Raw genomic sequence first — 56,265 nt, 5'->3', positions numbered from 1 at the left:
GCCAACTCAGCCTGAACGTCTACGGCGTCGATCCGGGCACGGGGCAAGCCACGAAACTAACCAACTATCAAGACGGGAACGAGTTCAACCCCAACACGCAGCAGTTCGAGTCGTTCTACTCTCTGCCCCTGTTCAAGTCGGCGGCGCCCAACAACACGAGCTTCGCGGTAAGCCGGCTGTTCCGGCGGGGGGTGGCGAGCAATTTCTCGACGACGCCGATCCTAGAGAAGAAAGCGGATGCTTCTTCGCCGCCCGAACCGCTCAACTTCGGCGCTCTGCTCGACGGGTTCCACACCGCCGGGGCCGGCGTCGATTGGTCGCCGGGCGGCGGCACGATCGTCACTCCGCTCGCGTTCACGCAAGGCAACGGTCAGACGGTCACGCCGCTGGGGGTCTTCTCGCCGACCGGCTCTCTGCTGGGGGCGTTGACCAGCCCGCAGGCGTCGGTCCTCTCTACCGGGCAGACCTGGCAGAACGACTACCAGCCCGCCTTCTCGCCCGACGGCTCGCGGGTCGCGTATTTCCGATCCACCGAGTTCGTCAGTGCGACGACCATCCCTCCACAACGAGCCGCGTCCGACGTCGAATTGCGGATCATCAACAGCGACGGTTCGGGCGATCGGGCGATCGTCGATTTCACCCCAGGCACGTGGCCCAACCAGATGAGTTGGTCCCCAGACGGGACGCAGCTCGTGTTCGACTTCGGTCCGCAGCTGCTTCAAGGCGGCCAACCCTTGTTCTCGTCGGACCTCAGCCAGACCGAGGTCTGGCGCGTCAACCTCGACGGCAGCGGGCTGGGCCGCCTGCTGGCGGCGCCTGCATCCTTCATAACCTGGCGCCCGGCTGTCGCTCCCGGCGACTTCAACAGCGACGGGTCGATCAACCAGGCAGACTACGACTTGTGGGCGTCTGGCTACGGAGCGACGGTCGCTCCTGGCGAGGGACCGGACGCGAACCGCGACGGGTCGATCGACGCGGCGGACTACACCATCTGGCGCGACGCCCTGGCGGCCGACGCTGCCAGCGTTTCCGCGCCGGAACCTTCTGGCTCGGCAGGGCTCGTGTTGGCGGCTAGCCTGGCGGCTTGCCGGGCCGCTCGCCGAAGGGCTACTGGAACAACGCCGGGTTCTCGGGAGAGAAATCCGCGTCGGTGAAGCCGTTGTTGAGCTGGATATCGGTGTAGATGTACTGCTCCTCGAGCACCGGCTTGCCACCCGGCTCTTGCGGCCAGCTGTACGCCCGATACGCGACGGGCAGGCGGAGTTCGTTGTCGATGAAGATCTGCGCCTTGTGGAAGCGGAAGTTGCTCCGCGGCACGGGGTGCACGGCTTCGATCATCGTGCACGGCCGGCCATCGATCTTGCTCGGGGCGTAGTTGACCTCGCACTCGGCGTACTTGATGTCCTGCTCGGCGATCTCGATCAGCTCGGCGGTCAGGTTCTTGATGCCGGCCTTGGTGATCGGGTAGCGCTGGTCCTTCATCGCCATGGCGCCGTCCGGGTCGAGGTTGATCTTGCCGAACCGTCGCTTCCACCCCGAGCCCATCGCCACCAGCTTGCCGTTGTTTTGGTTAGCCACGTACAACGCTTCCTGGCCGGGGTTCGGCTGGACGAATTGCATATAAACGCTAAACGGCTGGTGCCGCACGCGGATCTTGATCGTTTGTGAATCGCCGAGCTCGCCGTCCAGGCGCTCGCGCTTGGTGAACGTGGCCGAGTAGTCCTGGACGCGTTGGTCCATCTCCGCCAGTGCGGCCTTCGCCAAGCGGAGGCACGGCATCAGTGGGTGCTCGCCCGGCCGGGCCTCGAGGTCGAAAGGCGGGTTCGCCGGCGATTGGGTCGATGCGGGCTGCACGCTCGTGTCGGTGCGGGCCGAGCCCGCCGTTGCCGTCCTGGCCGGCGGCTCGTTCGCCACCGCTTGCTCGACCGGGCTGGTCGCGGCCGGCGACGCGGCGACGCGGTAGATCGGGTGCGTCAATTGCTGAGCACGCGCGCCCTGAGCGCTGAGGGCGAGAATCGTGCACGCCAACCCTGCTGCGGCGATAACACGCGGGGGCGACAGTCGATCGAAGATGGGCATGGCTGGACTTCCTTGGCCTCGGATCGGTCTATCCGATGCGTGGATGCTCCTCACGTCGAAGCGTGAGGCACGGGGCGAACGTTCGGGGATCCGCGGCTGAACGCCGGCGTGTCGCACGGCGCCCAACCACGAAGACTTGCGATACATTACGTGCGCCGGCGGCGGCCGGCGACGCCTAGTTACGAAGATCAATACCGCGTCGGCGTCGCCACGGCCCTGCGACTCACTCCGCTGGCCGCTGGATGGCTCGGCTGGCGGCGGATGTTAGACGAACGGGCACCCTTACCGAAAGAGTGATATCGCATGGCGGACACCTCGGCGAACCACCCGGTCGGGCGCTCGGTGCGAGTCGAGGCCGTACCCTCTGTGCCGTTCGACGAGAACGCCTACGTTGTCTGGCTAGAGGGCGCGGGGGAGTGTGTCGTTTTCGATCCCGGGCTGCAGCCGGGGAAGATCATCGACCTCATCGAGGCGGAAAGCCTCACGCCCTCGGCGCTCTTTTGCACCCACGGACACACGGATCACATCGCGGGCAACGAGGCTATGAAACGCCGCTGGCCCGACGCGCCGCTGGTGATCGGGGAGGGGGATGCTAGCAAGCTGACCGACCCCGTGGGCAACCTCTCCGCGGCATTCGGCTTCGACGTGCGGAGCCCCGAAGCGGACGAGACGGTCACCGGCGGCGACGTCTACCGAGCCGCGGGAATGGAGTTCGAAGTTCTTGACACGCCCGGCCATTCGGCGGGCCACGTGACGTTTCTGCTGCGTCGCGGGGACCAGTTCCATGTGTTCGCGGGAGACGTGCTGTTCCGTGGCTCGGTTGGCCGCAGCGACTTCCCCGACGGCGATTTCGACACGCTCCGCGAATCGATCCACAGCCGGCTGTTCACCCTGCCGGACGAAGCGATCGTGTATCCGGGGCACGGCCCGACGACAACCGTCGGACACGAGAAGCGGACCAACCCGTTCGTCGGTGCGCCGGCGGGCTGGGCCGCGCCCGATTAAGCGCTCGGTTGGTCGAGCCTCTCCACCGAACCTGCGGTCATCGCCGTCGTTGCTCCGTCGGCGTAAAGCAGCAAGGCGCCATCCTCGGCGAGGCCGTGGCATTCGCCGGCGATCGTTCGATTCCCGTCCACGACCTTGACTTGGACGCCCGTCAACGCACACCGGGAACGCGCGAAGCCGATGAGCTCCGGGTCGCCCGACGCGATCTGGGCGATGCGGCGCCCGAAGGCTGTCAAGCAGCTCTCGAGAACCGCCGCCTTGCCGGCGCCGGGCGCCTCCGCGAGCGTCACCGCACGCGCCCGGATCTCAGGCGGCGCGGCGCCGAGTCGGTTCTCGACGTTCGCGCCGACGCCGACGATCCACCGCTCGGGCCCGACCGCTTCGATCAACACGCCGGCGAGCTTCTTGCCGTCGAGGAGCACGTCGTTAGGCCACTTAAGCCGCGCCGAGAGGCCGGTGGTTTCTCTGACCGCATCGATCACCGCCAAGCCTGTTGCGATCGCCAGCAGGCCCTGCCGAGAGGGGACGATGCCGTGCCTCTCGGGATTGATCAGCAGGCTGAAAGTCAACGCGCCGGCGGACGCCCACCACCGATTGGCGCCACGGCCACGCCCGGCTGTTTGGCGGTCGGCGACCACCAGCGCCGGCAGCGCGGCGCTGGTCCGCGCCAGCTCGCGGGCGCGGTCGTTCGTCGAACCGAGGAGGGCGTGCCATTCAACCGACGAGACGAAGGGCAAGCTCTGGTGGTCGATCCCATCGCTCACGGTGTTGGGGGCCGCAAGGACTCGGATTCCTGCGCGTCGTCGTCGTCGGCGGCGACCGGCGGGCCTTCGAGCGGCAGCTCGATGCTGAACGTGCTGCCGCGACCGACCTCGCTTGTTACTCGAACGGAGCCACCGTGTTCCTCGGCCGTCTTGCGGGTCACCGCCAGCCCCAATCCGGTGCCGCGGGAACCCTTGCTCGACTCGAACGCCGAGAAGATTTTCTCGATCCGATCGGGCTCGATGCCACCGCCATTATCCTCCACCACCACCGTCGCGCTGCCCGCCGCTGGATCGAATTCCGTCGACACCGCGATACGGCCCGCTTCGGCGCCCTCGCAAGCATCGACCGCGTTGGTGACAATATTCATCACAGCACGGTGGATCGCGTCCTGATCCGCCTGGATCGTCGGCAGCCCATGGGCCGGCCGCCAGAGGAGTTCGCAGCCGACTTCTCTTGCCCGGGTTTGGAGCAACTGCACGACATCGTCGACAATGGCGTTGAGGTCGGTCGGCTCTGGGTCGGGCTTACGCTCCTTGCTGAAGGTCAGCATGTCCATGACGAGCGAGGAGATCCGATCCTGGTTCTTCTCGACGATGCCCCAGCCCTTGCGGACGGTGTCGACCGCCTTGCGGGCGGCATCGAGGTCGGCGGTGTCAGCGGCGAGCGCTTTCGCGTGGTCCTCCAGACCTAGTTCGATGAGATAGCTGCCGCCGCGTACGCCCTGCAGGATGTTCTTGATGTGGTGGCTCAGCGTGGCGACCGTCTGGCCCATCGCGGCGAGCCGTTCGGCTTGCACCATCGCGCGGTAATGCGATGTGTCCTCCACCGCGAGCGCTGCCTGGTGGGCGATCGCGACCATCAGCTTCAGGTGTTCCTGGCCGAACTTGTTCGAGCTCTGCAGCTCGAGCATCTGCTTGGGTGTTATGGTCGTGTCGATATAGATCACGCCGACCAAGTCGTAGCGCCCCTGCATCGGCACGCAGATCGCCTCCCGCACGCCCAGCTGCATGATGCTGCCGGCGGGATCCCACCGGCTGTCGTCGCCGGCGTTGCTGGTGAGCACGCCCTCACCGCGGGTCATCACGTAGTCCAGGATGGTCTGGCTGATCGCGATCTGCGGGGGGTCGGCGCGGTCGTCGGCGCCGGTCCCCGCCGAGGCGGGACCCCGCCGCAAGCGCCGCACGCGGGGCGTGAGGCGGCCGGTCGATTCGTCGCGGAGCATGATGCAGCCGCGGTCGGCGTCCACCCACTCAAAGATCATGTCCATGATCCGCGCGACGAGCTGGTCGATGTCGAGCGTGTGGCTGACCGCCAGCGACGTGCGGTACATCAGTTGCAAGTTGCTCCGCGCCCTGGCGAGCCACGGGCTCTGCGTCTGGTCGGCCGGCGTGGCAAGCAGATCGCTCCCCTCGGACTGGCTGATCGAATGGAGGATCCGCGAGCCGTCGTCGTACGCGGCGCCCTCGACGATGCGGACGTCGCTCCCGGCGTCGGCCACCCAATCCTGCCCGCCGCCGGTGTACAGCAGCAGCGTGCGGCCCATCTGCACGCGGTCGCCGGTGTCAAGCCGCTTCTCGCGGACCCGGTGGCCGTTGACGAACGTGCCGTTGGAGCTGTTCAGATCGCGCAGCACGAAGCTGTCGCCCGATTGCTCGAGCACCGCGTGCTTGCGAGAGACTTCGGTATCGCGAAGCTGAATCGAGTTGCCGGCGACACGCCCGAGACCGACGAGCGCCTCTTCGAGGACGAAACGTTGGCCCTGGTCGCGGCCTTGGATGACGAAGAGCGAAGGCACAGAGGGGAGGGTCGCGGCGAGCGGTGGAGGAGCGGGGCGGTAATGGCGCTGCGCGTGTGGCCGTCTCGCAGGCGGAGGGGGGGGCGCTTCCTCTCGCCGGGCGAAGCTCGACCGGCACGCAGCTTCCGTGGGGCGCAGCTTTATCGGTGCGCGGCCCCGACACTCGGGCGCTACGCCGCCGCCTGCTCGGGCGCAGCGCCTCCGCCGAGACTCGCCAGAATCTTATGGACCAGGTCGCGGAAATGGTAGGGTTTGCGAACGAAGGTCACCCCCCTAGAGGAGGGCTCGATGGGGCGATTGGTTCCGGCCACGACGATCGGCGAAGTTACACCGGCCGCGACTCCAACGAGTTCCTGCAGCACAGCGTCGCTCACCGCGTCGGCGTCGATGTAAATCACGCTGGCGGATAACTCGACCGCTCGCCGCGACGCCAGTCGGGCGCCGGCCGCTACGGGCGTGACGCCGCTGCGGCGCAACAGTTCGCACAGCACGAAGCGTGTTGTCTCGTTCGGGTCGACGATCAGCACAACGGGGTGTCCGGCGGTCACGGCAACGCTCGGTGGGGAAAGGCGTGGTAGCCCGGGGGCCCAGGCTCGGCAGGGGGCGGAACGTTAGCCATCTGTCAGCGATCCGTCAAAGTCAACGGCCCCGGTCGTCCGAAGTTGCGGGTAGGGCGGTTCTTTAGGTCAGGCGAACGCACGCGTTGCTGGCTGAGACAGAGTCGGCAAGGGGCCCAGGAACGCTATTTACGCGTTGTGGACTTCCCGGCAGAATGCCGCCGCCAACCCGGAGGCCGACGCCCGCCCCGCAGTTCGGGTCGGCGGCCTCGATCCGGTCACGGACGACCAGACCATCTCGGCAAAGACCAACTCGGCAAGGAGTGCTGACGTGAAGACTCAGGTATCGGCCGCGCTCGCGGCCCTCGTGGCGGCCGTTGTTTGTCCGCCCGCCTCGGCCCAGACGCAAGGCGCCAGCGGCGCCGCCGCCAACCCCGCGGCCAACGCGCAGAAGTTCGGCGTGGCGGTTGTCGACATCAACTTCATCTTCAAGAACCATCCGAAGTTCACCAGCTCGATGGAGGAGATGAAGACCGAGTTCCAGCGCATCGAGGGCGACGTCAAGGGCAAGCAGCAGCAGCTCATGCAGATGCAGGAACAGAAGAACACCCTCTCGCCGGGCACCCCCGATTACAAGCGGCTCGACGACCAGATCGTTCAGATGAACGCGAACCTGCAGGTCGAGGTCACGCAAAAGCGCAAAGAGCTCGTCGAGAAGGAAGCGAAGATCTACTACGAGACCTACCTCGAAGTACAGCGGGTCATCGAGTGGTACGCCCAGAAGCAGGGGCTAGGAGTCGTGCTGCGTTTCAACGGCGAGGAAACCGACCCGGCCAACCGCGAGAGCATCATCCGGAACATCAACAAGGCGGTTCAGTACCAGAACCAGGTTGATATCACCGGCGACATCCACACGCTCTTGCAGCGGATGGCGGCCAACAGCGGATCGGCGACCAAGTAGGCCCTCGGCCCACCGACCGCCGCGGCGGGGCGTCTGCCGTACGCGTCCCGCCGCGGCGTTTTTCCACGCTCTTCTTGTCGCCGGAAGCGCTCCGCATTGGGCTGAGCGCCGCCCAGCGAACCCGTACCTGTCCGCCGCGGACCCCGCCCCGCCTGGGAGTGACCCCTTGATGACGCTACCGCGTTTGCAGCGCACGGTCGCCGGCGCCGCCCGCGTGGAAGGACGCGGCTACTGGACCGGCAAGCCGGTGCGCGTCGAATTCCGCCCCGCCCCGCTCGGCGCCGGCGTCACCTTCGTGCGGGACGACTTGGTCGGCTCGCTCGACGACCCGCGCGTGGCCGCCACGATCGCCTCGCGCCAGCCAGCGACTCGACGCACCGTGCTGCGGGGCTCGGGGGGCGCCGAGGTCGCCATGGTCGAGCACGTGCTGGCCACCCTCGCCGGGCTGGGAGTCGACAACTGCGAGGTGGGAGTGACCGCCGCGGAGATGCCCGGCTGCGACGGGTCGGCCGCGCCGTTCGTCGACGCCATCGACACGGTGGGGATCCGCGAGCAGGCGGCGGTTTGCGAGCCCCTGATCATCAGCCGCCCGGTCCGCTGCGGCGAGAAGCACTCTTGGGTCGAGGCGCGGCCGCCGATGGGCGCCGGGCTGTCGATCGAGTACCGCCTGGACTACGGCGCCGAGTCGGCGATCGGCCGCCAGTGGCTGGTCGTGCAAGTCGACCCCGACTCTTTCCGCTACGAGGTCGCCGCCGCAAGAACGTTCATACTCGAGTCCGAAGCCAAGGCGCTCACCGACCAGGGCCTCGGGCGCCACGTCCGGCCCAGCGACCTGCTGATTTTCCGCGACCGGCCCGAAGCCGAATCGGAACGCGCCCCGATCGACAACCCGCTCCGCTACGCGGACGAGTGCGTGCGGCACAAGATCCTCGACGTGGTCGGCGACCTCGCCCTGGCCGGGCGCCCGCTCGTGGGCCACGTGGTGGCGTGTTGCAGCGGTCACCGGCTCAACGGCGACCTCGTCGAACAGCTCATAGCCTGCCACCCGGCGGCGCCCAGCCGCGCCGCCTGAAGCGACTATCGCGCAGCCCCGTAACACGTCTCGCCGCCCCCCCCGCCGGGCGGAAACACTCCGAGCGAGGCAGCCATGCCCACAAAGATCGCCAGCAATGCCTGGATCGACCCCCGCGCGGAGCTCGACGAGGATGTCGAGATCGGGCCGCTGTGCGTTGTCGGCGCCGGCGCGAAGATCGGCGCCGGGACGAGGCTGATCAGCTCGGTCACGCTCATGGGGCGCGCGACGCTCGGACGCGACAACGTTATCTTCCCGCACGCCGTTATCGGCGGGGAGCCACAAGACATCAGCTACACCGGCGGCGAGACCGCCGTCGAAATCGGCGACGGGAACGTCATCCGCGAAGGGGTCACAATCAACCGCGGCACCGACAAAGAAGAGGGCGTCACGCGGATCGGCTCGAACAACACCCTGATGGCCGGCGTGCACGTGGCCCACGACTGCCTGCTGGGCGACCACATCGTGATCGCCAACTCGACGCTCCTGGGCGGCCACGTCCACGTGGAGGACCGCGCGTCGCTGTCCGGCGGGGTCGCGGTGCACCACTGCACAACCATCGGACGCTACGCGTTCGTCGGCGGGCTGAGCCGCGTGCTGCACGACGTGGCGCCCTACCTGCTGTGCGAAGGGAGCCCCGCCAAGCCGCGCTGCATCAACATCGTCGCGCTGCGGAAGAACGGCTTCAACGAGAGCGAGATCGACTCGCTCGCCGAGGCCCACCGCCTGGTCTTCCGCAACCGTGCCGACGCCGCTTCCGCCAGGGCGCAGATGCAGGCCGCCGGTCAGTTGTCGCGTTCCGCGTGCGAGTTGTTCGACTTCCTCGATCGCCAGTCCTCCGGCCGCCATGGCCGCAGCCGCGACGCGGTCCGCCGCGCCGCGTGACGCGGGCCCTCACCTGTCGACCAGACGAGTCACTATGAACCGCATCCGATTGGCTGTCGTCGGCGCCGGGAAGCTCGGCGGGTACCACGCGAACCTCGCCGCCCGGTCCAACGAGTTCGAGCTCGTTGCGGTCGTCGACTCGCACAGCGCGGCCGCGGTGGCCCTCGCCGAGCGGGTCGGCGCCCGCGCTTGTAAGGACTTGTCCGGCGTGCTCGACCGCGTCGACGCGGCCGTGCTCGCGACGCCGACTTCGACTCACGCGGCCCTCGGCCGCACGCTGCTCGATGCGGGCAAGCACGTGCTGGTCGAGAAGCCGATCGCGCTGACTTGCCTAGAAGCCGACCGCCTCGTCGACGCCGCCGCACGAGAGGGCGTTGTGCTGCAAGTGGGGCACGTGGAACGGTTCAGCCCGGCCCTGGCGGCCGCCGGCGACACGCTCCACGCCCCGCGCTACGTGCAGGCGACCCGGGCGAGCGGATACACCTTCCGGTCGATCGACATCGGCGTGGTGCTCGACCTGATGATCCACGACATCGACTTGGTGCTCTCGCTCGCACGCAGCCCGGTCGTGCGGGTCGACGCTCTGGGCGTGTCGGTCCTTGGCGGGCACGAGGACATGGCCAACGCGCGGTTGACCTTCTCCAACGGATGCGTCGCCGACCTGACGGCCAGCCGCGTTAGCTACCAGCCCGAGCGGAGCATGCGTGTGGTGACGCCCCGCGGCTTCGTGGCGCTCGATTTCGCTGCCGGCGCGGCGACGACGGTGGCGCCTACCGCCGACGTGCTCGCGGGCCGCTTCGATGCAGACGCTTTCTCGGCGGAGCAGAAGCAGCAGCTTTTCGCCGGCAAGCTCTTCGACGAGGTGCTCGTCAAGCAGCAACGCACGGCGCCGGCGGTCAACGCGATCGAGCTCGAGCTCGAGGACTTCGCCAACTCGATCCGCACGGGGCAACCGCCCCGCGTGACGGGCGCCGCCGCGCGGGACGCCGTCGCGGTCGCCGAGCGGGTTTTGGCGGCGATCGCCGAGCGGAGCGCAGCCCCGGCGGCGGCCCGCGCGGCGTAGCACCCGGGCAGGCGGCGTGGTCACACGCGGTCGTCGCCCCGCTGGCCACACGCTAGATCGGCGTCCCGCTCGATCTGCAGCGTGGCGTGCTCGATGCCGAAGCGGTCGTGCAATCGGCGGCCCGCGTCGGCGAGTAGGCGGTCGTCGTCGGCGACCTCTGGCTTGACCAGGTGCGCGGTCAGCGCAACCTCGGTGGTGCTCATAGCCCAAACGTGCAGGTCGTGCACCCCGCTAACGCCGTCCAAAGCGGCCAGGCACGCGTGCACCTCCTGCGGGTCGATGCCCTCGGGAACCGACTGCACGGCCAGGTTGATCGACTCCCGCAGCAGCCCCCACGTTCCCCAGAAGATCACAGCGGCCACGACCAGGCTGGCCGCCGGATCGATCCAGGCGAGGCCCGTGTAGTAGATGGCCACACCAGCCGCGACCACGCCGACCGACACCGCCGCGTCGGCCGCCATGTGGAGGAAGGCGCCGCGCACGTTGAGGTCGCCCTTGCGACCCCGCGCGAAGAGCAGCGCGGTCGCCGTGTTCACGGCCACGCCAACCGCGGCGACGACGATCACCGTCCAACCGCCGGTCGACGCCGGTTCGGCAAGTCGCCGGATCGCCTCCCACACGATCCCCCCGACCGCGGCGAGCAGCAACAACGCGTTGAACAACGCGGCGAGGATCGTCGAACCTCGCCACCCGTAGGTCCGACGCGGCGAGGGCGACACCTTGGCCAACTCGGCGCCGCCCCAAGCGAGCAGCAACCCGAGCACGTCGCTGAGGTTGTGGCCCGCGTCGGCGAGCAGGGCGAGCGAGTCGGCCCACCAGCCGAAACCGGCTTCAACCGCCACGTAGAACACGTTCAGCCCCACGCCGAGCGCGAACGCGCCGGAGAAGCCTCCGGGATCGTGGTGCTGGTGGTGGCCGCTCATTGCGTCGGGGGGGGCGGTTGCCTCGCCGGCCTATTCAACCGAAAGCTCGATCGCCATCTTGAGGGGACGATCCCGACAGCGGTACCCGTCCCCCGGTCGCCACCAGATGCCCCCGTTGTTCGAACTCCGCGACGTCGGCTATCGGCAAGGGGATGCCGACATACTTTCTGGCGTCGACTGGACGCTACATGAGGGCGAGCACTGGGCGGTGCTCGGGCCCAACGGATGCGGGAAGACCACGCTGATGCGCCTCGTGTGCGGTTTCTGCTGGCAAACTAGCGGCACGGTCCGACGGTTGGGCGAGGAACTGGTTGATCTGACCGGCCTGAGGAGGCACACCGGCTGGGTCGCCGCCAACCTGCTGGGGACAGTCCCCGAAGGCGACACAGCACTGGAGACCGTCGTGTCGGGCCGGTTCGGTCAGTTCGGCCTCCGCCGGTTGCACGGGGTGGAGCCTACCCGAGCAGACTTTGCCGACGCCCGCGCGATGCTCGAGTCGATGCGGGTCGACGCGATCGCTGACAAGCCGCTCGCGGTGCTCTCGCAGGGGGAGCGGCAGCAGGTGCTCGTCGCCCGCGCACGGATGACCGAGCCGCGGCTGCTGGTCCTCGACGAGCCCTGCGCCGGCATGGACCCCGGCGCGCGAGAGCGTTTCCTCGCGTGGCTCGGCCAAGTGATGCGTGAGCCGGGCGCGCCGGCCGTGGTGTTGATCACCCACCACGTCGAGGAGGTCATGCCGGAGTTCCGGCAGACGCTCCTGCTTGCAGGGGGCCGCGTTGCCGCGTGCGGCCCGACCGAAGTGGCCCTCACCGCGCAGTCGCTCGCAGCGACCTACAACGCCCGCGTCGATCGGATCGAGCGGCACGCGGGCCGGCTCTGGCCGATCTGGGGCGATTGAGAGAAGGAGTCCTTGGCGAAGCCACTAGCCACTGCGATCTCTCGCGGCACGCTTCAAGCTTCCCCCCGTGATTTATGCCAGGTCGCGATCCTCGAACAAGATCAACGCCACGAGCATGGCGATCGCGATGTACAGCAGCGAGTACAGCGTGGCCCACGCCAGGTAGGTCAATGGCACCGGCTGCCCGCCGGCGATCGCCGCTTGGATGTTCAGGTGGTCGAGCATCGGCAGCACGACCGACAAGAACTTGCCGAAGAACTGCACGAACTCGTTCTGCCCGATGCTGGACCGCACGACCAGCGGCGTCAGGTGCCCGAGCACGTAGACCGCGCCGCAGATTAGCAGGTTCGGCAGCATCGGCAGCCGCGTGCTAATCGCCACACTGATCGCCGCCAGCACGCTGGTCTCGAGGAACGCGAGCACCAGGCCCGGGGCGGTAGAGATCATCTCCTCGTAGCAGAGCTGCCAGTCCGGCGTGGGATTGGAGGTCTCGCGGGCGTCGTAGACCACCTTGTAGGACACGCAGGCCAACAGGATCAGCCCGAGCATCACGTACATCAGCAGCACGGCCCACACGATGCCGAGGTACTTGCCGAACACGAAATCCCGGCGTCGGATCGGCTTGGAGAGCAGCGTCAGCGCCGTCTTGCCCTCGATCTCGTCGGCCACCGACACGCTCGCCGTCCACACCGCGAAGATGATCGCCAGGACCATGATTGTGCTCAGGCCGCTGTCCTTGAGCATCTTCACGTCTTCGCCGAAGGTGTTGTACGGCAGGTAGATGTACGCCAGCAGCGCGACCCCGCCCAGCACCGTCAGCAGCAGGAACAGCGGCTGGGAAACCGCCTCCTTGGCGGTCGCCGCGGCGATCGTCGACGCGTCGGTCGCAAGCCAGCGGATCAGCAGGTACACGAGGACCAGCCCCACGAGCGCCGCCGCCGCAATCGGCACGCCCCTCACCTCGGGGACCTGGGCTTCGGTCACAAAGGTGACCTCAACGTTGGCCGGCGCGTCGCCGTCGTTGGTCAGGAAGATCGCTTCGACCTCGCCCGCAAGGCCGCGGACCCGCTTGCTCTTGGTGGTCCAGGCGTATTCCTCGCCGCCGGCTACGACGGCCGCCGGCGCGGTGTAGGCGCTCTCGGGGGCCGCGGCGACGCGGATGTCTTGGTCGCTGCGGATCGTGTAAGCGATCACCTCGTCGGCGCGGAGCGACACCTCGAGCGGCGTGTCCTCGCTCCGCGGGTCGAGCGTGATCGAGTAGGTCCTCTCGCCCATCGAGGGGAGCCGCCGCAGCGAATCAAGGACGTCGTCGGTCGGCATCTGCGGGAACGCCAGAACCAACAACGCGGCCAGCCCGACGGCGATCCATAGCACCGGCATCAGCACACTTTCGCGGATCGACGCCCACGCGGCCTCGGCGGCGCTGCGCTTGACGAGCCACAGCAACCCAAAGAGGGCGGCCAAAACAACCAGGCCCAGCGTCGTCCCCAGCGACAAGATCCAAAGCGGCGTGAGCCACAGCGTGAGGTTCGCCAGCGGCAGAGCGATAAGCGTCATCGGCGTCGTCGGTCGGGGCGTTCGGTGGCGGCCCGCGGGCCGGGTCAGTAGCGGATGCGGAAGCTTTCGTCGTCGGCGAGCGGCTCAACGGGGCGGGACACGACCTGCTCGAGCCCGTCGCCGAATCGGTCACGCAGTTCTGCTAGCAGTTGTTCGACTTCAGGCGTTGGGCCTTGGACGGCGGCTTCGACGCGGCCATCGCTGAGGTTGCGAACCCAGCCCGTGAGGCCCAGCCCCCGGGCGATCTGTTGGGTCGTAGCCCGGAAGCCAACCCCTTGCACTCGACCGTCGAAGTGAAACGAGCACCGCTCCATAAGCCTACGGTTCATCACGGGTTAGAGCCGGGCGGGGCCAGCAGACCCAGCAGCTTATCTAGCCCTGGCGCCGCTGGCCAGGGATCGCGCCGGGAAGCGATTTGGGCCGCCGCCGTGCCTCCTGTTGCCCGGGGACAATTGTTATCCAGCTTGACAGCATCCTGCGATCTTCCGTAGCGTCCGCGCGTGTTTGCTCCCCGGAACATCGCTGCTGCGTCGCTGGTCGCCCTCGGCTTGGCCGCAGCGCCGCCTGCCGGACGCGCCGACGCCGTCCTGCTGAGGAACGGATCGGTCCTTGAAGGGGCTGTCCAGCAGCGGGGCGAGGAAGTCGTCGTGCGGGGCGAGGGCAGCGAGGTGCGCCTCCGCGCGAGCGAGGTGGTGCGGGTCGACGCGTCCAAGCTCGCTCTCTACGTCTGGCGTCGCGCCCGGGCTGGCGCCGGCCGAGGGACTCTCGACGAGCACCTCGAGCTGGCGGACTGGGCGCTCGCCAATGGTCTGGAGGCTCAAGCGGCCCGCGAGCTGCTCGACGCGCGACAGCTCGACAGCCGTAGCCGCCGCTTGATCGTGCTCGAACGGAGGCTGGCCGAGGCACTCCGTCGTCGCGCGGCCGCCGAAGCGCCGCCCGCCGCCCCGGCGCCAGAAGCAACCACGGCCATCGCCGAGGGGCCTACTGCGGATCCGGTCGAGCTGCTCCCCCGGCTGCCCGAGGGCAGCCGCGAGCACTTCACCCGCCGCATCCAACCGCTCGTGCTCAACGGATGCGGGGCGGGCGGTTGCCACGGCGGCGCTCGCGACGACGACACCTTCGCTCTCGACGCTACCCCGCTGCGGGGCTACGGAAGCGCCAGCTCGACGGAGCACAATCTCCGCGCCGTGCTGTCCGCGATCGACCTCGATTCTCCCGACGACAGCCGGCTGCTGACCACCGCGCGCGGGCCACACCACGGGGCGACGCCTTTCACCGGGGCGCGGCGGCAAGAGCTGCTCGACCGGCTGGCCGAATGGGTGCGGGCGATCGCCGCGGAAAATCGCGAGCCACTCGCTTCGGAGGACACGGCGGAGAGCGGCTCGCCCACCCCAGAGACTGCGGCCGCAGTGAACGAGCAGCCGCCGCGAGTCGCCCAGGCCGACCCCGCGGGCCTCGATCGCAGAGCGCCAACTGCCGCGGCGGCAAGCGTCGGGGCGCCGCGCGACGAGTTCGACGCGAACTTCTTCAACCGCCGCTTCCGGCGCCCGCAGGACGACTTGCCGCTGGACGCGGCGCGCTAGCGGGCGACGGTCTCGTCGGCCAGGCCGGGCGCCTCGGCGACCACATACGGCTCGCCCGACGCGCTCAAACTCGACCCGGCCCGGCAGCCACCACAGGCGCCGCATGCGGCGCCCGACACCGGCGACGCGTAGTCATAACCGCTGGCGCACGCGCGGCACCCGAGCTGCGCAACCCCAGCGGCGGCGACAAGCACCAGCCCCAACAGCGTTCGATTCCGCATACCGGTCGCGCCCCGATTGCCGAGCGTGGGAGGAACGCCGCGCGGCGCTCCGCATCGGTTGTATCGGTTGGGAGGAGAGCGCGACTTGAGCCGAGGGCGGCCCGGGCGCGCCGAATCAGCCGGCGGGAGAAATGAGCCCCACCAGGTCGACGACCCTCGGGTCCTCCAGCGTGTTGGCGACAAACTTCGCCCCGCTGAAGTCGTGGTCATGCGTGTGGGGGCTCGGCACCGCGACCGTGTACGCGCCGGCGGCGACCGCCGCGCGGCAGCCGTTGGCGCTGTCCTCCAGCACCAGCATCTGGCCCGGCTCAACGCCGTGCCGATCGGCAGCCATCAGGTAGGGCTCGGGGTCCGGCTTGCCTATCCGCACGTCGTCGGCCGTGATCACGAAGGCCATGTGCTGGCGCACGCCGACGGCGGTAAGGATCCGCTCCGCGTAACTCCTGGCGCCGCTGGTGACGACGCCCCTGGGGATCTCGTCCGCGACGATCCGCTCAAACAGCTCAGCCACGCCCGGCATCGGCTTCAATTCGTCCCCAGCGAGCTCCCAAAAGGTCACCTCCGACTCTTTCGCGAGGTCGTCGACGAGATCGTCGAGGCCGTGCCAATCGATCATTGTTTGCAAAGCGACCATCGTCGGCAGCCCCATCATCTTGTGCCGCAGCGCGTCTTCGAAGGGCTTGCCGCGGCGTCGGAGCGTTTCTGTGCCTACCCGCAGGTAGACGTCCTCGCTGCTAGCGAGCACCCCATCCATGTCGAACGCGATCGCACGCAACGGTTGCTCTGGCGGAGGGAACGACTGGCTCATGCGATTCGGCGTGATGCGGAGCGGAGTTGTGGGGGGGGAGGCGTGGAGCCCCCTTCGTAAGCGGAGCCCACTCGCCGGTCTACCGCCCCACGTCCTCTGGCGGCGCGCAAACCAGCCGCCCCGGGGCGCCTCATCGCGGCACTCCCGTCCCCAGCCAGTACAGGGTGTAGGGCCCGACTCGGTGGACCACCGGAAGGCTCGCCCGCGGCCCGGGCTCGGCGGGGTCGGGCGCCTCGTCGAGCACGTAGGGGGCGTCGTACTGGCGCCCGAGCTCCCGCAGCCGCGTCGCGCCGAGTGAAGCCAGGGACTCGGCCCACTCGCGCGGCTCTTCGCCGGGTCGCCTGAAAATGTCGAAGTAACGCCGGTTCCACTCGACCATGCTCTCGGCGTCTTGCGGGATGTCCTTCCAAGTGACCACCTCGGGGCGCTCGGCGCGCCACTTGAACGTGTGGCTCTGCCGCGGCACGAGGAACCTCGAGCCCTCGGGCGTATTTTCGCGAATCCAATCGGTCATCTGCGCCCAAGCGACCGGATCCTCCATCGACTGGTCCGCGGGCGGGGGGGGCTGCTGCGCGTGCCGGATGGCGTGGTAACCCACGTACCAAGCGGCTGCGACCGACGCGGCGGCAACGACGACGGCCCCCCTGCGGCGTTCCGCACAGATCGCCAGCTCACGCATCAGCAACACGACCGCCGCTGCCGGCGTGGCGATGTCGGCCAGCCGGAACCAGTAGTACTTCAGCAGCGAAGCCGCCCACTCCGGGTCGTTCCTCCCGACCAGCTCGATGCCGAGCCCGGTGAGGCTGATCGCCTCGGCGCCCCACGCGTAGCCGGCCAGCAGCGTCGCCGCGGTGCGGGCGGGCGAGGGATTTCCGCTCCGCGCGCGCCGGTGCAGCCATACCAGCGCGGCGATGATCAACAGGTGGCGCCAGCCCCGCGCCCAGAGCCACTCCGGCGGCTTCGTGAGTGGCGCAAGGTGGTGAGACAACCGGACGAACACGTAGATCTGGTTCGCCTCGTCGACCAGGTGCGGTGGCGAGTCGCGGTTGAGCAGCAACGCCGGCGCCACGCCCGCCAGGGCCAGTAGCGCCCCGCCCGCCAGCCCGGGGGCCATCGACCGAACGGGAGGCAAGCGTCGGGCCAGGGCGGCTGAAACCCCCAGGGCCAGCACCGACCAGCCGCCAACCAAAGCGTGCAACGCGCTGGCGCCGCCCAGCAGCAGCCAGCAGCGGTTCCAGCGTCGGTCGATCGCGTCGGCCAACGCGATGAGGACAAGGCCGTAGGCGGGCGACTTGGCCTCAAAGCCGCCGATGATCCACTCGCCGGCGAAGTGCGTGTGCCGTGTCAGCAACACGAACAACGACGCGCCGAGCGGCGCGAGAAGGCCGTGTCGTGTGACCCTTCCGGTCAGCCGAGTCCAGCCGATCGCCACGAGCGTCCACGACAGCAGGCGGCCGGCCCAAGCGGTCGCTTCGAGCGACAAAATCCGCGTAAGCCAGCCAAACAGCCACACCACGGTGAAATGGGCGTCCGGCGAATCGAGGAACAAGTCGCCCCGGCAGTAAGAAGCGTCCCAGAAGTGCTTCAGCCGGCAGAGGTAATGCGCCTCGTTGACGCGCGGCGGCGGGTCGCCCGCGGCCACGAAAAACACAAGCAGCACAAGGCCCGCCGCAAACCAGAACGGCCGCCGAGACCGCAGGTCGATGGCTGGGCTTTCGGTCGCGGCTGCGGCGGCCAATTCTCCCTCCGCGTGCTACGTTTCAGGCGACCGACGAACCCTGGTGGGGACCGTAGCGTAACAGCCACTGTGCCGCCAAGACGTCGGCCGTTGGACCCTGCTTTGCCGACGATTTGGGGTCAGATCGGCCTTGCCGTCCTGCCGATGAAGGCTTAAGTGGGTTGTGACGGTCGCGACGCCGCTTGCGGGGCATGCCGCCCCCGGGGAAGCCAGCCGATCGTTCCCTCCCTCGACTCCCTCCCGCCTGAGTCCCGTCCGATGATCGCCGAGCCCGACTTGACGCCTTCGCCCGACGATTCGTTCGATCGCCTCGACGAGCTGTTGTCGCTCTTCTTTGACGACCAGCTCAGCGGGCCCGAGGTTGAGGAACTGAATCGGCTGCTGACGGACGACGCCGACGCGCGCACCCGCTCGGTCGAGATGATGCAGCTGCACGCCGACCTGTACGCCCACTTCCGACGGAAGGGGCCCGACGCGGCTGACCCGAAGAAGGCGATCGTCGATCTTGGTTTGACGTTGGACAGCGGTGTGATGTCGCTGCAGTAACCAGCCGCTAGGCGGAGAGTCGCGCGATCGCTTCGTAAGCGGGCCGCAGGTGAGAGTAGAGGCTGCGGTAGACACCGACTCGGTCTGCGTACGGCCGCCGGTTCCTCGCCGCGGGCTTGCTCACGCCGGCGGTCTCGACCGTCGCGTCGCAGGCTTCGGTGATGCTGGCGAATTCGCCGCAGCCCACCGCGGCTAGCAGCGCCACCCCGTACGCCGGGCCCTCGTCGGCCCGCATTGCGTGAACGGGCGCCCCGAGCACGTCGGCCTGCATCTGGCGCCAGAAGGGGCTCTTCGCGCCCCCTCCGGTCGCGCGGATCTGCTTCACCGGCACGCCGAGCTGGCGCATCAGGTCGAGGCAATCGAGCAGCGAGTAGGTCACTCCCTCGAGGACCGCCCGCGCAAGGTGCGCCCGAGTGTGGCCCAGAGTCAGTCCGACGAACGCGCCGCGGGCGTGAGGGTCGGCGTGGGGTGTGCGTTCGCCGGCCAGGTAGGGGAGGAAATACAGCCCCTCGGCGCCGACGGGCGCGTCGGCCGCTTCGGCGATGAGCTTCTCGAAGTCGACCACGCCGTCGGCTGCAAGCGACGGGTCGCTGCGGCAGAGCGCGTCGGCGAACCAGCCGAGCGATCCCGCGGCCGAGAGCGTCACGCCCATCTGATGCCACTTGCCACGGACCGCGTGGCAGAACGTGTGCAAACGGCCCGCCGGGTCGACCTCGGGCGTGTCGCTGTGGGCGAAGACCACGCCGCTGGTGCCCAGCGAGGTGTTCACCAATCCCTTCTGGACGATCCCGTTACCGATCGCCCCCGCCGCACAGTCGCCGGCGCCACCTACAACCACGCAGTCGGTCGTCAGGCCGAGCGAGTCGGCGGCTTCGGCTGTCAGCCGCCCGGTGACGTCCTCCGACTCGTAGACCGTCGGCAGCAGCGAATCGTCCAGCTCGAGCTTGGACAATAGGGGCTTCGACCACTGGCGCTTGGCCACGTCGAGCAGCAGCGTGCCGCTCGCGTCGGAGACCTCGGTCGCCAACTCGCCGGTCAGGCGGCGCCGCACGTCGTCTTTGGGGAGCAGCACATGGGCCAGGCGGCCGAACCGTTTCGGTTCGTGGTTGCGTAACCACAGGATCTTCGGCGCCTGGAAGCCCGTCAGGGCGGGGTTGGCCACCAGTTTCACGAGCCGCTTGCGGCCGCCGGCGCGTTCGGTGATCTCCTCGCATTCGGCCGCGGTGCGTTGGTCGTTCCAGAGCAGGGCAGGGCGGAGCACCTTCCCCCGCTTGTCGAGGAAGACCGATCCGTGCATCTGCCCCGACAGGCCGATGCCGCTGACTTCCCCCCGTTTGAGCTTCGCCTTTGTGAGCACCTGCCGCACCGTGTCGACCGTCGCCGTCCACCAGTGCTCAGGGTCTTGCTCGCTCCACAGTGGCCGCGGATGCTCGCAGGGATAGGCGGCGGTCGCCCCGGCCAACACACGGCCCGACGGATCGATCGCGATCGTTTTCGTGCCCGAGGTTCCGATGTCGATTCCGAGGAAGACGCTCATAAACACTCAGGCTAGCGGTGGGTCGCGGTTTGTAGCGACGGCAGCGGTGGTCGCGCTCGCGGCGGTCGTCGCGGGTTGCGACCGGGGAGGAGACAAGGCCGGCGAGCCGCCCGAGAACGCCGAGTCGCTCGCCCTGCCGCGTGCGAGTGTAACGCTGCGCGTGGGCGTCGTCAGCGACCCCGAGTTGCAAGCGGCGATCGACCGCCTCCGTGGGGAATGGGCCGAGGTGACCGACGGGGAGATTCAGACGGTTCCGATCGAGCCAGACGGCCTCTTGGCCGCGGCTGAAGAGTGCGACCTGATGGTCTTCCCCAGTCGATCGCTGGGAGAGCTCTGCGAGGCAAACGCGTTGCGGCCGGTCCGCGACAGCGTGCTGCAATCGGAGATGCTGCAATTCGATGGCTTCCTTCCGCTAATCCGCGAGCACGAGATTGTCTACGGCCAACAGGTGATGGCCCTGCCGCTTGGATGCCCAACGCCGTTGCTGCTGACCGCCGATGCGAACGCCCTCCGGATTGACCTGCCCGACGACAACCGTCGGCTCGCGCTGGTTTACCTTGCGTGGGCAGCTCCGCACGCGGTGCACCGCAGCCGGACCGCCACGCTGTTCGACGCCGACACGTTCGTTCCACGACTGTCTACGCCGGCGTTCGTTCGCGCGCTCGAGTCGCTCGTGGCCGCGGCCGATGAGCAGGGCGATTCCCAGATCGTTTGGCCCGACCGCGACGAGCCGCTCCCGCCGGGCGTCGCGCCGGAGCCGCTCCCCGGGGCCAGCGAGGCGTACAACGGCTTGGCCGACGCTTGGGAGCCGACCGACCCGGGCGACCAGCGGGCCACGCTGCTCGCGTCCGATGGCCGGCTGATCGGCGTCGCCAGGGCGAGCCGCAACGCGGCCACGGCGTTCCGCTACGCCGCGTGGCTCGCTGGCCCCGAGAACGCGGGCCAACTGTCCACAGCGAGCGACCACGTGGCGAACTGTCGCGGCGCCCGGACCCGCTCGGCCGACGCCTGGCGAGCGACCGACGACCGCCAAGCCGCCAGGGCCTTCGCCGAAGCCGGCGGCGAGGCGCTCCGCGCCGGACGGTTCCTCCTCGCCCCCCGCGTGCCGGGGGCCGACGCGTACTTGGAGGCCCTCGGCGAGGCCGTTCGCGAGGCCCTCGAGGGCGCCCCCCCGGCCGGCGCCCTCGCCAAGGCGGTCCAGGCTTGGGACACGATGTCAGCCCAGCGGGGCCGCGACGCGCAGCACGCGGCCTACATGCGGAGCGTGAACTCCCGGCCGCTCGGATCGCCGGCACGTTAGCCGCTCGGCGCTTGCCAACGCCCCGCGGCGACGATACTTTCGAGCGTTTCCCCGGCCTCCCATCGCCGGGGCTTGAGCGAATCCCCACCGCGGCGCCCACCTGCTCCGCTCGCCCGCCCCGCTAGCGCCGACGCCCCGATGATCAGCTCCGGTAGCCCCACGGATCGGATCGTCATCACCGGGATCGGTCTGACCTCGCCCAACGGCAACACGCTAGGGGAATACCGCCAGGCGCTGCTGGAAGGTCGCAGCGGCGTGCGGGACTACGAGATCCGCTACGTCGGCAAGACGTTCGCCGGCGTGTGCGACTTCGACGAACTCCGTCACCAGAAGCGCCGCGAGGTCCGCCGCGGCACCCGCGCCGGGAGCATCGCGATCTACTGCGCAAACGAGGCGCTGGCCGACTCGGGAGTCGAATGGGAGAACACCGACCGCCAGCGGGTGGGCGTGTACCTGGGCGTGACCGAGCACGGCAACGTCGAGACCGAGAACGAGATCAACGAGATCAAGGCCTACGACTACGACACGAGTGTCTGGTCGCACCACCACAACCCGCGTACCGTGGCCAACAACCCGGCGGGCGAGGTCACGCTCAACCTCGGGATCACCGGCCCGCACTACACGATCGGAGCCGCTTGCGCGGCGGGCAACGCGGGCATGATCCAAGGCACTCAGATGCTCCGCCTGGGCGAGTGTGACCTGGCCATCTGCGGCGGTGTGTCGGAAAGCATCCACACGTTCGGCATCTTCGCCGGCTTCGCCAGCCAAGGGGCGCTGGCCGACAACGCCGACGCGACGAAGGCCTCCCGCCCGTTCGACAAGGGCCGCAACGGGATCGTGGTCGCCGAGGGGGGGTGCTTGTACATCCTCGAGCGGTACCAAGACGCCGCCCGCCGTGGGGCGAAGATCTACGGCGAGATCGCCGGCTACGCGATGAACTCCGACGCGAGCGACTTCGTCCTCCCCAACCCAGACGAGCAGTCCCGTTGCATGCGGATGGCGCTCGATCGGGCGCGGCTCAGCGCGGACGACATCGGCGTGCTCAGCACGCACGCCACCGCGACCACCAGCGGCGACATCCAAGAGTGCGAGGCCGTGCGGCGCGTGTTTGGCGGCAGCACGACGACCGCCATCAACAACACGAAGAGCTACATCGGCCACGCGATGGGCGCCGCCGGCGCGCTCGAGCTGGCCGGCAACCTGCCGACGCTCACCGACGGCGTTGTCCACCCGACGATCAACGTCGACGAGCTCGACCCCGAGTGCGACCTCCCCGGCCTGGTGCTCAACGAGCCGCGCGAGGGCGCCAAAGTCGACGCGATCCTGAACAACTCGTTCGGCATGCTGGGGATCAACTCGGCGCTGATCGTCCGGAGAGTTTAGCAGCAGAGGGCTGTCGGCTATCGGTCGTCGGCTATTATCGGCTGAGAAGGAAATACAGAAGTTTGCTTCGGTTCTTCTGGAACCACGACCTCCCGAGATACAGGAGCGGCGGCGCTGCACGGCCGACAGCCGACAGCCGACAGCCGACAGCCAACTATGACCCGCGACGAAATCCGCGAAGAGATCATCGACATCCTCTCCGACATCGCCCCGGACGAGGACCTCTCGGACCTGGACGACTCGAAGAGCTTCCGCGAGCAAATGGAGCTGGACTCCATGGACTTCCTCGACATCGTCATGGAGCTGCGCAAGCGCCACCGCGTGCAGATCCCCGAGGAGGATTACACGGAGCTGGCCAGCATGGACTCGACGGTCAACTACCTCGAGCCGCGCATGAAGGATATCGTGCGGGCCTGACGGCCCGCGGGCTGCAGGCTGTCGACGGGAGGCTGCAGGAAGCGCTTCGCGATGCTTGCGGCCCCAGGGGTGGGGCAGATTTCGATCGCCGCTTGCGCGTCCTCAAGCCTACCGCCTCAAGCCCGCAGCCTCCCTTGTACGACACGCTCATTATCGGCGCGGGGATGTCGGGCCTGGCGGCCGGGATCCGGCTGGCGATGTACGACCAGCGGGTGTGCGTGTTGGAGCGGCACACCACGATCGGCGGGCTCAACTCTTTCTACCGCCTGCGCCGCCGCGACTACGACGTCGGCCTCCACGCGCTGACGAACATCACCCCGAAGGGGACGAAGAAGGGCCCGCTCGCGCGGCTGCTGCGGCAGCTCCGATTCAGCTGGGACGACTTCCAGATCTCGCCGCAGCTCGGCTCGCGGATCGCCTTCCCCGGGCGGCGGCTCGACTTCAACAACGACCCGCAGACGCTCACCGACGAGGTCGCGCGCGAGTTCCCGAGCGAGGCCGACAACTTCCGCCGCCTGGTCGCCGCGATCGCCGACTACGACGACCTGACCGACGAGCACCAGCAGCTCTCGGCGCGGGAGGTGGTCGCCTCGCACGTGAAAGACCCGGTCCTGGTCGAGATGCTCTTCTGCCCGCTGATGTTCTATGGCAGTGCGCGCGAGCACGACATGGACTGGGGGCAATTCTCGATCATGTTCCGCAGCATCTTCCTCGAGGGCCTCGGCCGACCCCACTCGGGCGTGCGGCTGATCCTCAAGAACCTGGTGAAGCGCTACCGCTCTCTCGGCGGGGAGCTCCGCCTGCGGACCGGCGTCGACCGGCTGCACGTCGAGGACGGACGCGTGGCCGGCGTCGTGCTGGACAGCGGCGAGGTGCTCCACGCGAAGCGAGTGCTCTCGTCGGCCGGCTGGTGCGAGACGATGCGCCTGTGCGACGACGGCCAACCCGTCGAGGTCGCTGGCCCGCCCGCCCGCTCACCGGGTCGTCTGTCGTTCTGCGAGACGATCAGCACGCTCGACGTGGACCCCAAGCAGATGGGCTACGACCGCACCATCACTTTCTTCAATGACCACGACCGCTTCGATTGGACCGTGCCGACCGAGCCGTGCGACTTGCGGAGCGGCGTGATCTGCAGCCCCAACAACTTTGATTACGCCGCCGACAGCCTCGACGACGGCCGCGGCGGCCGCGGCGTGATGCGTGTCACCGTGCTGGCGAACTACGACTATTGGAACGACCTCGGCGCGGAGGCGTACCAATCGGAAAAGCTGCGGTGGTTCGAAGCGATCAACGAGTCGGCCGTCCGTTTCACGCCGGACTACCGATCGCGCGTCATCGACACCGACATGTTCACGCCGACGACGATCGTCCGCTTCACCGGCCACGACAACGGCGCCGTCTACGGCGCGCCGGAAAAGCAGCTCGACGGCACGACGCACCTCGAGAACCTCTTCGTGTGCGGCACCGACCAGGGCTTTGTCGGCATCGTGGGCAGCATCGTCAGCGGCATCGGCATGGCGAATCTGCACTGCCTGAAGGACTGAGCAGCGTCCGCCGACGGTCGAGGGGTTGAGCGAGCGTCGTCGCCAGTGGTTTATAATCTAGGAGGCCACTCACCGACTTGCGCGAGGGAACCCCGCCCATGGAATCCGATGATCTCCAAGACTTGCTGAACGAGTGCCCGCTGCTGATCCGCATGAACGACGGACGGGAGGTGCTCGTGGAGAAGCCCGAGTTCATCGTCATCAGTCCCTACAACGCCGCTGTGCTGACCGACATCGACGGCCGCAAGCGGATTATCGTCCTCTCGCTTATGAACATTACCTCGGTAATCCCGAACGCGACTGCCGGCGCCTGAGCGATGAACCAAATGACGAGCGCCATGGCCGTGATCGGCCTCTGCGGCTTCGCGTTAGCGGGCCAGCCCGCCGCCCTGTCCTCCGGACTCGACCTCCCCGACCCGCTGGTCACCGCATCGGGCGAGCCGGTCGACTCCCCCGAAGTCTGGCGCGAGGTCCGGCGGCCGGAGTTGCTCGAGCTGTTCCGTACGCACATTTACGGCCGCGCGCCGATCGGTCGCCCGGCCGACGAGAGCTTCGCCGTCCAGGAGGTCGACGCCCAAGCGATGGGCGGCGCCGCGACACGCAAAGACGTCCGCATCCGCTACTCGGGACGCGGCGGCGAGGGGGGACTGCGGCTCACGCTGTTCGTCCCCAACGAACGCCCCGCCCCGGCGCCGGGGTTCGTCCTCATCTGCAACCGCGACCCCGAGAACATCGACCCGGCACGCCAGACAAAGAGCCCCTTCTGGCCCGCCGAGCAGATCGTTGATCGCGGCTACTTCGCCGCGGCGTTCCACTACGCCGACATCGACCACGACGACGGCGACGACCGTTTCGACAACGGCGTGCACGCGCTGTTCGACCCGCCCCGCGCCGAGGGTCCGTCTGCAAGGAAAGAACAGCCCCGCCCCGGCGACGCGTGGGGCGCGATCGCCGCGTGGGCCTGGGGGGCGAGCCGGGCGCTCGACTACCTGGAGACCGACCCCGACATCGACGCCACTCGGGTCGCCGTGGTCGGCCATTCGCGTGGCGGCAAGGCGGCCCTTTGGGCCGGCGCCCGCGACAAGCGCTTCGCGATGACGGTGAGCAACAACTCCGGTTGCACCGGCGCAGCGTTGGCCCGCCGAGAGCAAGGTGAGCGGGTCGCCGACATCCTCCGCTTCAAGAATTGGTTCTGCACGAACTACCGCGACTACGCCGGCCGCGAACAAGCCCTGCCGGTCGACCAGCACCAGCTCCTCGCGCTGGTGGCGCCGCGGCTGTTGTACGTGGCCAGCGCGAGCGACGACGACTGGGCCGACCCCGAGGGCGAGTACCTCGCCGCCGTGCACGCCTCGCCCGTGTGGGGCCTGCACGGACAGCCGGGCCTGGTCTCTGACGCGTTCCCTGCGCCGGGCGAATCACGCCACGAGGGCCGCATCGGCTACCACCTCCGCGAGGGCGGGCACAACCTGACCGAGGAGGACTGGTCGCACTACATGGACTTCGCGGATCGCTGGATGCAGCCGGTCGAGTGATCGACCTCCGTCGGATCATCGGGTGATTCCGGGTATCCTGAAGCGATGCGCCGCCCCCGCCTGTCGCTGCTGAGCCTGCTGCTGATTGTAGCGGTGGTCGCGTCGTCGCTCACGACGGCGATGCTTTGGAGCGAGGTCGGTCCCTTTCGGCGAGAGGTCAGCCGGCTACGTGAGGAGGTCGGCGAGCTCGACCTCCAAGACCCGACCCGACTGCACGCGATGCGAGTCGAGACCCGTGACGATCTCGAGTGGAAGTGGCGGCTGTGGATACCGCAGGGGGTGGCTTACAAGCTGCGCACCGACGCCGAAGCGATCCCCGCCGAGGGTTACCCCCGCGGCGGCGGCACGATCTGGCTCCGCGAGCCGGGCGAGCTCGTGGTGCGGTACGTGATCCGCCGAGACGCCCGGTCCGGCGGCTGGCGCGGCTCGCTCAAGACCCGCGGCGGCTCGGTCGGCAGCGACGCCGCGCCGTGGGTCGAGTGGCCTTCACGGACCTACACGTCCGGCGGCGTCGGGACTTCGACCCGCGCGTTCCCGGCCGACCAGACCGTCGACCTAATCCGCTTGCGCGTCGGCGAGAACGTCAAGAGCACCGACGACATCGCCGACCCCGCGCCGGGATTCGTGGTTTGGCTAGAGCCGCTCTGACGAACGGCACGCCGACGCCACTTAGAGGACTCGATCGCGACTTCAGCTCGGGCCTCGTCGCGTGGGCGCCGTGAGCCCCCGACAACCGGTTACCGCCGCGGCCCCTCTCCGGTACCTTACAAGGTCCGCTGCACCCTGCCCGCTGCCCTCTGCCTGTTTCCCCCCATGCCCAAAGACTTCCTCGCCGGCGCCCAGGACCACTACGACGTCGTCGTGATCGGCGCGGGCCTCGCCGGATTGACCAGCGCGAACATCCTCGCCCGGCAGGGGCGCTCGGTGCTGCTTCTGGAACAGCACTACAAGCTGGGGGGGCTGGCCACGTGGTTCAAGCGGCCCGGGCGGCACATCTTCGACATCTCGCTGCACGGCTTCCCGGTCGGCATGGTCAAGAGCTGCCGGCGGTACTGGTCGAAGGAGATCGCCGACTCGATTGTGCAGCTCACGGGCATCCGGTTCGACAACCCGATGTTCTCGCTGCAAACCGACTTCACCCGCGCGGACTTCACGAAGAAGCTCACCGACGACTTCCAGGTGCCGCAAGAGACCGTCGATGCGTTCTTCGAAACGGCCCGCGGCATGAATTTCTACGACGACCAGCAGACGACCGCCCGGGAGCTGTTCGACAAGTTCTTTCCCGGCCGCGAGGACGTGATCCGCCTGTTGATGGAGCCGATCACCTACGCCAACGGCAGCACGCTCGAGGACCCGGCGATCAGCTACGGCATCGTGTTCAGCAACTTCATGTCGAAGGGCGTGTTCACGTTCGAGGGGGGGACCGACGCGCTGATCGGCAAGATGACCGAAGAGCTCCGCAAGAGTGGCGTCGACATCCGCATCCGCAGCGACTGCGAGCGCGTTCTGGTCGAGAATGACAAGGTCGTCGGCGTGCGAGTGAACGGCCGCGACATCAAGTGCGACGCGGTCGTCAGCAACTCGAACCTCAAGAGCACGATCTTCCGCCTGGTGGGCGAGGAGAAGTTCTCCGACAGCTTCGTCGACGAGGCCCGCGCGGTGCGGATCAACAACTCCAGCACGCAGGTCTACATCGCGCTGAAGCCCGACGACCCGCTCGAAGAATCTACCGGCGACCTGCTGTTCACCAGCACAGCGCCGACCTTCAACACCGAGGCGCTCCTCTCGCGCGACATCACCAGCCGCACCTACAGCATGTACTACCCGCGGACGCGGCCCGAAGGCCGGCCGCAGAAGCTGATCGTCAGCAGCACCAACGCCCGCTGGGAAGACTGGGCCGACCTGCCGGAAGAGGAGTACCAAGCGAGCAAGCAGCACCTCTGCGAGACCACGCTCGACGCGCTCGACAGGTACGTGCCCGGCGTGCGCGAGCGGGCCGTGCACGTGGAGGCCAGCACGCCCCGCACGTTCAACCACTACACGCACCACCTGGCCGGCGCGAGCTTCGGCACGAAGTTCGAAGGCCTCGCCGTGAGCCGCGCGCTGCCGCAGCAGATCGGCGGCCTGTACCACGCGGGGAGCGTGGGGATCATCATGTCCGGCTGGCTGGGCGCGATGAACTACGGCGTGATCGTCGCGAACGAGGTGGACAATCACCTGATGACCGGCGGCAGCCGAAGCACGGCCGACGCGGAGCGCGAGGTGACGGCCGACGTTTCGGCGGGGTGAAGGCGCCACAGATGGACGCGGATAAAAGCAGGTGGCGATTCGAAGAAGTAGGATTAGTCGCCGAGGGGCAATCGATTGATCTTGAAGGCGTAAACCCATGGGATCACGAGTGGGTGGCCGTAAACTCTCCACCGACGGATTTGGCCCATCCATCCTATCGCCATCAGTTGCACCGACTTCACCTGTACAGAATCGCGGAGGCAGATAGAGAGATTATTTTCGCAGCTGGGGAGGTTTCTGCTTCAGTATGGTGCTTTTACCTGGCTCATGAGGAGAAAGAATGAGCTCGTTCGATCGGATCGTCAGCGACCCGACCGTTATTGGAAACCCAGCCGTGCCTCCGCGGGAAACGGCTTGCCGTTAGGTGAGTCTTCGAGCCGGTCGCGTCATACCCAGATCGGGCCGAACGGCTCCGCAAGTACCCGGAGTTGGAAGAAGAGGACATCCGCTAGCCGACCACCGTCACCGCATTCGGCCGGAGGTTCTCCAAAGCGGCGAGCAACGCCGGCAGCAGTGGGCGGATGTCGTCGAGTTTGTTCGACGGGGCACGGATTACCACAATTGCGAGCGGGAGCCGCGACTGGTCCTGCTGGTACGAGAGGTTCGTGTCCTTCGTCAGGAGCGCGTCGAATCCGCCGGCCGCAGCCATAGCGAGGAGCTCGCCATTCTGCATGCCGCCCCAGCCCATGAACGCCGCGGTCGCGCAGTCGTGGCCGGTGAGCAGGGGCCGTAAGCGATGCGGCAAATTCTCGTCCAGCAACAGCTTCATGCCGCCGGCGCCGGCGGAATGGTCTTCGTCTTCGCTTCTTCGAGGAGCGCCTCGGCTTGCTCACGTGTGACCGATGGAAAGTCTTCCAGGAAGTACTCGATCGAGTAGCCGCTCTTCAGGTGGTCGAACAACGCGACCACCGGCACGCGAGTTCCCATGAACACAGGCGTGCCGCCCAGGATCTTCGGGTCGACGTTGATCACGCTGCTCATCCCCCCAGCCTACCGCGCGGCGGCCCGATCGGCCATCTTATCCGCGTCCCTCCGTGCTATCCGTGGTCCCGCATGAGCCGCATGACGAAAGACGAGATCCAAGCCGCTATCCCGCACCGCGACCCGTTCCTGCTGCTCGACGAGGTCCACGAGCGCACCGACGAGCGGATCGTCGCCCGCAAGCGCTTCACGGGCGACGAGTTCTGGTACCGGGGCCACTACCCCGACTTCCCGATCACGCCCGGCGTGCTGCTGTGCGAGGCCTGCTTGCAAGCCGGCGCAGTGCTGTTGTCGGGAATCACCGAAGCCGCCCAGGGGGGCCAGGGCGCCGCGGGGGGGGTGCCGGTCGCGACTCGGCTTACGAACGCGCAGTTCCGCGATATGGTCCGCCCCGGCGATGTGATCACCATTGAGGTCGATCTGACCGAGCGGTTGGCGAACGCGTACTACATGAAGGGCAAGGTCACCAACGACACGAGCGGCAAACTGGCTGCGCGGTGCGAATTCGCCTGCACGGTGGCCCCGCCGAAACGAGATTGACCGTAAGTCACGCCGGCCGCGCGCCAGCCGATCCCTTCCGCCTACGGTCGACAGCCTCTCTCACAATGCCTTCCGACTTCCTCCAACTCGCCGGCAAGACGGTCCTGGTGACCGGCGTGGCGAACCGCAAGAGCGTCGCGTGGCACGTCGCGCGCCTGCTCACCGACGCCGATTGCCGTGTGATCTACTCGGTCCGCAGCGAGCAGCGGCGCGAGCAGGTGCAGAAGCTGGCCGGGCCCGACGCGACGGTCCTCGTGTGCGACGTGGAGCACGACGACCAGATCGAGCGTTTCGCCCGCGAAGTCGCCGAGGACTGCGAACGGACCGGGCAGAAGCTGGCGGGCCTCGTGCACTCGATCGCCTTCGCGGACTACGACGCGACGGACGCCGCCGAGGGCCCCAGACCGTTCCACGAGACGACACGGAAACAGTTTCTGCGGACCTGCGGCATCTCTTGCTACTCGCTCGTAGCGCTGGCTAATTCGCTCAAGGAATCGCTGGCCGACGACGCGTCGGTCGTCGCCATCTCAATCTCCACTACCGAGATGGCCAGCGAAAATTACGGCTACATGGCGCCGATCAAGGCGGCGCTCGATTCGTCGCTGGTGTTCCTTGCGAAGAGCTTTAGCCGTTTCAGCCGGGTGCGTTTCAATGCGGTTGCTCCTGGGCTGCTGAAGACCTCTGCCTCGGCCGGTATCCCAGGTTACGTCGATTCGTATCTATTCGCCGAGAAAGCGACACTGCGTGAAGAAGCTGTTAAGACCGACGAGGCGGCGGCCGCCGTGGCCTTCCTGCTGAGCCCTCGATCGTCGGGAATCAACGCCCAACGGCTGGTCGTCGATGCGGGGATGCGGGTCAACTACTTCGACGCCCGCATCGTTCGGGCGGTCGTGGAGAGGAGCGACTAAGAGCGTCCGAGTGGGGCAGGGTCGGATCGACGTCGGCTGCGTATCCCCCCTCAGGACTGGTTCTTGCCCGCACGATCGGACCTGTCGGCCGCCAGAGGCGGTCATTTATCGCCCAGTCAGGTAGGGAAAATTGGTAGTCGGTTTCGCAGGCCGATGATACCCTTACTGATGGGCCGCTAGCGGCGATGCGCGCCAATTGCGACGCCGTGATCGGCCGTTCACTCTTCGCAGGCGGAAGGGCTCGTTTAGGCTTCGGGCCGCTCGGGGTGTCAGGACGACAGCAATTCGGAACAGGCGCCGCGGCGAACCGTCATGAGAACGGCGGCTCGCTCGGCTTATACACTAGGGGAACGACTCGCCCCCAGCCGCCCGTCGGGCCGGCGCTTGTCGCCGGCCGATGACGAACGCGGGGGGTTGCAGCTAAACGGATGTCTCAGGGCGCCACCGACAAGCTGATCGAGCTCGTCAAACGCAGCGAACTTGTTTCGCAAGCGGACCTCGACCGCTTTCTGGACTCGCTCCAGAAGCGGGAGGGTATGCCCGGCGATCAGGCGAAGCTGGCCGATCTGCTGGTGGAAGACGGGCTGATCACCCGCTGGCAGGCCGACAAGCTTCTGGCGGGCAAGCACAAGGGATTCCGGCTCGGCAAATACAAGCTGCTGGGGTCGATCGGCAAGGGCGGCATGAGCCACGTGTACCTGGCCGAGCACGTGCTGATGCGACGGCGCGTGGCGATCAAGGTGCTGCCGAGGCAGCGTGTGAAAGATCGCTCGTACCTGTCGCGGTTCCAGCTGGAAGCCCGCGCCGCCGCCCGGTTGGACGACCCGAACATCGTCCGCGTGTACGACATCGACAACGAAGGCGACACGCACTACATCGTGATGGAGTACGTCGACGGACGCGACCTCCATCAGACGGTCAGCCAAGACGGGCCGCTCCCGTTCGCCGTCGCGGCGCGGTACATCGCACAAGTCGCGACCGGCTTGCAGCACGCTCACGAGATGGGCCTCGTGCACCGCGACATCAAGCCCGCCAACTGCCTGGTCGACCCGAACCAGACGATCAAGCTCCTCGACATGGGGCTGGCCAAGCTCACCGACGACGAGACCTCGCTCACCCTCGCCAACGACGAAAACGTCCTCGGAACGGCCGACTACCTCGCTCCCGAGCAGGCGCTCAACAGCCACGCGGCCGACGGGCGGGCCGACATCTACAGCCTCGGCTGCACGCTCTACTTCCTGCTGACAGGCCGCCCGCCGTTCCCGGAGGGAACCATCTCCGAGCGGTTGCTTAAGCACCAGGTCGAGCAGCCGGAGAGCCTGCTGAAGCTGCGGCCCGATTGCCCGCTGTCGCTTGTCGACATCTGCATGCGGATGATGGCCAAGAAGCCCGTCGACCGCCCGCAGACGGCCGGCGAGGTCGGCCGCCTGCTGAACGAGTGGCTCGCCGATCGCGGCGAGTCGACCGTCTCTAGCGCCCGCGCAGCCTCCGGATCCGACGCGCCGGAGGGGCGGGGCTCGGGCGTGGGGAGCGGCATCCTCAGCCGCTTCCAGCAGGCCACCGGTTCGGACACCAACCGAGGGCACTCGCCCGGCGACACCGCCCGGTTGTACTCGGCAGGCTCGTTCGACACCGACGAAGACATCGGCCTCGCCCCGCTCGACGACGAAGACGACAGCGCCGTCCGCCGCGCCCGCAAAGCCGCGCAGAACAAGAAGGCGTCGGCCTCGTCCGGGGTGCTCTCCGACGACAGCGGCGAGAAGCTCTCGGGCTCAAAGAGCAAGCCGGGCTCGAAGAGCAAACCCGGCAGCGGCGCCGCCGGCAAGTCGAGCGGCGCCTCGGGGCCCGCTACGCCGTCTGCCGACGCGGTCGAAGCGTCGCTCAGCTCGCCGGCCAGGAAGGTCAAGCCGAAGTCGATCTTCGAAGAAGAATACCACAACGAGCCCGACGACGACCCCGTCGCCCGCCGCGCGGCCCGCAACACGACCACGGGATACGACCCGCTCCACCCGCCGGGGTACCGGAATCCCTACACCCGCACGCCGAAGTGGGTCTGGGCGATCCTCGGCCTGGGCGCGATCTCGATCGTCTACATCGCGCTGCGGATTATCCTCGGGATGTAGGGCCCAGCGGCGTCACCGCCGCGTGTCACCCCGGCGGCGTGTCGCCCCACTGGGCGGCCATCATCAGGCAGTTCACGCCCGATCCGATCCCTAGCAAGGCGACCCGATCGCCCGCCTGCACGAGGCCCTCGGCGAGGCCCATCGAGAGCGCGCTGGGCAAGGCCGCAGCCCCGGTGTTGCCCAGCCGGTCGAACGTGGCATAGTCGCGTTCTAGCGGCAAGCCAAGCTCGCCGAGCATCATCTTGCGGTGGGCCCCTCCCACCTGGTGGCAGAACGTGCGGTCGATCGCGCCGCGCGGCCAGCCCGACTCGGCCAGCAGCCGCTCGAACGTAACCCCCCCGGCCGCCACGCCGGCCCGCATCAGGCTCTCGCTGTCGGTGCTCATCACCTGCTGGTGCCCGTGGCTCCTGCACAGCGCATGGTGGCGGGTGTCGGCCTGGCTGGCGGCGGCGAGCAGCCGCGTGCCCGTCCGGCTCAGGCGCTCGTGGCATAGCACCACGGCGGCGCTGGCCGACCCGATCGTCAGCGACGCGAACGAGTCCTTAACGGTCGCCCGCGACAGCGACGCGTCGCGGTTCAGCGCGTCGATGGTGTTATCGACCAGTTCCCGCCCGCACTCCGTCCCGACCACGAGCGCGGCATCGACGAGGCCCAGCTCGATCATCGCCGCCCCTTGGAGCATGCCCGACAAGACTCCCAGGCACGCATTCGACACGTCCTGCACGATGCACTCCCCCGGCAGGCCTAGCGCGTGGTGCACGCGGCAGGCGGTGGCCGGCTCGAGGCAGTCTCGGCAGACCGAGCCGTGCACGCACAACCCGAAAGCCTCGCGCGGCAAGCCGCTCCGGGAGATCGCCAGCTCGCCGCTGCGGATGCTGATGTCGCCCGGTGCGGTCCCGGCGGGAAAGAACCGCCGCTCGCGGATACCCGACATCAGCTCCAGCCGCCCCGCCGGCAGCCGCAAGCGATCGTAGAGCGGGGCCAGCCGTGCTTCGATCTGGTCCGAGGTGACGACCTCGTCGGGCAACACGTGGGCGACCGCCTCGATACAAACACGCTCGAATCGCATCAGAGGGCTCCGTGACGCGTAACTCGGCCGACCCGCCGAATCGTCGCAAAATCAGACACATAGAGGGGAGGTACGGCGTAGGGCGTCTGGGTAAACGAGCGGGAACATAAAACGTCCATAACGTGCAGGTCTACCTTATCTTGTGCTTGCAACCCCAGTTCGTTCGAAAATCAAGCGTTTGCCTTGTGCCGCGCGGCGCGCCGGGTACCTTTGCCGCCGACTTGCACCCCGCCACATTTGACCGCCTGACAACGGTCTCCACCACCGAGGGCCGCAGCGAGGGATCGAGCGACAACCGAGAGCGGCGGCGCAGGCGGCTAGACTGCGGTCCTTCGGTCCTCCGGAGGCCCGCGAGCAGACCCGCCCGCGACGTAGCGGCGTGTTAGGGATGACACGTGACGCGCTGCTGAGGCCATCTCAGGCAAGCGTCGTCGGCACGCCCCGCGTGGTGAACCCAGCCGGCGCCCCCCGGGGCATCGGAATCCCGGACCGAGGCGGTTGAGCCTCTTGTCTTCGGTGTGGGTCCAGCCCCGCTCAGCTGGTTCTGGCTGTCTCGGTCGAGCCCCTCCTGTTCTGATCGATACCCGCAAGCTGCTGGGTTCGCCGGCCCATTTCGCGCAGGGAGTGCAAGCGAGATGTCCAAGCCCGTAATCGCGTTGAACGCCGATTTCCGCGCCGCCGAAGGCGACAAGCCGGCCGTCAGCTACGTGCCCGGCGGCTACTACGACGCCCTGCTCGAAGCGGGCGCGTTGCCGGTAATCCTGCCGCCGTACGAGGAGCAAGAGGACCTCGACCAGGCCCTGTCGATGGTCGATGGCGTGTTGTTGGTCGGCGGGGCCGACCTCGACCCGCGTCGCGACGGCTGGATGCTGCACCCGAGCGTGCGTCCGCTGGCGAGCCGCCGCGAGACGTTCGACCGCCTGCTGGCCCGCACGGTCTGCGAGCGGCGTATCCCTGCTTTCGGGATCGGCGTAGGGATGCAACTGCTGAACGTGGCCAAGGGGGGCAACCTGTTCCTGCACATCCCCGAAGACCTTCCCGAGGCCCTGCCGCACAAAGACCTGATCGACCCCTCGCACCGCCACACGCTGGTGATCGAGCCCGGCTCGATCATGGACCGCGTCTACGGCGACGGCGAGCTCCGCGTGAACAGCCGCCACCACATGGCGTTGGACGAGGTGGCCGAGTGCTTCGCCGTGACGGCCCGCTGCCCCGACGGCGTGATCGAAGCGATCGAGAGCCGCAGCGACGACTGGTTCGTGATCGGGACACAGTTCCACCCCGAGGCCAACACGGCCTCGGCCCTCGACCTGCGGATCTTCGAAGAATTCCTCGCCGGCGTGAAGGAACACGCCGAGCCGGTGCGCCTCGTCGCCTGACGCTGCGGACCAGCACCCCCGATGGAAACGGGCCGGCAAGGATGGCCGGCTAGCGGACAGCGCACGGACGCGCTGCACCACGCGACCCGGCGCTTAGCGCCGGGTCGCGTTGTTCTTTTCGGGCGGCCCCCGCCGCCGTCAGGGCCGCAGCTCGCCCCCCAGCACCCGCACGAATTCGCGGAGCCAAGCCGGGTGCGCCGGCCACGCCGGGGCGGTGACCAATCTGCCGTCGACGCAGGCCGAGTCGAATCCCTCGCTCGGCTCGTCCCACTGGCCGCCGGCTAGCAAGGCCTCTGCCTTGCAAGCCGGGTACGCCTGCAGCCGCCGCCCCTCGAGCACGCCCGCAGCGGCGAGCAGCTGCGCGGCGTGGCAGATCGCCGCGACGGGCTTATCCTCCGCGAAGAACGCGCGAACCAGTTCGAGCACCCGCTCGTTCGTACGCAGGTACTCCGGCGACCGGCCCCCGGGAACGACGAGGCCGGCGAACTCGCCCGCTTCGACCGAGTCGAAGTCGCCCGTGATCCCGAAGCGGTGGCCCGGCTTCTCGCTGTAGGTCTGGTGGCCTTCGAAGTCGTGCACCGCCGTGGCCACCGAGTCGCCCGGCTTCTTCCCCGGGCAGACCGAGACCACCTCGTAACCGACCATCGCCAAGGCCTGCCACGGGACCATGACCTCGTAATCCTCGACGAAGTCGCCGACCAAAAAGAGCAGTTTCATTGCAGTTGGTGAGGGTTGGGCGGCAGCCTGGTTGCGGGGCCGCGTCGATCCCGATCTTAGCCGCGGCCGGAAGGCCGCGGGCGGCAACGCCGAAAGGGGGCCGCCGCGCTACTCTTCTTCGATCTCGAGCTCGCGCGGGATCCGTTGCACGCGGCCTTCGCGGTCGATGCTGGCGATGGTGGTCTCGGCTTCGACGACGATCCTCTCGCCGATCTTCATCACGTACGCGTGGTCGATCCGCGCGCCGTACGCCCGCTCGGTCCGGATCCACACGCGGAGCGTGTCGCCGTAGCGCGCCGGCGACTTGAACCGCACGGTGGCCTTCGCCACGACCAGCAGCACGCCGGCCGCCTCGATCGCCGCGTAATCGAAGCCGACCGCCTCGAGCAGCTCGATCCGGGCCAGCTCCATGTACCTCAGGTAATTCGAGTGGTGCACGACCCCTTGGGCGTCGGTCTCGTAGTAGCGGACCGGCAGGTCGAACGTGTGCTCTCGCAGCATGGGAGGGTCGGTCTTGGGCGGGCGTCGGATTTCGGCTTCGCCGGACAGTACCCGGTCGGCCGAGCGGGGGCAACGCACCGAGCGGGAAGCGTTGCAACAAACTATTGCGCCCGTTATCTTTACGTCCTTTCCCGGAATGTGTCCGGCAGTAATTCTCCCCGCCATTTTGTCCCGGTAGAGCCACGATGAGCACCGGCGCCGGAGCCGCCACGGCTGACCTGACCGCACGCGGCCGCGACTACCCGACGATCCGCCAGTTCACGGTGTTCTTAGAGAACCGTGTCGGCGAGCTGATGGGCGTGGTGCGGCGTTTCGAAGGGAGCAACGTGCGGATCGTCGCCCTCACGATCAGCGACTCGACCGAATGCGCCCTGGTGCGGTTCCTGCTGAGCGACCCGGAGGCCGGGCGGGAGATCCTAGAGCGGGCCGGTCTGGCGATCGTCGAGTCGGACTTGATCGGAGTCGAGCTGCCGATGGTCGCGCAACCGATGCTGCAAGTCTGCACGGCGCTGTTGACCGCCGAGGTGAACATCACCCAGGTCTACCCGCTGCTGGTCCGTCCCAACGGCCGCCCCGCCGTGGCGCTGATGGTCGACAACATCGAGCACGGCATCGAGACGCTCGCCTCGAAGGGATTCCATATGATCAACGAGGACGAACTGCAGTCGTTCGACCCGATGACCTGAGCCTCCCGCTCCCGGTCGGAGCGCCCTCCCCCCCCGGCCCAAGAGCCCCCCTCGGCGCCCGACGACGGCCCACCGCCCCCCCGCCTGCCGCCTGCTACGCACCCATGGCGATCAATGTCACCTGCCCCGGCTGCCTGAAGCGATTCCAGGTCGCGGACCAGCACGCCGGCAAGAAGGGGCCGTGCCCCAACTGCAAGAAGATCATCGAGATCCCGAAGGCCGAAGACGCCGTCGTGATCCACGCGCCGACGCACGGCCCCAAGGACGCCCAAGGACGTGAGGTCCTGAAAACCTTCAAGCGTCGCGACGCGGTCTTCGACCCGTTGGTCGCGACCGGCGTCGGCGTGGTGGTCCTGCTGACCTTGCTGGCCGCCTTCCTGTTGCGGGGCTCCGACCCGGCGAACGATTGGCCTGTGCTCGCCGGCGGCTCGATCCTGCTTGGCCCGCTGCTCGCTTGGGCCGGCTACGCGTTCCTCCGCGACTCGGAGCTCGAGCCGTACACCGGCGTCGCGCTGTGGCTCCGCGCGACCGCCACGGGGCTCGTGTTCGCGCTGTGCTGGTTCCTCTACTTCTACTTGGCCGACCAACTGGGCGTCAGCGAGTGGCGCGTCGAGGGCCTCGAGATGTGGCAAGCGGGGGTCGCCGCGGCCATCGCCATCGGTATCGGCACGTTCGCGTCGGTCGTTGCGCTCGACCTGGAGCCGATGATGGCGTTCCTGAACTGCGGGTTTTACTTCGTCGTGACCGTGCTGCTGCGATGGATCATGCAGCTGCCGCCGTTGCCCGGACTCATGACCGACGCCTAAGAAGACCGAGGCCGAGCAGCGGATGGCCGCGTCACTGCTGGATCTCCCCGAGTTGCGAGGGCTGCACGGGCCCGCTTCCGGCTTGGTGAGGCTGCCGCCGGGGGTCGACGTGCCCCTCACGCCGCGCGTCCGCCAGTTGATCGACACCCGCGAGTTCCGCCGGCTGGCGCGGATCAGCCAGCTCGGCCTCGTGTCGCTGGTCTACCCGGCGGCCAACCACACCCGCCACGAGCACTCGCTCGGGGTCTACCTCAACGCGATCGCCTACCTGCAAAGCCTGGCGACCGACGAGCGCTTCGCCGCGGTGGTCCGTCCGCAAGACGCCCAGCTGCTGCTCGCGGCCGCGCTGCTGCACGACATCGGCCACTGGCCGTTCTGCCACCCGATCGAAGACATCCGCCTCGCCGGCGTGCCCGAGCACGAGCTGTTCGCGAACAGCTTCTTGCTCGAGGGCGAGGTCGCCGACGTGCTGCGCGACGACTGGGGCGTCAACCCGCGCGACGTCGTCGCCACGCTCTCCGGCAAGCCGACCGACCGCCGCGGCCGCCTGCTGCAATCCCTCCTGTCCGGGCCGATCGACATCGACAAGGCGGACTACCTGGTCCGCGACAGCCTCCACGCGGGCGTGCCCTACGGGCAGCACTTCGACCGCTCGCGGCTGGTCCGCAGCCTGTGCCTGAACCAGGCCGGCGACGGGCTCGCCATCACGCAAAAGGGCAAGACCGCCGCCGAGATGATGGTCTTCGCGCGCTACGTGATGTTCAGCGAGGTCTACTGGCACCACGCGGTGCGTTCGGCCACCGCGATGCTCCAACGCGCGTTCTATCTGCTGCACCGCGGCCTCGACCTCGACGCGCTGTTCCGACTGACCGAAGAGCCGTTCGTGCGCACGCTGACCGAAGCGGCCGCCGATGGCCCCGCGGCCGAGCTGCTCGACGGCCTGTTCGGGCCGTCGCGCCGCCTCTACAAGCGCTTGACGCAGTACAGCCTGTTCGAGACGCCCGAGCTGTACGGCCGCTTGGCGCGGCGGCCGTACCCGTGGCTAGTGCGGTGCGCCGAAGAGTTCGCCGGCCTGCTGAGCCACGCGCTGTCGCGCGTCGTGGCGCCGCACGAGGTGCTGTTCGACGCGCCGCCCGTGGGCCTCGAGGTCGAGTTCGACATCGAGGTCCGCGACTCGCCCCGGGGCCCCGCTCGCCGGCTGGGTGAGATATCGCCGATGGCCCGCTCGCTAGCGCGCGAGCAATTCGACGACTACGTGAAACGCGTCAGGGTGTTCGTCCACCCGCGCCTGGCCGACGACGCGCGGAACCTGACCTCCACCGCCGGCCTCATCCACGAGGCGGCCGACCGCGTGGGCTGACCCGCGGCGTCTCAGTTGGCGATCGAGCAAACCAACCGGTCGGGCTCCGGCGAACCGACGTCGGGCAGAGGCAACGTGAGGAGCCCGCGTCGCACCCCCAGTCGCTGCGCGGCCCGCGCTTGCTCGTCCGTCAACCGGCCCAGGTCGACCAGCACGTCCAGCAGCGGGCGCTGCTGCTCTTGCTGCTGGAGGATCAGCTCGGCAAGCCGACCGCGTGTCAAGAAGCCCAGCTCGACTGCCGCCTCGCCGAATTGCAGCTCCGGCTTCTGGTCCTGCAAGCTGAGCGCCTCGCGGACCTGACGCGGCGTGAGCATCCCCATTTCCATGGCGACCTGGCCCAGCGGCGGGCGGAGCTCGTCCTGCAAGCTCAGCGCCGCGACTAGGTCGTCCGGCGAAATCAGGCCTGCTCGGACCAATCCAGCGGGGGTGTGCATAGCTGAGGGAATCCGATCGCAACGCTTTTGGAGACCCGCCACGAACGGCCAACCACCGCCCCGCTGGCAAAGCCCACCGGAAAGGGTAGGCCGCCGCCCGCGGCGCGCGGCTGCGGTTGTCACACGGCGCTGCTCGCCCTGGCTATTTGGCCCCCAGGTCGCCGTCGCAATCGGCGCGACCCGTCTGTGAAGATGTTCTGAATAGTGAATCTGGAGAGTCTGCGGTTCGTGGGCCGATACGCCCTGTAGTGCAAGCTAGCAGCGGCGCCGACTCCCCGGCGGGGCTCCCGATAACACCGACCGAACTTCCGCACACCCGATGCAGGCTTCGCGTCCCCGATACATGTTGATCGCCGAGACCGACCCGTCGGGCGGTGGCGACCATTGGCGTTTCGCCCTCCACGCGGCCGAAGCGCCGATCACCGTCGCGGCTTCTGACGCCGAACCCGGCGCGGACGAGGACCGCCTGGTGCTGCTGGCCCTGGTCCGCGGCCTGGAGGCCCTCGACCAGCCCTCGGAGGTCACCGTGGTGACACGCAACGCTTCGGTGCTCCGCGGGTTGTCGCGCGACCTGGCCGTGTGGCGCAACAACCACTGGCGATGGGAGCGGTTCGGCCGCTCGGCGCCGGTCCGCGACGCCGACCTCTGGCGCCGCGTCGACCAGGCGCTCCGCTTCCACGATGTCCGCTGCCGCACGTGGCGCTGCGACCGCCCCGGCCTCCGCGGCGCGCCCCCCCGACCGCACTTCCGCCCCGCCCGGCTCGAAGACGACGCCAGCCCGCTGGCGAGCGGGCGATCCGACTCGCCGGCGATGGTGGTGGTGCGGACGCCCCGATCGCGCCGCTCGGTCCGGATCGCCGAGCCGGCGGTCGCTTAGAAACCCTACGAAGTGTCCACCCCGCGGCGGGCGAGTCCTGCGCCGCGGCCCAGCGGGGCAGGCACGCGAAAAAACTCCCTCCGCCCTCCCAGCTACGAAGGATTCCGCCGTGCGTACTCAAGTCTCGCTCGACGCCATCGGCGCACTCGTCGATGGCCGCCACGAGAACCCTTTCGACCTTCTGGGGCCGCACGAGATCGTCGACCAGGGCCGCCGCGCGCTCGCGGTGCGGGCTTACCAGCCCGATTCCCAGCAGATGTGGCTGGTCGACCCCGGCCAGGGAGGGGTGCGGCCGATGCGGCGGATCCACCCTGCGGGGCTGTACGAAGCCATCTGCCCCGTTGAAGATGGGCGGGATAGCAAAACCGTAGCACCGAGGGATTACATGCTCCGCGTATCCGACCGCGATGGCGCCAGCCGCACGACCCACGACCCCTACGCGTTCGATCCGCTGCTGTCGGACTACGACCTGCACCTGCTCGGCGAGGGGACGCACTACGACTCGTACGAGCGGCTCGGCGCCCACCAACGCGAGGTCGACGGCGTGCGCGGCGTGAACTTCGCCGTTTGGGCCCCCAACGCCGAGGGCGTGGCGGTTGTCGGCGACTTCAATCGCTGGAGCCGCACCGCTCACCCGATGCGCAAGCGCATCCCCAGCGGCATCTGGGAGCTGTTCATCCCGGGCCTGGAGGTCGGCTCGCTGTACAAGTTCGCGGTGAAGCACCGCGGCGGCCAGGTGGTCGAGAAGTGTGACCCGTACGCGTTCGCCGCCGAGGTCCCGCCGAAGACCGCCAACATCGTGACCGACCTGTCGGAGCACGCTTGGGCGGACGAGCAGTGGATGGCCGACCGCGTCGACCGTCAGGGCCTCGACAAGCCGATCAGCATCTACGAGATGCACCTCGGCAGCTGGCGCCGCGACCCCGCGCAGCCCGAGCGTTGGCTCAGCTACATGGAGATCGCGCCGCAGCTCGTGGAGTACTGCCACAAGATGGGGCACACCCACGTGGAGCTGCTCCCGGTGAGCGAGCACCCGTTCACGGGCAGCTGGGGCTACCAGACGGTGGGCTACTTCGCCGCCACGAGCCGCTACGGCACGCCGGCCGACCTGATGGCGTTCGTCGACACGCTGCACCAGGCGGGGATCGGCGTGATCATCGACTGGGTGCCGGCCCACTTCCCCAAAGACGAGCACGGCCTGCGGCTGTTCGACGGCACGGCCCTCTACGAGCACGCCGACCCTCGCCAGGGCGAGCACCCGGACTGGGGCACGCTGATCTTCAACTACGGCCGCAGCGAGGTGGCGGGCTTCCTGCTCGCCAACGCCCTCTTCTGGTGCGACAAGTACCACATCGACGGCCTCCGTGTCGACGCGGTCGCGTCGATGCTGTACCTCGACTACAGCCGCGAGGGGAGCGACTGGATCCCCAACAAGTACGGCGGGCGGGAGAACCTCGAGGCGATCGACTTCCTCAAGCGGTTCAACGAGAAGGTCCACGAGCGGCACCCCGGCGTGCTCACGATCGCCGAGGAGTCGACCGCCTGGGGCGGCGTGTCGCGGCCGACCTACGTGGGCGGCCTCGGCTTCAGCCTGAAGTGGAACATGGGCTGGATGAACGACACGCTCCGCTACATGCGGCACGAGCCGATCCACCGCAAGTACCACCACGACGAGCTGACCTTCTCGCTGATCTACGCGTTCACCGAGAACTTCTGCCTCCCCTTCAGCCACGACGAGATCGTCCACGGCAAGGGCTCGTTGCTCGAGCAGATGCCCGGCGACCTGTGGCAGAAGTTCGCCAACCTGCGGCTGTTGTACGGCTACATGTGGAGCCACCCGGGCAAGAAGCTGCTGTTCATGGGCAGCGAGTTCGGCCAGTGGAACGAGTGGAACCACGACACGTCGTTGCAGTGGGACCTGCTGCAGTGGGAAACCCACCAGGGCCTGCAGAACTACGTGGCGCACCTCAACCACCTGTACCGCAACGAGCCCGCCCTGCACGAGGTGGACTTCGAGGTCGACGGCTTCGAGTGGATCGACTGCCACAACCACGAGGACAGCATCCTCGCCTACATCCGCAAGGCGAAGGACCCGAGCGACTACTTGATCTCGGTCAGCAACTTCACGCCGGTCGTCCGCCGCGGCTACATCATCGGCGCGCCGGAGGCCTGCTACTACGAGGAGATCAGCAACAGCGACTCGGCCTACTTCGGCGGGTCGGACGCCGGCAACTCCGGCGGCGTGATGGCCTCGCCCGAAGGGGCCCAGATGCGCCCGGCCAGCCTCGAGCTGACCCTCCCCCCGCTGGGCACGATCCTGCTGAAGCCGCGCCGCGGCTGACGCAGGAGGCGGCTTCGGGCTTCGGGCTTCGGGCTTCGGGCCTCGGGAGAGCAAGAGCGATGCGTGACCATCGGAAACTGCGTGCGTTTCAGTTGGCCGACGAGTTGGCCCTTGCCGTCTACCGAGACACCCAAAGGTTTCCCGGTGACGAGCGCTTCGGGCTCACCTCGCAGATGCGACGCGCTGCGGTGTCGATCGCCTCGAATATCGTCGAGGGCTGCGCAAGAGCGACCGAGGCCGATTACCTCCGTTTCCTCGACATGTCCAACGCGTCGGCGCGGGAACTCGAGTATCAGATCGGATTGGCCGCGAGGCTCGGCTTCTTCGGCGATGCTTCGACGGCGCCCGACTGCGTGCGTCTCGTCGGTGAAACCAATCGGACGCTGGCCGCCCTACTGCGGTCGCTCCGCCACCCCCGACGCCAGAAGCCCGAAGCCTGAAACCGGCGTCTACAACGCCTCGTCCGGCGTCCGTTCCCACTGCATGTCCATCTCCGATTGCAGGTCGGAGACCAGCGCGGCTCGGACGCGGGCGGCGCGTTGGGAGTACAGCGGGCGTCGGCCCAGCCAGTTGGAGCCCGCGCGGAGGAACTCGCGCCGCAGCTCGTCCTCGGTCCCGATCTTCTGGGCCACGCGGAGCACGTACGCGATCGAGCGGTCGTAGTTCAGCTCGGCGGTCGCCTCGCCCGCCTCGAGGTCGAAGGCCGCTTGCAGCAGTTCCGGCCCGGCCGCTACCAGCGGCGCCGGCTGGCTCAGCTCCAGCGTCGGCTGCTGGCTCGCGGGCCCCATCGGGCCGAACTGCAGCAGCGAGAAGGCGGGCGTCTCGACGACGTCGTCGGCCTCCAGGCCGTAGGTCTCGTCGGCGCCGGATAGGTATTCGGTGAGCGGCTTGCCCGACTCGGTCGCCCGTTCGGCGAGCTTCTCCGCCGCCTCGAGCGCCAGGTCGGCCGCCTTCTGCCGCTTCCAGGCAGCGACCACCTGCTCTCGGACCTCGTCGAGTTCCGGTGTTTCCGACGGGTAACGCTCCGTGACGAGCGTCAGGTAGCGGTCCCCGCTGAGGGCGACCGTGGTGAGCGGTTTGTACAGCTCGGCTTCCTGCGGAGAGAAGGCCAACACGAACAGCGGGCGGGCCGCGGCCGGCGGAACGTTGGCCTCGAACGTGCCGCCCACCTCGGTGTCGCGCAGATCGAGCATCGACGCCTGATCGGTCTCCTTGAGCTCCAACTGGTGCTCTTCGGCCAACGGCCGCAGGTCGGTCAGGATCGCCGGCGGCTCGGGTGCTTCGGCTTCCGGGTCCTCGTCGGCCACGATCTTCTTGTCGAGGTACTTGTAGAACGCGTCATCGAGCCGGTTCCGTGCTTCGCTGATCCGCTCTTCGAGTTTCCGCGACGCGATCTCGGTAGCCAGCGCCCGCCGGATCTCGTCGGACACCTCTTCGAGCGGCTGGTACGGAGTGTCAGACGCTCCTTCCTCGGTGGTGGGGTCGCTCGGCTGTTCGTCCGAGGTCGGCTCGTCGTCGGTGGAATCGGGCGCCTCGTCCTCTTCCTCCTCTTCCTCCACCGGCTCGCCCGCGGTGTCGTCGGCGTCGTCCGAGTCGGCCGCCGGGGTTTCGGGCGTTTCGCTTGATTCGGGTTCCGGGGTCTCGCTCGCCGGTTCTTGCGGCGACTCCTCGCCGGGCGACGCGCTCGGATCGCTCGCTGGCTCATCGGCGGGTGAATCGCCCGCCGCGTCCTCTGGCGTGGGTGCTCCCTCTTCGGTCGCCGGCTGATCCGCGTCGGGCTCGCCCGCCGCGTCGGCCGGCGCTGGGTCCATCGGGGCGTCGGGCTCGGGGGCGGTTGGCCCCGGCGACTCGGCGTCGGGTGTGTCGCCGGGCTGCTCCTCGCCAAAGGGCAGGTTGCCCTCGCCCTCGGCCGGGCCGAAGAGCGACTCGTCGCCGAATAGGGCGCGATCGGCGGCCACGAACTGGTCCTTGTTCTCTTCGTAGTATTGGGCTACCTGCTCGTCGGTCACCTCGTCCATGGCCGACTCCAGCGCGGTCGCGAAGTCGGCGCGCAGGTACGACAGCTTCACGCGCCGCGGGACCGCGAAGCCGGGTGTCGGGGAGGGCAGCTCCACGCCGGCCACCCGCACCGGGCTGGGCAGGTTGTTCCGGTAGAGCTGGAAGAATTCGAGCAATTCTTCTTCGGAGGGCTCCTCGACCTGGTCGGCGAACCGCTCGACCGCCAGCGGGGCCGCCTCGACACTTACGCGCTCGTTGAGCTTCCGCCAGTCTTCCCATCGCTCTTGCGGCAGGATCGTCTGCAACGCGTAGGTGTAGCTGGCCAGGTAACGCTGGGCGAGCATCGCCTCGCGCATCAGGTCGAACACGAACTGGATCGTGGCCGAACGCCCGCCCGGCTGCTTCAGCTGGCTGAGGATCTGCCGCATCTGCTCGTTGCCCACGCGGTCGCGCCCCAGGGCGCGGAAGTAGTCGACGATCATCTCGTCGGTGACCACCATGCCCGCGTCGCGGGCCCGCTTGGCCAGCAGCTTGTTGACGACGATGTCTTGCTCGACGCCTTCCTCGGTCGTGCGGGGCAGGGCGATAGGCTGGATCCGGAGGCCGAGGTCATCGACGCCCGCCTCCTCGGCCGCTTGCAGGCCGAGCGTGTACACCGCCCGCTGGAACTCGGCCAACACGCCGCGGTGGCGGACCGCCAGGGCCATCTGACGCTCGTTCATGTCGCCGCCGCGCCACGACACGACCGTGGCCCCGCCGCCGGTGGCCCCGCCGCCGGGGGCGCCGGCGTACTGCATCAGCGGGTCGCCAATGACGAAGGCGAACATCAGCAGCACGCACATCACGGCCATCAGAACGCCGGCGTACTTGCTGATCGCGGTAAGAGGGGTAGCCATCGCAACCTTTTTCCTGCTTTCGCTGCAGTGGGTCTCGCCCGCCGCCCGCGACGGGGCCGAGAAAAGCGACGCCGGACTTGACAGCCCGGCCGCCCCGGCCCCACCTTGCGGCCGCACAGGGCGGGTGAGGGAAGCCCAAGATTGTTCAGCGAAATCGCCGTAAACGCAATCCCGGCATAGGGTGTGGGCGTGCGGGGCTGAGGATTTTACTTCCCCGGCGCTTCCCCGATCGAGCCAAGCGGGCGTAGCATTCGGCGCGCCGCGGCCGGCAGAGGCCCGCGGCGCGGCGCTTTCGGTTCGAGCGGCCTAGGCGGCACAGCCGGTCGGTTTTGCCACCGGCTGGCGGGGCCCGGGCCGGGCGCCCCGATAACAAGAGCCACGCCCCGCAGCACGCCGGCCCGGCCGGCGCCCTCCCCCCCGACGAGACCCTTCTCCTTCCAACATGGCCAAAAAGAAAGCCTCTAGCGACTCTCCCGGCGCGGCCCTGGTGATCGTCGAATCGCCCGCCAAGGCGAAGACGATCGGCAAGTACCTGGGCAAGGGGTACGTCGTCGAGGCCTCGGTCGGCCACGTGCGCGACCTGCCGCAGGGCGCTGCGCAGATCCCGGCCAAGTACAAGAAGGAGAAGTGGGCCAGCCTCGGCGTGAACGTCGAGAACGACTTCGAGCCGCTGTACGTGGTCTCGCCCGGCAAGAGCAAGCAGATCAAGCTGCTCAAGGACCAGCTCAAGAAGGCCGACCGGCTGTACCTCGCGACCGACGAAGACCGCGAGGGGGAGGCCATCAGCTGGCACCTGCTCGAGCTGCTCAAGCCCAAGGTGCCCGTCCACCGGCTGGTCTTCCACGAGATCACCGAGGACGCGATCCAGCGCGCGCTAGAGTCGCCCCGCCAGGTCGACGACGGCCTCGTCCGCGCGCAAGAAACCCGCCGCATCCTGGACCGTCTGTACGGCTACGAGGTCTCGCCGCTGCTGTGGCGGAAGGTCCGCCCGAAGCTCTCGGCCGGGCGTGTGCAGAGCGTGGCCGTGCGGCTGATCGTCGACCGCGAACGCGAGCGCATGGCGTTCGTGTCCGCCACCTGGTGGGACCTGCTCGGGGCCTTCTCCAAGAAAGGGGACCCGAAACAGCGCCTGGACACGACCATCGTGTCGGTCGACGGGCAGAAGCTGCCCAGCGGCAAGGACTTCGACCAGAACACCGGCAAGCTCAAGAACGAGTCGCTGTTGCTGCTCGACGAGCAGGGGGCGAAGCAGCTTGTCGAGCGGATCGAGTCGGGCGAGTTCCGCGTGGCGAGCATCGAAGAGAAGCCGTACACGACCCGCCCGTACCCGCCGTTCACGACCAGCACCCTCCAGCAAGAAGCCAACCGCAAGCTCGGCTTCACCGCGCGACGCACGATGCAGGTCGCGCAGGCGCTGTACGAGAACGGCTACATCACGTACATGCGTACCGACTCGACGAACCTGTCGAGCCTGGCCGTCGACGAGGCGCGCAAGCTCGTCCGCAGCGAGTACGGCGACAAGTTCCTCCCCCCGTCGCCGCGCAGCTACTCGTCGAAGGTCAAGAACGCCCAAGAGGCCCACGAGGCGATCCGCCCGGCGGGCACCCCGTTCGCCGTGCCGGCGATCATGAAGAGCCAGCTCACCGGAGAGCAGTTCAAGCTCTTCGACCTGGTGTGGAAACGCACGATCGCTTCGCAGATGGAAGACTCGCGCGGGCGGCGGATCGTCGTCACGATCGAGGGCGAGGGCTGCGTGTTCACCGTCAGCGGCAAGACGATCGACTTCGCGGGCTACCTGCGGGCCTACGTCGAGGGGTCGGACGACCCGGACGCGGAGCTCGCCGACCAAGAGAAGGCCCTGCCGTCGGTCCAGGTCGGCGAGGCGCTCGACGTGCTCCAGATGGTCGCCAAGGACCACACCACCCAGCCGCCGGGCCGCTACAGCGAGGCCTCCCTGACCAAGTCGCTCGAAGAGCGAGGCATCGGACGACCCAGCACCTACGCGTCGATCATCGACACGATCCAAGCGCGGAACTACGTGTTCAAGAAGGGCGGCGCGCTGGTGCCAACTTGGGTCGCCTTCAGCGTGGTCAAGCTGCTGGAGGACCACCTCACGCGGCTGGTCGACTACCAGTTCACCGCCGAGATGGAAGACGACCTCGACGCGATCAGCCGCGGCGAGCGCGACAACCTCGACTACCTCAAGAACTTCTACTTCGGCAACGGCCGGCCGGGGCTCAAGAAACAGCTCGAGAACAAGATCGACGAGATCGACGCACGCTCGATCAGCCGCATCTCGCTCGGCGCAGCCCCCGACGGCGAGGAGGTTTTTGTCCGCGTGGGGCGGTACTCGCCGTTCGTCGAGAAGGGCGACAAGACCGCGTCGCTCCCGGAAGAGCTGCCCCCCGACGAGGTGAAGCTCGGCTACGCGCTCGACCTGATCGAACAAGCCAAGAAGGCCGAGGAGCCGCTCGGCACGTGCCCAGAGACCGGCAAGCCGGTCTTCCTGAAGGTGGGCCGCTTCGGCCCCTACGTGATGCGCGGCACGCCCGAGGACGACGAGAAGCCGAAGAACGCGTCGCTGCTCAAGGGGATGAGCCCCGACGACGTCGATTTCCCCACCGCGCTGAAGCTGCTCAGCCTGCCGCGCGAGCTCGGCGTGCACCCGAAGCTCGAGGACGTGATCCTCGCCCAGAACGGCCGCTACGGCCCCTACGTGAAGTGCGGCAGCGAGACCCGCAGCCTGCCGGCCGACGTGTCGCCGCTAGAGGTCACCCTCGAGCAGGCCATCGAACTGCTCAACCAGCCCAAGCAAAGCGGCCGCGGCCGAGCGGCGGCCAAGCCGCCGATCAAGGTGTTCCAGGAGAAGTCCCCGGTCACCGAGGGCGAGGTCCGCGTGCTCGACGGCCGCTACGGGCCCTACGTGACCGACGGCGAGACCAACGCGTCGCTCCCCAAGGGCGCGTCGCCCGAGGAGCTCACGTTCAACGACGCGCTGAACCTCCTCGCCGCCCGCGCGGCCGCCGGGGGCACTAAGAAAAAGAAGAAGACCACGAAGAAGAAGGCGGCCAAGAAGTCGACCACGACCAAGGCCGCGAAGAAGAAGACTACCAAGGCCGCGAAGAAACGGACCGCGAAGAAGGCGGAGTGATGTTCGCGATCGAGCCGGGCAGAGACTATGCGGTCGTCACCGGCGACGTGATCGACTCGTCGAGCCTCGAGGCCACCCAGCGTCGGCGGCTGCCGGAGCTGATCCACGAGATCAGCCAATCGCTCACCGAATGGTTCGGCGAACAGCGGCTCACGCCGGTCTCGATTTTCGGTGGCGACTCGTGGCGCATCCTGCTCGCAACGCCCGCCGACGCCCTCCGCGTCGCCCTCTTTCTCCGCGCATCGCTGCTCGCGTCTGACTTGAACATCGACTCCCGGCTGGCGATCGCCGTGGCAGGCGTCGACTTCGTTCCGCACGGGGTCGACATCGAAGCCGCCGATGGCGAAGCCTTCCGGCTATCGGGGCGGTTGCTCGACGAAGACAACAGGACCGCCGGCGAGATCCGGTTCGGCGCGGCCCAGTCCGATCTCACGACGCGGTGGAGGCTCCCACTCCGCTTGCTAGACGCTCTCGTGCGGAGCACCTGGAACGAGAAGCGGGCGGCAGCGGTTTGCGGCGCGTTACGCGGCTGGACCCGCCAGCACACCGGCGAGACGTGGTCTCCCCCGGTCAGTCGGCAGACAATCGATCGGCATCTTTCTGAGGCCTGCTGGCCCGAAGTCGAAGGGACTTTAAAGGAGTTCGAGCAGGCATTATCGGATCGAATGTCAGCGCAATAGCGCTGCATTCGAAAAAAGCAGCGCTATTGCGCTGACAAAGACCAAGCCGGTACAGACGCTCACAGCCGACTATCTGAGGCCAAGCCGATGGGGCTGACTCCGACGATCCACCTCCACGACGCCTCCATCGAGTTCCACCCCGCGTTGCTCCCGATGATCGCGCGCGGGGCCGTTTTCCTGATCGGGATGTGGGTCGTGACTTACCCATCCGGCTGGCTCGTCCGGCGCGGGATGCGGTCGAAGGCGAAAATGCTCGACGAGGCACACCGCCAGCACCAGCACGCGATTTCGTCGGCGACCCAGCGCGGTTTCCCCGATGGCGGCGCGGTTATCGGGCGGCTCGAGCGATCGTTGATCTACTTGTTCGTCGTCGGCGGAACCCCGACGGCGATCGGCTTCTTGATCGCGGCGAAGAGCGTGTTCCGCTTCGGCGAACTGAGCGACCGAGCCAACCGGTTGGAGGCCGAGTACATCACGATCGGTACGCTGATGAGCTTCGCCGTCGGGCTGGCCGTATCACACGTGGCCGCCTGGCTGCTGCGGTCTCTTTGAGCGATCGCCGCCCACCGCCTCCTGTCAGGCGCGGGCAGGTCGGGTAGGCTTCACCCCCCCCGGCGACCCCTCCGATCAAGGACCCGAGCATGAACGCGATCGAAGCGATCCTGGCCACCGCCGCCACAAGCGACATGGTCCTCAAGAGCTACGTGGGCGACCTGACCGACGCCGACCTGATGCGGCGGCCCCACAAGGGCTGCAACCACGTGGCGTGGCAACTGGGTCACCTGATCACGGCCGAGTGCAGCCTGCTCGAGGTCATCCGCCCCGGCGCCGCGCCGGACTTGCCCGAGGGCTTCGCCGAGAAGCACAGCAAAGAGACCGTCGGCGACGACGACCCGTCGCACTTTTGCTCGCGCGACGAGTACCTCGAGCTGTACGACAAGGTCCGCGCGGCCACCCGCGACGCGCTGGGCAAGATGACCGACGCGGACCTCGACAAGCCGAACACGAACGAGCGCTTCGCCAAGACGTTCCCGACGATCGGCTCGATGTGCGTGCTCGACGCGACCCACCCGCTGATGCACGTGGGGCAGTTCGTGCCCGTGCGGCGCGAAGCGGGCAAGCCGGTGGTGATTTGAGCGGCGCAAGAGGCAGAGATTGGCGCCCGGCCCGCCTTGTGTGCGAAATCGCTCGCTGGTGCGTCGATTTGCCACGCGCTGCGAAGCCGCCGTTTTGTCGATACTATGTTTGCGTGAGACGAGCCGCGAGGTGTCCGGCTCGGCTCGCCGCTCGCTCGGCCCATCCGCCGTGCGAGCGACTCTTCGCCGGCCCCCGTGGGACCGGCCGGGCCGCCCGCCGCAGACCGGCGCGGCGACGGCTTGCCAGTCGTAGCAGCCGATCGAGGAACACCCTATGGCCACGCCCATCAGCTTGGACAGCTACGGCATCCACAACGTGAAGGTGCTGCGGAACCTCTCCGCGGCCGAGCTCTACGAGCACGCGGTGAAGTTCGACGGCGCCCAGATCAGCGCCAACGGCGCGTTGTGCGTGTACTCCGGCGAGAAGAAGGGCCGCAGCCCCAAGGACAAGCGGGTCGTCGACGAGTCGACCAGCCGCGACGACGTGTGGTGGGGCGACATCAACGTGCCGCTCTCGACCAGCTCGTTCCAGAAGAACCGCTCGCGCGCGATCGCGTACCTGAACGAGTGCGAGCGGGTCTACGTGGTCGACGCGTTCGCCGGCTGGAGCCCGAAGGACCGGATCAAGGTCCGCATCATCTGCTCGCGGCCCTACCACGCGCTGTTCATGAGCAACATGCTGATCCGCCCCAAGCCGGAGGAGCTCAACCAGTTCGGCGAGCCGGACTACACGGTCTTCAACGCGGGGCAGAAGCCGGCCGACCCGGCCGTCGACGGCGTGGAGACGACCACCAGCGTGGCCCTCAACTTCGCGCTGGGCGAGTTCGTCATCCTCGGCACCGAGTACGCCGGCGAGATGAAGAAGGGCGTGTTCACGATCATGAACTACCTGCTCCCCAAGCGCGGCGTGCTGTCGATGCACTGCTCGGCCAACGAGGGCAAGAAGGGCGACGTGTCGCTCTTCTTCGGCCTGTCGGGCACCGGCAAGACGACCCTCTCGGCCGACCCGCACCGCGACCTCATCGGCGACGACGAGCACGGCTGGGGCGACGACGGCGTGTTCAACATCGAGGGCGGCTGCTACGCGAAGTGCATCGACCTGTCCGCCAAGAGCGAGCCGGAGATCTACGGCGCGATCCGCTTCGGCACCGTGCTGGAGAACACCGTGCTCGACCCCACCACCCGGCGGGTCGACTTCCACGACAGCTCGCTCACCGAGAACACCCGCGCGAGTTACCCGATCGAGTTCATCCCGCACGCGAAGATCCCCTGCACCGGGCGCCACCCGCGCAACATCGTGTTCCTCACGTGCGACGCGTTCGGCGTGCTGCCGCCGGTCAGCCGCCTGACGCCCGAGCAGGCCATGTACCACTTCATCAGCGGCTACACGGCCAAGGTCGCGGGCACCGAGGTCGGCGTCACGGAGCCGAAGCCGAACTTCTCGGCCTGCTTCGGCGCGCCGTTCTTGGTGTGGCACCCCACGGTGTACGCCGAGCTGCTCGCCCAGAAGATGCGCGAGCACGAGGTCAACGCGTATCTGGTCAACACCGGTTGGTCCGGCGGCGCGTACGGCACGGGGTCGCGGATGAGCCTCGGGTACACCCGCGCGGTCATCGACGCGATCCACAACGGCGCGCTGGCGGCCGCTCCGACGATCATCGACCCGGTGTTCGGACTCGCCACGCCGAGTGAGTGCTCGCACGTGCCGAGCGACATCCTGCAGCCGCGCAACTCGTGGGCCGACGGCGCCGCGTACGACGCCACGGCCCAGAAGCTAGCGGGCCTGTTCGCCGAGAACTTCCGCAAGTACGAGGACGTGGCTTCGCCAGAAATCGTCGGAGCGGGCCCAAAAGCGTTGGCGCCCGCTTGACCCCAAAGGGTAGAATAGGGGCGGTCCGCCGCGGTGACCGCGGAGGACGCGGAGCTACACGGGGCAGTACCCCTTCGGGGGTTCGTGAACGCATGCCGATCACGCTGTCGCCGCGGCCCGTTGGCCGGGACCCTCTCTAGGCGGTCCCGAGAGGCCACGGGTCGCCGCCCGGCTGTCGGAGACAAACTCGCCTTACCCCGCTCCGCGCCCCCCGCGCTCTCCGCGGCGGGCGTTCTTTTTATGGGGAACGCGGCGGGCTAACGGCGCGGTCATTTTCCTTTCGGGGCGTTGCCTCCGAGGCGATGTAGCGCTTTACTGTAGCGCCACCCGCCGGCCCGACGCGTCGCCGCGGGGCGAGTCGGCGTGGGGCCGACGTCGCTCGAGCGTCGGCAGGACCACCCGCCCCCGACCCCGCCGTGCTCGATTCGCTCGCCACCCTCGCGCTGCTCCTGGCGCTCGAGTTGGTTCTCGGCGTCGACAACATCGTCGTCATCACGATCATCGTGTCCAAGCTGCCGCCCGCGGCGCGGCGCAAGGCGCGGATCATCGGGCTCGCTCTGGCGTTGGTCGCGCGCCTCGTGATGGTCGCTGGCTTCTCGTGGGTGCTGTCGCTCACCGGCGAGGTGCTGCTGGGCATGTCGGTCAAGGACCTCATCCTGCTGGCCGGTGGCGGCTTCCTGATCTGGAAAGCGGTCCGTGAGATCCACCACACGGTGGAGATGATCGAACACCACGAGGCCCAGCCCGCCACGCCGCGCAACGCGTTCGCTTCGGCGATCGCGATGATCGTCGCGCTCGACGTGGTCTTCGCGATCGACTCGGTCGTGACCGCTGTGGGCCTGACGAACAACCTCACCGTGATCGCCCTGGCGGTGATCTTGTCTTTCGTGGTGCTGCTGATCGCGGCCGGGCCGATCGGCGAGTTCGTGCTCCGCAACCCGACCTTCAAGATCCTCGCGCTGTCGCTGCTGATCACCATCGGCATCGTCCTCGTGATGGAAGCGTTCCACTACGAGGTCCCCAAGCCGTACATCTACCTGCCGATGGCCTTCGCGACCGGCGTGCAACTGCTGCAGTGGCGGCTGATGAAGAACCAGCAGCGCCGCAGCGAAGTCGCCCCCCCGGCCACGCCCGACACGCTCTGAAGCGACCCCTCGCCACGATGGAACCCAATCACCTGAGCCTCGGGCGTCGGCCCGGGGAGCTGTGCGCGAACGAGCTCCAGGGCGCCCCCCGGGCCGACGCCCGAGGCGCTCAGGCGTTGGCCCGACGGACACGTCGAACGACGAGTGCCGCAACGCCCGCCGCCGCGAGCGCCGCGGCGCCCGGCTCGGGCACGGTCGCCGATGGCTCGGCCCGGCCGTAGGCGGCGGCCCAAGTCTGGTAGTCCGCGGCCCCGTACTCTGCGCCGAGCGCGTCTCGCCAGACCGTGTAGTCGGCCGCGTCGACGCGGCCATCGTTGTTGAAGTCGCCGGCCAAGCCGGACGCCACGACGGCCAAGTAATCAACCTTGGTGTTGCGTAGGCCGGCGATGCTCGTCGGGACAAAGTAGTCCTCGAACCCGCCGCCGCTGAAGCTGACCTGGTACGAGCCGTCCGCGCTGACCGGAACCGCGTAGCCGCCGGAGTCGGACGTGACAGCGAAGTACGGCGAGCCGACCACGTCGACGGTCACCCCGCCGCGGCCCTCGCCCTCGTCGTAGAACGCGTCGCCGTCGAGGTCCTCGAAAACCACCCCCGTGATGTACGCCACGCCGCGGGGCGCGCCGAAGTTCTGCGTCACCGCAAGTGGCCCGACTTGGCCGTTGCGACCCTCCACGATCCCGATGCCGACCTCCTTGTAAACGTCGTTGTGGATCGTGATCCGGTGCCCGAGCGACGGCACGCCCCAGTCGATGTCGAACCCCGCGTGCGCGTGCTCGACCGACTCGCCGTACGCGTACACGTTCTCCGCCACGCCCGACGCGTAACCCAGCGCCCGCACGCGGGCCGTCGGCGAGTAGCCCGGCAGGAACGGGGCCGGCGGGTCGGACGAGCTGTAGTGCCCCTGGAAGGCGTTCTCGAGCTGGTCTTGCGAGTGCAGGCGCGCGGCCTCGACGAGGGCGCCCTCGAACGCCAGCGGCTGCGCGTGGCGGTCGATCAGCCCGCTGCTCACGTTGTCCTGGAAGCTGCTGACGAGCCCCTGCGGCGTGACGCCGAAGTACTGCATCGCCGACGTGATGTCCGGGTCCGTGCTGCCCGCCAGGCGCTGCGCCTCGGCCAGCGCGTCGGCCCTCGAGCGGTTCACGTGCTCGAGCATCAACTGTTCCTTCGCCGTCGGCTCGCCGATGGCGTACCGGAGCTTCTGCGGCGTGTCGCCGATCTGGATCGAGTCGACGATCCATCCCGCGTCGACCGAGCTCTGCGGGAAGTAGGTCCCAACCGAGAAGTGCATCCCGAACCGCAGCGACACGTCGAGACCCGCGTACGGCGCCAGGTCGACCGCGCGCTGCGAGAACGCCCCTTCACCTGGGTAGCCGGCGCCGGGCTGCGTGTAGATCGGCGACCAACTGCCGCCGCCGTTGGTCGACACCTCGACCCGCGCCGTCTGCTCGCTCGTGGCGCCGCCCAGGCGGCTGAGGAAGAACAACTTCGAATCGGCCAGCGGCGACACGTCCGGGTCGACGACGAACCACTCCGTTGTCGCGTTGGGATTCGCCAAGTGGAACGCGTACCGACCCTCCGCGACGACCGAGTCCTGCAGCAACGGGTACCCACTCGACGTCCCGTCGATCACCCCCGCCAAGCCGCTCTCGCCCCCTTCGAACCACAAGGTCTGCGCCGAAGCCGGCGCGGCGCCGGACGCCACAGCCGCGGCGGCGATCAAGAAATAGAATCGCATCGATGTCCCCGGCGAGGTGGTGCGGCTGTCGAGTCGTGCACCGCGTTTCTATCCCGCCGCGTCGCGGCGCCGCAAGCCGACGCGCCGGCCGGGCGCCGCTGGCTGGGCGAGGCGGCCGCGTGCTACTATCCGGCCCCATGGCGCGTGTACTCATCACCTCGGGGCCGACCCGGCAACACATCGACGCGGTGCGTTACCTGACCAACGCGTCGAGCGGCCGCATGGGCCGCGCGCTGGCCGAGGCCGCCCTCGCCGCGGGGCACGGTGTCACGGTAGTCTCGGGCCCCGTCGAAGTCGATTACCCGGCCGCCGCGCGGGTGATCCCGGTGGTGTCGACCGAAGAGATGCTCGAGGCCACAGCCGACGAGTTCCAGTCCTGCGACGGCCTGATCGGCGCCGCCGCGCCGTGCGACTACCGGCCGGTGCGGGTCGAGCCCGGCAAGATCGCCAAGAACGGGCAGCCGCTCGAGC

At 68.2% G+C, this 56,265-nt stretch carries 53 protein-coding genes (2 of these 53 cut by a window edge); 34 read left to right on the top strand and 19 right to left on the bottom strand.

Translation table 11 applies throughout. From position 1 onward, the window contains the following. On the top strand, positions 1-1,154 hold the 3' portion of the coding sequence (locus tag RIC11_RS01625; RefSeq protein ID WP_350208080.1) for a hypothetical protein. The gene continues 274 nt to the left of window position 1, outside the view; 1,154 of the gene's 1,428 nt are visible here — the last part of the coding sequence; its start codon lies off the left edge, out of view; its stop codon occupies positions 1,152-1,154. Here the strand turns inward: RIC11_RS01625 and RIC11_RS01620 are convergent. After that, entirely contained in the window at positions 1,108-2,079 is a 972-nt protein-coding gene (locus RIC11_RS01620; protein WP_350208079.1) for a DUF1571 domain-containing protein, read from the bottom strand. The genes RIC11_RS01625 and RIC11_RS01620 overlap by 47 nt on opposite strands. Before the next feature lie 303 nt (positions 2,080-2,382). Here RIC11_RS01620 and RIC11_RS01615 point away from each other — a divergent pair, with 303 nt between their 5' ends. Continuing rightward, positions 2,383-3,084 (top strand): MBL fold metallo-hydrolase, encoded by a 702-nt coding sequence (locus RIC11_RS01615; RefSeq protein WP_350208078.1) that lies wholly within the window; start codon positions 2,383-2,385, stop codon positions 3,082-3,084. Here the strand turns inward: RIC11_RS01615 and RIC11_RS01610 are convergent. The 3 genes from RIC11_RS01610 to RIC11_RS01600 form a co-directional block, all read right to left on the bottom strand. Continuing rightward, positions 3,081-3,848, bottom strand: coding sequence for a biotin--[acetyl-CoA-carboxylase] ligase (locus RIC11_RS01610; protein ID WP_350208077.1), 768 nt, complete (start codon positions 3,846-3,848; stop codon positions 3,081-3,083). The genes RIC11_RS01615 and RIC11_RS01610 overlap by 4 nt on opposite strands. After that, a complete protein-coding gene (locus RIC11_RS01605; protein ID WP_350208076.1) occupies positions 3,845-5,644 on the bottom strand; it encodes an ATP-binding protein in 1,800 nt (599 codons plus the stop codon). Before RIC11_RS01605 ends, RIC11_RS01610 begins: the two co-directional genes overlap by 4 nt. Positions 5,645-5,814: 170 nt before the next feature. Then, entirely contained in the window at positions 5,815-6,171 is a 357-nt protein-coding gene (locus tag RIC11_RS01600) for a hypothetical protein (RefSeq protein ID WP_350208075.1), read from the bottom strand. A gap of 361 nt (positions 6,172-6,532) precedes the next feature. Here RIC11_RS01600 and RIC11_RS01595 point away from each other — a divergent pair, with 361 nt between their 5' ends. From RIC11_RS01595 to RIC11_RS01580, 4 genes are all read left to right on the top strand, one after another. Continuing rightward, complete coding sequence (locus RIC11_RS01595; protein ID WP_350208074.1) at positions 6,533-7,162, top strand: OmpH family outer membrane protein; 630 nt, start codon at positions 6,533-6,535, stop codon at positions 7,160-7,162. A gap of 169 nt (positions 7,163-7,331) precedes the next feature. Then, the gene (locus tag RIC11_RS01590) at positions 7,332-8,234 is read left to right on the top strand and encodes a UDP-3-O-acyl-N-acetylglucosamine deacetylase (protein ID WP_350208073.1); all 903 of its coding nucleotides are present in this window, start codon (positions 7,332-7,334) and stop codon (positions 8,232-8,234) included. 75 nt (positions 8,235-8,309) lie between these two features. After that, the gene (lpxA, locus tag RIC11_RS01585) at positions 8,310-9,119 is read left to right on the top strand and encodes an acyl-ACP--UDP-N-acetylglucosamine O-acyltransferase (protein ID WP_350208072.1); all 810 of its coding nucleotides are present in this window, start codon (positions 8,310-8,312) and stop codon (positions 9,117-9,119) included. Between the two features lie 34 nt (positions 9,120-9,153). Continuing rightward, a complete protein-coding gene (locus RIC11_RS01580) occupies positions 9,154-10,182 on the top strand; it encodes a Gfo/Idh/MocA family protein (RefSeq protein ID WP_350208071.1) in 1,029 nt (342 codons plus the stop codon). A 20-nt stretch (positions 10,183-10,202) separates the two neighbouring features. On the opposite strand, the gene RIC11_RS01575 is transcribed toward RIC11_RS01580, so the two are convergent. Then, positions 10,203-11,105 carry a cation diffusion facilitator family transporter gene (locus tag RIC11_RS01575; RefSeq protein ID WP_350208070.1) on the bottom strand — a complete coding sequence of 301 codons (903 nt, stop codon included), beginning with the start codon at positions 11,103-11,105 and terminating at the stop codon, positions 10,203-10,205. Between the two features lie 106 nt (positions 11,106-11,211). Here RIC11_RS01575 and RIC11_RS01570 point away from each other — a divergent pair, with 106 nt between their 5' ends. After that, entirely contained in the window at positions 11,212-12,003 is a 792-nt protein-coding gene (locus tag RIC11_RS01570) for an ABC transporter ATP-binding protein (RefSeq protein ID WP_350208069.1), read from the top strand. Between the two features lie 72 nt (positions 12,004-12,075). Here RIC11_RS01570 and RIC11_RS01565 read toward each other — a convergent pair whose 3' ends face one another. Together RIC11_RS01565 and RIC11_RS01560 are read right to left on the bottom strand one after the other, a co-directional pair. After that, entirely contained in the window at positions 12,076-13,560 is a 1,485-nt protein-coding gene (locus RIC11_RS01565) for an ABC transporter permease (RefSeq protein WP_350208068.1), read from the bottom strand. A gap of 44 nt (positions 13,561-13,604) precedes the next feature. Further along, entirely contained in the window at positions 13,605-13,889 is a 285-nt protein-coding gene (locus RIC11_RS01560) for an acylphosphatase (RefSeq protein WP_350208067.1), read from the bottom strand. A 171-nt stretch (positions 13,890-14,060) separates the two neighbouring features. On the opposite strand from RIC11_RS01560, the gene RIC11_RS01555 reads away from it, so the two are divergent. Then, positions 14,061-15,143, top strand: a complete 1,083-nt coding sequence (locus RIC11_RS01555; RefSeq protein WP_350208066.1) for a hypothetical protein — start codon at positions 14,061-14,063, stop codon at positions 15,141-15,143. Here RIC11_RS01555 and RIC11_RS01550 read toward each other — a convergent pair. The 3 genes from RIC11_RS01550 to RIC11_RS01540 all read right to left on the bottom strand — a co-directional run bounded on the left by RIC11_RS01550 (position 15,140) and on the right by RIC11_RS01540 (position 17,910). Then, positions 15,140-15,364 (bottom strand): hypothetical protein, encoded by a 225-nt coding sequence (locus RIC11_RS01550; RefSeq protein WP_350208065.1) that lies wholly within the window; start codon positions 15,362-15,364, stop codon positions 15,140-15,142. The genes RIC11_RS01555 and RIC11_RS01550 overlap by 4 nt on opposite strands. A gap of 115 nt (positions 15,365-15,479) precedes the next feature. Then, on the bottom strand, positions 15,480-16,172 hold the full coding sequence (locus RIC11_RS01545) for an HAD family hydrolase (RefSeq protein ID WP_350208064.1): 693 nt from the start codon (positions 16,170-16,172) through the stop codon (positions 15,480-15,482). Between the two features lie 130 nt (positions 16,173-16,302). After that, a complete protein-coding gene (locus tag RIC11_RS01540) occupies positions 16,303-17,910 on the bottom strand; it encodes a DUF6798 domain-containing protein (RefSeq protein WP_350208063.1) in 1,608 nt (535 codons plus the stop codon). A gap of 258 nt (positions 17,911-18,168) precedes the next feature. Between RIC11_RS01540 and RIC11_RS01535 the strand changes: the two genes are divergently transcribed. Continuing rightward, positions 18,169-18,456: an anti-sigma factor gene (locus RIC11_RS01535; protein ID WP_350208062.1), complete on the top strand. Its 288-nt coding sequence runs from the start codon at positions 18,169-18,171 to the stop codon at positions 18,454-18,456. A 7-nt stretch (positions 18,457-18,463) separates the two neighbouring features. On the opposite strand, the gene xylB is transcribed toward RIC11_RS01535, so the two are convergent. Further along, positions 18,464-19,993, bottom strand: a complete 1,530-nt coding sequence (gene xylB, locus RIC11_RS01530) for a xylulokinase (protein ID WP_350208061.1) — start codon at positions 19,991-19,993, stop codon at positions 18,464-18,466. A 46-nt stretch (positions 19,994-20,039) separates the two neighbouring features. Between xylB and RIC11_RS01525 the strand changes: the two genes are divergently transcribed. The 8 genes from RIC11_RS01525 to RIC11_RS01490 all read left to right on the top strand — a co-directional run bounded on the left by RIC11_RS01525 (position 20,040) and on the right by RIC11_RS01490 (position 28,461). Further along, positions 20,040-21,293, top strand: a complete 1,254-nt coding sequence (locus RIC11_RS01525; protein WP_350208060.1) for a hypothetical protein — start codon at positions 20,040-20,042, stop codon at positions 21,291-21,293. A gap of 138 nt (positions 21,294-21,431) precedes the next feature. Further along, a complete protein-coding gene (locus RIC11_RS01520) occupies positions 21,432-22,676 on the top strand; it encodes a beta-ketoacyl-[acyl-carrier-protein] synthase family protein (protein ID WP_350208059.1) in 1,245 nt (414 codons plus the stop codon). A gap of 156 nt (positions 22,677-22,832) precedes the next feature. Next, on the top strand, positions 22,833-23,093 hold the full coding sequence (locus RIC11_RS01515; RefSeq protein WP_350208058.1) for an acyl carrier protein: 261 nt from the start codon (positions 22,833-22,835) through the stop codon (positions 23,091-23,093). 134 nt (positions 23,094-23,227) lie between these two features. Next, positions 23,228-24,637 carry a phytoene desaturase family protein gene (locus tag RIC11_RS01510; protein WP_350208057.1) on the top strand — a complete coding sequence of 470 codons (1,410 nt, stop codon included), beginning with the start codon at positions 23,228-23,230 and terminating at the stop codon, positions 24,635-24,637. Between the two features lie 98 nt (positions 24,638-24,735). After that, positions 24,736-24,951 (top strand): hypothetical protein, encoded by a 216-nt coding sequence (locus RIC11_RS01505; RefSeq protein WP_350208056.1) that lies wholly within the window; start codon positions 24,736-24,738, stop codon positions 24,949-24,951. 12 nt (positions 24,952-24,963) lie between these two features. Beyond that, positions 24,964-26,172 (top strand): glucuronyl esterase domain-containing protein, encoded by a 1,209-nt coding sequence (locus tag RIC11_RS01500; RefSeq protein ID WP_350208055.1) that lies wholly within the window; start codon positions 24,964-24,966, stop codon positions 26,170-26,172. 45 nt (positions 26,173-26,217) lie between these two features. Then, the gene (locus tag RIC11_RS01495; RefSeq protein ID WP_350208054.1) at positions 26,218-26,820 is read left to right on the top strand and encodes a hypothetical protein; all 603 of its coding nucleotides are present in this window, start codon (positions 26,218-26,220) and stop codon (positions 26,818-26,820) included. A gap of 165 nt (positions 26,821-26,985) precedes the next feature. Further along, a complete protein-coding gene (locus RIC11_RS01490) occupies positions 26,986-28,461 on the top strand; it encodes a phytoene desaturase family protein (RefSeq protein ID WP_350208053.1) in 1,476 nt (491 codons plus the stop codon). Positions 28,462-28,909: 448 nt separating this feature from the next. Here the strand turns inward: RIC11_RS01490 and RIC11_RS01485 are convergent, their stop codons facing one another. Together RIC11_RS01485 and RIC11_RS01480 are read right to left on the bottom strand one after the other, a co-directional pair. Next, positions 28,910-29,230 carry a DUF5615 family PIN-like protein gene (locus RIC11_RS01485; protein ID WP_350208052.1) on the bottom strand — a complete coding sequence of 107 codons (321 nt, stop codon included), beginning with the start codon at positions 29,228-29,230 and terminating at the stop codon, positions 28,910-28,912. After that, a complete protein-coding gene (locus RIC11_RS01480; RefSeq protein WP_350208051.1) occupies positions 29,227-29,442 on the bottom strand; it encodes a DUF433 domain-containing protein in 216 nt (71 codons plus the stop codon). The genes RIC11_RS01485 and RIC11_RS01480 overlap by 4 nt, the downstream gene beginning before the upstream one ends. An 81-nt stretch (positions 29,443-29,523) precedes the next feature. On the opposite strand from RIC11_RS01480, the gene RIC11_RS01475 reads away from it, so the two are divergent. The 3 genes from RIC11_RS01475 (at position 29,524) to RIC11_RS01465 (ending at position 33,013) form a co-directional block, all read left to right on the top strand. After that, entirely contained in the window at positions 29,524-29,982 is a 459-nt protein-coding gene (locus RIC11_RS01475) for a 3-hydroxyacyl-ACP dehydratase FabZ family protein (RefSeq protein WP_350208050.1), read from the top strand. Positions 29,983-30,047: 65 nt separating this feature from the next. Continuing rightward, positions 30,048-30,890 (top strand): enoyl-ACP reductase FabI, encoded by an 843-nt coding sequence (locus RIC11_RS01470; RefSeq protein WP_350208049.1) that lies wholly within the window; start codon positions 30,048-30,050, stop codon positions 30,888-30,890. A gap of 428 nt (positions 30,891-31,318) precedes the next feature. Next, on the top strand, positions 31,319-33,013 hold the full coding sequence (locus RIC11_RS01465) for a serine/threonine-protein kinase (protein WP_350208048.1): 1,695 nt from the start codon (positions 31,319-31,321) through the stop codon (positions 33,011-33,013). A gap of 25 nt (positions 33,014-33,038) precedes the next feature. Here the strand turns inward: RIC11_RS01465 and RIC11_RS01460 are convergent, their stop codons facing one another. Beyond that, a complete protein-coding gene (locus RIC11_RS01460; protein ID WP_350208047.1) occupies positions 33,039-34,082 on the bottom strand; it encodes a 3-oxoacyl-ACP synthase III in 1,044 nt (347 codons plus the stop codon). A gap of 635 nt (positions 34,083-34,717) precedes the next feature. On the opposite strand from RIC11_RS01460, the gene RIC11_RS01455 reads away from it, so the two are divergent. Beyond that, on the top strand, positions 34,718-35,461 hold the full coding sequence (locus tag RIC11_RS01455; protein WP_350208046.1) for a gamma-glutamyl-gamma-aminobutyrate hydrolase family protein: 744 nt from the start codon (positions 34,718-34,720) through the stop codon (positions 35,459-35,461). A gap of 138 nt (positions 35,462-35,599) precedes the next feature. Here the strand turns inward: RIC11_RS01455 and RIC11_RS01450 are convergent, their stop codons facing one another. Then, on the bottom strand, positions 35,600-36,178 hold the full coding sequence (locus RIC11_RS01450) for a DJ-1/PfpI family protein (RefSeq protein ID WP_350208045.1): 579 nt from the start codon (positions 36,176-36,178) through the stop codon (positions 35,600-35,602). A 108-nt stretch (positions 36,179-36,286) separates the two neighbouring features. Continuing rightward, positions 36,287-36,679, bottom strand: a complete 393-nt coding sequence (locus tag RIC11_RS01445; protein WP_350208044.1) for an acyl-CoA thioesterase — start codon at positions 36,677-36,679, stop codon at positions 36,287-36,289. A 185-nt stretch (positions 36,680-36,864) separates the two neighbouring features. On the opposite strand from RIC11_RS01445, the gene RIC11_RS01440 reads away from it, so the two are divergent. The 3 genes from RIC11_RS01440 (at position 36,865) to RIC11_RS01430 (ending at position 39,531) form a co-directional block, all read left to right on the top strand. Next, positions 36,865-37,365, top strand: coding sequence for an ACT domain-containing protein (locus RIC11_RS01440; RefSeq protein WP_350208043.1), 501 nt, complete (start codon positions 36,865-36,867; stop codon positions 37,363-37,365). 104 nt (positions 37,366-37,469) lie between these two features. Continuing rightward, complete coding sequence (locus RIC11_RS01435; protein WP_350208042.1) at positions 37,470-38,171, top strand: hypothetical protein; 702 nt, start codon at positions 37,470-37,472, stop codon at positions 38,169-38,171. Between the two features lie 22 nt (positions 38,172-38,193). Next, entirely contained in the window at positions 38,194-39,531 is a 1,338-nt protein-coding gene (locus RIC11_RS01430; RefSeq protein WP_350208041.1) for an HD domain-containing protein, read from the top strand. Between the two features lie 11 nt (positions 39,532-39,542). On the opposite strand, the gene RIC11_RS01425 is transcribed toward RIC11_RS01430, so the two are convergent. Further along, a complete protein-coding gene (locus RIC11_RS01425; RefSeq protein ID WP_350208040.1) occupies positions 39,543-39,965 on the bottom strand; it encodes a cyclic di-GMP-binding domain-containing protein, MshE-related in 423 nt (140 codons plus the stop codon). A gap of 343 nt (positions 39,966-40,308) precedes the next feature. Between RIC11_RS01425 and RIC11_RS01420 the strand changes: the two genes are divergently transcribed. The 3 genes from RIC11_RS01420 (at position 40,309) to RIC11_RS01410 (ending at position 43,623) form a co-directional block, all read left to right on the top strand. Next, positions 40,309-40,842 (top strand): ribonuclease H family protein, encoded by a 534-nt coding sequence (locus RIC11_RS01420; protein WP_350208039.1) that lies wholly within the window; start codon positions 40,309-40,311, stop codon positions 40,840-40,842. A gap of 109 nt (positions 40,843-40,951) precedes the next feature. Continuing rightward, positions 40,952-43,183, top strand: coding sequence for a 1,4-alpha-glucan branching protein GlgB (glgB, locus tag RIC11_RS01415; protein WP_350208038.1), 2,232 nt, complete (start codon positions 40,952-40,954; stop codon positions 43,181-43,183). A 59-nt stretch (positions 43,184-43,242) separates the two neighbouring features. Then, positions 43,243-43,623 carry a four helix bundle protein gene (locus tag RIC11_RS01410; RefSeq protein WP_350208037.1) on the top strand — a complete coding sequence of 127 codons (381 nt, stop codon included), beginning with the start codon at positions 43,243-43,245 and terminating at the stop codon, positions 43,621-43,623. Positions 43,624-43,632: 9 nt separating this feature from the next. Here RIC11_RS01410 and RIC11_RS01405 read toward each other — a convergent pair whose 3' ends face one another. Continuing rightward, on the bottom strand, positions 43,633-46,077 hold the full coding sequence (locus RIC11_RS01405; RefSeq protein ID WP_350208036.1) for an ICP22 family protein: 2,445 nt from the start codon (positions 46,075-46,077) through the stop codon (positions 43,633-43,635). 442 nt (positions 46,078-46,519) lie between these two features. Here RIC11_RS01405 and topA point away from each other — a divergent pair, with 442 nt between their 5' ends. The 6 genes from topA (at position 46,520) to RIC11_RS01375 (ending at position 54,059) form a co-directional block, all read left to right on the top strand. Then, a complete protein-coding gene (topA, locus tag RIC11_RS01400; protein ID WP_350208035.1) occupies positions 46,520-49,228 on the top strand; it encodes a type I DNA topoisomerase in 2,709 nt (902 codons plus the stop codon). Next, positions 49,228-49,908: a hypothetical protein gene (locus tag RIC11_RS01395; RefSeq protein WP_350208034.1), complete on the top strand. Its 681-nt coding sequence runs from the start codon at positions 49,228-49,230 to the stop codon at positions 49,906-49,908. Before topA ends, RIC11_RS01395 begins: the two co-directional genes overlap by 1 nt. 87 nt (positions 49,909-49,995) lie before the next feature. Continuing rightward, positions 49,996-50,460: a hypothetical protein gene (locus RIC11_RS01390; RefSeq protein ID WP_350208033.1), complete on the top strand. Its 465-nt coding sequence runs from the start codon at positions 49,996-49,998 to the stop codon at positions 50,458-50,460. Between the two features lie 89 nt (positions 50,461-50,549). Next, a complete protein-coding gene (locus tag RIC11_RS01385; RefSeq protein WP_350208032.1) occupies positions 50,550-51,044 on the top strand; it encodes a DinB family protein in 495 nt (164 codons plus the stop codon). Between the two features lie 274 nt (positions 51,045-51,318). Then, positions 51,319-52,914: a phosphoenolpyruvate carboxykinase (ATP) gene (pckA, locus tag RIC11_RS01380; protein ID WP_350208031.1), complete on the top strand. Its 1,596-nt coding sequence runs from the start codon at positions 51,319-51,321 to the stop codon at positions 52,912-52,914. Positions 52,915-53,330: 416 nt separating this feature from the next. After that, a complete protein-coding gene (locus RIC11_RS01375) occupies positions 53,331-54,059 on the top strand; it encodes a TerC family protein (RefSeq protein ID WP_350208030.1) in 729 nt (242 codons plus the stop codon). Positions 54,060-54,168: 109 nt separating this feature from the next. Here the strand turns inward: RIC11_RS01375 and RIC11_RS01370 are convergent, their stop codons facing one another. Then, entirely contained in the window at positions 54,169-55,794 is a 1,626-nt protein-coding gene (locus tag RIC11_RS01370; protein WP_350208029.1) for a CAP domain-containing protein, read from the bottom strand. Positions 55,795-55,931: 137 nt separating this feature from the next. Here RIC11_RS01370 and RIC11_RS01365 point away from each other — a divergent pair, with 137 nt between their 5' ends. Further along, on the top strand, positions 55,932-56,265 hold the 5' portion of the coding sequence (locus RIC11_RS01365; RefSeq protein WP_350208028.1) for a phosphopantothenoylcysteine decarboxylase domain-containing protein. It continues 293 nt past the right edge of the window; only the first 334 of its 627 coding nucleotides appear in the window; its start codon is at positions 55,932-55,934; its stop codon lies off the right edge, out of view.

This window comes from Botrimarina sp., assembly GCF_040219535.1.
In the GTDB taxonomy this organism is placed as follows: domain Bacteria; phylum Planctomycetota; class Planctomycetia; order Pirellulales; family Lacipirellulaceae; genus Botrimarina.
This window is presented reverse-complemented; position numbering and strand designations above follow the sequence as displayed.

What these genes read in the sequence shown, in the direction of transcription:
- RIC11_RS01620 (WP_350208079.1), bottom strand. Translation starts at nt 2,079, where the DNA reads ATGCCCATCTTCGATCGACTGTCGCCCCCGCGTGTTATCGCCGCAGCA.
- RIC11_RS01615 (WP_350208078.1), top strand. Translation starts at nt 2,383, where the DNA reads ATGGCGGACACCTCGGCGAACCACCCGGTCGGGCGCTCGGTGCGAGTC.
- RIC11_RS01590 (WP_350208073.1), top strand. Translation starts at nt 7,332, where the DNA reads ATGACGCTACCGCGTTTGCAGCGCACGGTCGCCGGCGCCGCCCGCGTG.
- lpxA (WP_350208072.1), top strand. Translation starts at nt 8,310, where the DNA reads ATGCCCACAAAGATCGCCAGCAATGCCTGGATCGACCCCCGCGCGGAG.
- RIC11_RS01580 (WP_350208071.1), top strand. Translation starts at nt 9,154, where the DNA reads ATGAACCGCATCCGATTGGCTGTCGTCGGCGCCGGGAAGCTCGGCGGG.
- RIC11_RS01575 (WP_350208070.1), bottom strand. Translation starts at nt 11,105, where the DNA reads ATGAGCGGCCACCACCAGCACCACGATCCCGGAGGCTTCTCCGGCGCG.
- RIC11_RS01570 (WP_350208069.1), top strand. Translation starts at nt 11,212, where the DNA reads ATGCCCCCGTTGTTCGAACTCCGCGACGTCGGCTATCGGCAAGGGGAT.
- RIC11_RS01565 (WP_350208068.1), bottom strand. Translation starts at nt 13,560, where the DNA reads ATGACGCTTATCGCTCTGCCGCTGGCGAACCTCACGCTGTGGCTCACG.
- RIC11_RS01560 (WP_350208067.1), bottom strand. Translation starts at nt 13,889, where the DNA reads ATGAACCGTAGGCTTATGGAGCGGTGCTCGTTTCACTTCGACGGTCGA.
- RIC11_RS01550 (WP_350208065.1), bottom strand. Translation starts at nt 15,364, where the DNA reads ATGCGGAATCGAACGCTGTTGGGGCTGGTGCTTGTCGCCGCCGCTGGG.
- RIC11_RS01545 (WP_350208064.1), bottom strand. Translation starts at nt 16,172, where the DNA reads ATGAGCCAGTCGTTCCCTCCGCCAGAGCAACCGTTGCGTGCGATCGCG.
- RIC11_RS01535 (WP_350208062.1), top strand. Translation starts at nt 18,169, where the DNA reads ATGATCGCCGAGCCCGACTTGACGCCTTCGCCCGACGATTCGTTCGAT.
- xylB (WP_350208061.1), bottom strand. Translation starts at nt 19,993, where the DNA reads ATGAGCGTCTTCCTCGGAATCGACATCGGAACCTCGGGCACGAAAACG.
- RIC11_RS01520 (WP_350208059.1), top strand. Translation starts at nt 21,432, where the DNA reads ATGATCAGCTCCGGTAGCCCCACGGATCGGATCGTCATCACCGGGATC.
- RIC11_RS01515 (WP_350208058.1), top strand. Translation starts at nt 22,833, where the DNA reads ATGACCCGCGACGAAATCCGCGAAGAGATCATCGACATCCTCTCCGAC.
- RIC11_RS01505 (WP_350208056.1), top strand. Translation starts at nt 24,736, where the DNA reads ATGGAATCCGATGATCTCCAAGACTTGCTGAACGAGTGCCCGCTGCTG.
- RIC11_RS01500 (WP_350208055.1), top strand. Translation starts at nt 24,964, where the DNA reads ATGACGAGCGCCATGGCCGTGATCGGCCTCTGCGGCTTCGCGTTAGCG.
- RIC11_RS01495 (WP_350208054.1), top strand. Translation starts at nt 26,218, where the DNA reads ATGCGCCGCCCCCGCCTGTCGCTGCTGAGCCTGCTGCTGATTGTAGCG.
- RIC11_RS01490 (WP_350208053.1), top strand. Translation starts at nt 26,986, where the DNA reads ATGCCCAAAGACTTCCTCGCCGGCGCCCAGGACCACTACGACGTCGTC.
- RIC11_RS01485 (WP_350208052.1), bottom strand. Translation starts at nt 29,230, where the DNA reads ATGAAGCTGTTGCTGGACGAGAATTTGCCGCATCGCTTACGGCCCCTG.
- RIC11_RS01480 (WP_350208051.1), bottom strand. Translation starts at nt 29,442, where the DNA reads ATGAGCAGCGTGATCAACGTCGACCCGAAGATCCTGGGCGGCACGCCT.
- RIC11_RS01475 (WP_350208050.1), top strand. Translation starts at nt 29,524, where the DNA reads ATGACGAAAGACGAGATCCAAGCCGCTATCCCGCACCGCGACCCGTTC.
- RIC11_RS01470 (WP_350208049.1), top strand. Translation starts at nt 30,048, where the DNA reads ATGCCTTCCGACTTCCTCCAACTCGCCGGCAAGACGGTCCTGGTGACC.
- RIC11_RS01465 (WP_350208048.1), top strand. Translation starts at nt 31,319, where the DNA reads ATGTCTCAGGGCGCCACCGACAAGCTGATCGAGCTCGTCAAACGCAGC.
- RIC11_RS01460 (WP_350208047.1), bottom strand. Translation starts at nt 34,082, where the DNA reads ATGCGATTCGAGCGTGTTTGTATCGAGGCGGTCGCCCACGTGTTGCCC.
- RIC11_RS01455 (WP_350208046.1), top strand. Translation starts at nt 34,718, where the DNA reads ATGTCCAAGCCCGTAATCGCGTTGAACGCCGATTTCCGCGCCGCCGAA.
- RIC11_RS01450 (WP_350208045.1), bottom strand. Translation starts at nt 36,178, where the DNA reads ATGAAACTGCTCTTTTTGGTCGGCGACTTCGTCGAGGATTACGAGGTC.
- RIC11_RS01445 (WP_350208044.1), bottom strand. Translation starts at nt 36,679, where the DNA reads ATGCTGCGAGAGCACACGTTCGACCTGCCGGTCCGCTACTACGAGACC.
- RIC11_RS01440 (WP_350208043.1), top strand. Translation starts at nt 36,865, where the DNA reads ATGAGCACCGGCGCCGGAGCCGCCACGGCTGACCTGACCGCACGCGGC.
- RIC11_RS01435 (WP_350208042.1), top strand. Translation starts at nt 37,470, where the DNA reads ATGGCGATCAATGTCACCTGCCCCGGCTGCCTGAAGCGATTCCAGGTC.
- RIC11_RS01430 (WP_350208041.1), top strand. Translation starts at nt 38,194, where the DNA reads ATGGCCGCGTCACTGCTGGATCTCCCCGAGTTGCGAGGGCTGCACGGG.
- RIC11_RS01425 (WP_350208040.1), bottom strand. Translation starts at nt 39,965, where the DNA reads ATGCACACCCCCGCTGGATTGGTCCGAGCAGGCCTGATTTCGCCGGAC.
- RIC11_RS01420 (WP_350208039.1), top strand. Translation starts at nt 40,309, where the DNA reads ATGTTGATCGCCGAGACCGACCCGTCGGGCGGTGGCGACCATTGGCGT.
- RIC11_RS01410 (WP_350208037.1), top strand. Translation starts at nt 43,243, where the DNA reads ATGCGTGACCATCGGAAACTGCGTGCGTTTCAGTTGGCCGACGAGTTG.
- RIC11_RS01405 (WP_350208036.1), bottom strand. Translation starts at nt 46,077, where the DNA reads ATGGCTACCCCTCTTACCGCGATCAGCAAGTACGCCGGCGTTCTGATG.
- topA (WP_350208035.1), top strand. Translation starts at nt 46,520, where the DNA reads ATGGCCAAAAAGAAAGCCTCTAGCGACTCTCCCGGCGCGGCCCTGGTG.
- RIC11_RS01395 (WP_350208034.1), top strand. Translation starts at nt 49,228, where the DNA reads ATGTTCGCGATCGAGCCGGGCAGAGACTATGCGGTCGTCACCGGCGAC.
- RIC11_RS01390 (WP_350208033.1), top strand. Translation starts at nt 49,996, where the DNA reads ATGGGGCTGACTCCGACGATCCACCTCCACGACGCCTCCATCGAGTTC.
- RIC11_RS01385 (WP_350208032.1), top strand. Translation starts at nt 50,550, where the DNA reads ATGAACGCGATCGAAGCGATCCTGGCCACCGCCGCCACAAGCGACATG.
- pckA (WP_350208031.1), top strand. Translation starts at nt 51,319, where the DNA reads ATGGCCACGCCCATCAGCTTGGACAGCTACGGCATCCACAACGTGAAG.
- RIC11_RS01370 (WP_350208029.1), bottom strand. Translation starts at nt 55,794, where the DNA reads ATGCGATTCTATTTCTTGATCGCCGCCGCGGCTGTGGCGTCCGGCGCC.